Source organism: Marinomonas sp. CT5, from assembly GCF_018336975.1.
Taxonomy (GTDB): domain Bacteria; phylum Pseudomonadota; class Gammaproteobacteria; order Pseudomonadales; family Marinomonadaceae; genus Marinomonas.
This window is the reverse complement of record NZ_CP025572.1, coordinates 3,638,783-3,696,453: the sequence shown is the minus strand read 5'-3', so window position 1 is coordinate 3,696,453 and position 57,671 is coordinate 3,638,783. Positions and strand designations below refer to the sequence as shown.

Annotated in this window: 52 protein-coding genes and 2 pseudogenes (2 of these 54 running past the window's edge); 39 read left to right on the top strand and 15 right to left on the bottom strand. The window is 41.9% G+C overall.

All coding sequences use genetic code 11. The features are described from left to right. Nucleotides 1-703, top strand: partial view of a DUF72 domain-containing protein gene (locus C0J08_RS17725; protein ID WP_212653228.1) — the 3' portion only. It extends 161 nt beyond the left edge of the window; the window shows 703 of its 864 coding nt (coding positions 162-864); its start codon lies beyond the left edge, outside the window; its stop codon occupies nt 701-703. A gap of 45 nt (nt 704-748) precedes the next feature. After that, on the top strand, nt 749-1,057 hold the full coding sequence (locus C0J08_RS17720) for a YqfO family protein (protein ID WP_212653227.1): 309 nt from the start codon (nt 749-751) through the stop codon (nt 1,055-1,057). Here C0J08_RS17720 and C0J08_RS17715 read toward each other — a convergent pair. The 3 genes from C0J08_RS17715 to C0J08_RS17705 form a co-directional block, all read right to left on the bottom strand. Beyond that, nucleotides 1,038-1,583 (bottom strand): NUDIX hydrolase, encoded by a 546-nt coding sequence (locus tag C0J08_RS17715; protein ID WP_212653226.1) that lies wholly within the window; start codon nt 1,581-1,583, stop codon nt 1,038-1,040. The genes C0J08_RS17720 and C0J08_RS17715 overlap by 20 nt on opposite strands. A gap of 9 nt (nt 1,584-1,592) precedes the next feature. Beyond that, a complete protein-coding gene (locus tag C0J08_RS17710) occupies nt 1,593-2,849 on the bottom strand; it encodes an HlyC/CorC family transporter (protein ID WP_212653225.1) in 1,257 nt (418 codons plus the stop codon). Between the two features lie 83 nt (nt 2,850-2,932). Further along, nucleotides 2,933-3,700 (bottom strand): cytochrome C assembly family protein, encoded by a 768-nt coding sequence (locus C0J08_RS17705; protein WP_212653224.1) that lies wholly within the window; start codon nt 3,698-3,700, stop codon nt 2,933-2,935. Between the two features lie 130 nt (nt 3,701-3,830). Between C0J08_RS17705 and ffh the strand changes: the two genes are divergently transcribed. The 19 genes from ffh (at nt 3,831) to C0J08_RS17610 (ending at nt 24,556) form a co-directional block, all read left to right on the top strand. Next, nucleotides 3,831-5,216 (top strand): signal recognition particle protein, encoded by a 1,386-nt coding sequence (gene ffh, locus C0J08_RS17700; RefSeq protein ID WP_212653223.1) that lies wholly within the window; start codon nt 3,831-3,833, stop codon nt 5,214-5,216. A gap of 178 nt (nt 5,217-5,394) precedes the next feature. Continuing rightward, nucleotides 5,395-5,643: a 30S ribosomal protein S16 gene (gene rpsP, locus C0J08_RS17695; protein WP_012071436.1), complete on the top strand. Its 249-nt coding sequence runs from the start codon at nt 5,395-5,397 to the stop codon at nt 5,641-5,643. A 15-nt stretch (nt 5,644-5,658) separates the two neighbouring features. After that, nucleotides 5,659-6,204 carry a ribosome maturation factor RimM gene (rimM, locus tag C0J08_RS17690; RefSeq protein ID WP_212653222.1) on the top strand — a complete coding sequence of 182 codons (546 nt, stop codon included), beginning with the start codon at nt 5,659-5,661 and terminating at the stop codon, nt 6,202-6,204. 22 nt (nt 6,205-6,226) lie between these two features. Further along, complete coding sequence (gene trmD / locus C0J08_RS17685) at nt 6,227-6,979, top strand: tRNA (guanosine(37)-N1)-methyltransferase TrmD (protein ID WP_212653221.1); 753 nt, start codon at nt 6,227-6,229, stop codon at nt 6,977-6,979. A 69-nt stretch (nt 6,980-7,048) separates the two neighbouring features. Further along, nucleotides 7,049-7,411: a 50S ribosomal protein L19 gene (gene rplS / locus C0J08_RS17680; protein ID WP_110576970.1), complete on the top strand. Its 363-nt coding sequence runs from the start codon at nt 7,049-7,051 to the stop codon at nt 7,409-7,411. Nucleotides 7,412-7,516: 105 nt separating this feature from the next. Beyond that, entirely contained in the window at nt 7,517-8,233 is a 717-nt protein-coding gene (locus C0J08_RS17675) for a thioredoxin fold domain-containing protein (protein ID WP_212653220.1), read from the top strand. Nucleotides 8,234-8,394: 161 nt separating this feature from the next. Beyond that, nucleotides 8,395-9,696, top strand: coding sequence for a homoserine dehydrogenase (locus C0J08_RS17670; protein ID WP_212653219.1), 1,302 nt, complete (start codon nt 8,395-8,397; stop codon nt 9,694-9,696). 12 nt (nt 9,697-9,708) lie between these two features. Continuing rightward, nucleotides 9,709-11,094, top strand: coding sequence for a threonine synthase (gene thrC, locus C0J08_RS17665; protein ID WP_212653218.1), 1,386 nt, complete (start codon nt 9,709-9,711; stop codon nt 11,092-11,094). 80 nt (nt 11,095-11,174) lie between these two features. Further along, complete coding sequence (locus C0J08_RS17660) at nt 11,175-11,894, top strand: 16S rRNA (uracil(1498)-N(3))-methyltransferase (protein ID WP_212653217.1); 720 nt, start codon at nt 11,175-11,177, stop codon at nt 11,892-11,894. A 127-nt stretch (nt 11,895-12,021) separates the two neighbouring features. Beyond that, a complete protein-coding gene (locus C0J08_RS17655; protein WP_212653216.1) occupies nt 12,022-13,128 on the top strand; it encodes a GGDEF domain-containing protein in 1,107 nt (368 codons plus the stop codon). A 226-nt stretch (nt 13,129-13,354) separates the two neighbouring features. Beyond that, entirely contained in the window at nt 13,355-15,079 is a 1,725-nt protein-coding gene (recJ, locus tag C0J08_RS17650) for a single-stranded-DNA-specific exonuclease RecJ (RefSeq protein WP_212653215.1), read from the top strand. A 123-nt stretch (nt 15,080-15,202) separates the two neighbouring features. Further along, nucleotides 15,203-16,045: a bifunctional methylenetetrahydrofolate dehydrogenase/methenyltetrahydrofolate cyclohydrolase FolD gene (folD, locus tag C0J08_RS17645; RefSeq protein WP_212653214.1), complete on the top strand. Its 843-nt coding sequence runs from the start codon at nt 15,203-15,205 to the stop codon at nt 16,043-16,045. Nucleotides 16,046-16,193: 148 nt separating this feature from the next. Next, a complete protein-coding gene (locus C0J08_RS17640) occupies nt 16,194-16,784 on the top strand; it encodes a UPF0149 family protein (RefSeq protein ID WP_212653213.1) in 591 nt (196 codons plus the stop codon). Nucleotides 16,785-16,853: 69 nt separating this feature from the next. Then, the gene (locus C0J08_RS17635; protein ID WP_212653212.1) at nt 16,854-18,161 is read left to right on the top strand and encodes an aminopeptidase P N-terminal domain-containing protein; all 1,308 of its coding nucleotides are present in this window, start codon (nt 16,854-16,856) and stop codon (nt 18,159-18,161) included. 29 nt (nt 18,162-18,190) lie between these two features. Continuing rightward, a complete protein-coding gene (locus C0J08_RS17630) occupies nt 18,191-19,396 on the top strand; it encodes a UbiH/UbiF/VisC/COQ6 family ubiquinone biosynthesis hydroxylase (protein WP_212653211.1) in 1,206 nt (401 codons plus the stop codon). Between the two features lie 142 nt (nt 19,397-19,538). Then, nucleotides 19,539-20,366 carry an HDOD domain-containing protein gene (locus C0J08_RS17625; protein WP_212653210.1) on the top strand — a complete coding sequence of 276 codons (828 nt, stop codon included), beginning with the start codon at nt 19,539-19,541 and terminating at the stop codon, nt 20,364-20,366. A gap of 253 nt (nt 20,367-20,619) precedes the next feature. After that, on the top strand, nt 20,620-21,681 hold the full coding sequence (locus C0J08_RS17620; RefSeq protein WP_212656349.1) for a Fe(3+) ABC transporter substrate-binding protein: 1,062 nt from the start codon (nt 20,620-20,622) through the stop codon (nt 21,679-21,681). A 102-nt stretch (nt 21,682-21,783) separates the two neighbouring features. Then, nucleotides 21,784-23,448 (top strand): ABC transporter permease, encoded by a 1,665-nt coding sequence (locus C0J08_RS17615; RefSeq protein ID WP_212653209.1) that lies wholly within the window; start codon nt 21,784-21,786, stop codon nt 23,446-23,448. 40 nt (nt 23,449-23,488) lie between these two features. Further along, nucleotides 23,489-24,556: an ABC transporter ATP-binding protein gene (locus C0J08_RS17610; protein WP_212653208.1), complete on the top strand. Its 1,068-nt coding sequence runs from the start codon at nt 23,489-23,491 to the stop codon at nt 24,554-24,556. Between the two features lie 140 nt (nt 24,557-24,696). Here C0J08_RS17610 and C0J08_RS17605 read toward each other — a convergent pair whose 3' ends face one another. Then, nucleotides 24,697-25,563 (bottom strand): HDOD domain-containing protein, encoded by an 867-nt coding sequence (locus tag C0J08_RS17605; protein WP_212653207.1) that lies wholly within the window; start codon nt 25,561-25,563, stop codon nt 24,697-24,699. A 104-nt stretch (nt 25,564-25,667) separates the two neighbouring features. On the opposite strand from C0J08_RS17605, the gene C0J08_RS17600 reads away from it, so the two are divergent. Further along, a complete protein-coding gene (locus C0J08_RS17600; protein WP_212653206.1) occupies nt 25,668-26,864 on the top strand; it encodes a class I SAM-dependent rRNA methyltransferase in 1,197 nt (398 codons plus the stop codon). An 85-nt stretch (nt 26,865-26,949) separates the two neighbouring features. Here the strand turns inward: C0J08_RS17600 and C0J08_RS17595 are convergent, their stop codons facing one another. Then, nucleotides 26,950-27,606: a histidinol-phosphatase gene (locus C0J08_RS17595; RefSeq protein ID WP_212653205.1), complete on the bottom strand. Its 657-nt coding sequence runs from the start codon at nt 27,604-27,606 to the stop codon at nt 26,950-26,952. 135 nt (nt 27,607-27,741) lie between these two features. Between C0J08_RS17595 and C0J08_RS17590 the strand changes: the two genes are divergently transcribed. The 4 genes from C0J08_RS17590 to C0J08_RS17575 are packed head-to-tail and all read left to right on the top strand — an operon-like array spanning nt 27,742 to nt 31,987. After that, nucleotides 27,742-28,260 carry an RNA pyrophosphohydrolase gene (locus tag C0J08_RS17590; protein ID WP_212653204.1) on the top strand — a complete coding sequence of 173 codons (519 nt, stop codon included), beginning with the start codon at nt 27,742-27,744 and terminating at the stop codon, nt 28,258-28,260. 15 nt (nt 28,261-28,275) lie between these two features. After that, nucleotides 28,276-30,564 carry a phosphoenolpyruvate--protein phosphotransferase gene (gene ptsP, locus C0J08_RS17585; protein ID WP_212653203.1) on the top strand — a complete coding sequence of 763 codons (2,289 nt, stop codon included), beginning with the start codon at nt 28,276-28,278 and terminating at the stop codon, nt 30,562-30,564. Nucleotides 30,565-30,591: 27 nt separating this feature from the next. Next, nucleotides 30,592-31,389 (top strand): prolipoprotein diacylglyceryl transferase, encoded by a 798-nt coding sequence (gene lgt / locus C0J08_RS17580; RefSeq protein ID WP_212653202.1) that lies wholly within the window; start codon nt 30,592-30,594, stop codon nt 31,387-31,389. A gap of 58 nt (nt 31,390-31,447) precedes the next feature. Continuing rightward, nucleotides 31,448-31,987 carry a GNAT family N-acetyltransferase gene (locus C0J08_RS17575; RefSeq protein ID WP_249344358.1) on the top strand — a complete coding sequence of 180 codons (540 nt, stop codon included), beginning with the start codon at nt 31,448-31,450 and terminating at the stop codon, nt 31,985-31,987. A gap of 61 nt (nt 31,988-32,048) precedes the next feature. Here the strand turns inward: C0J08_RS17575 and C0J08_RS17570 are convergent, their stop codons facing one another. Then, nucleotides 32,049-32,900 carry a thymidylate synthase gene (locus tag C0J08_RS17570; protein ID WP_212653201.1) on the bottom strand — a complete coding sequence of 284 codons (852 nt, stop codon included), beginning with the start codon at nt 32,898-32,900 and terminating at the stop codon, nt 32,049-32,051. Between the two features lie 163 nt (nt 32,901-33,063). Between C0J08_RS17570 and folA the strand changes: the two genes are divergently transcribed. Next, nucleotides 33,064-33,573 (top strand): type 3 dihydrofolate reductase, encoded by a 510-nt coding sequence (folA, locus tag C0J08_RS17565; protein WP_212653200.1) that lies wholly within the window; start codon nt 33,064-33,066, stop codon nt 33,571-33,573. A 5-nt stretch (nt 33,574-33,578) separates the two neighbouring features. Continuing rightward, entirely contained in the window at nt 33,579-34,004 is a 426-nt protein-coding gene (locus C0J08_RS17560) for a secondary thiamine-phosphate synthase enzyme YjbQ (protein ID WP_212653199.1), read from the top strand. A 50-nt stretch (nt 34,005-34,054) separates the two neighbouring features. Here the strand turns inward: C0J08_RS17560 and C0J08_RS17555 are convergent, their stop codons facing one another. The 3 genes from C0J08_RS17555 to ilvD all read right to left on the bottom strand — a co-directional run bounded on the left by C0J08_RS17555 (nt 34,055) and on the right by ilvD (nt 38,070). Next, on the bottom strand, nt 34,055-35,278 hold the full coding sequence (locus C0J08_RS17555; RefSeq protein WP_212653198.1) for a sensor domain-containing diguanylate cyclase: 1,224 nt from the start codon (nt 35,276-35,278) through the stop codon (nt 34,055-34,057). A 21-nt stretch (nt 35,279-35,299) separates the two neighbouring features. Continuing rightward, nucleotides 35,300-36,142 carry a 23S rRNA (adenine(2030)-N(6))-methyltransferase RlmJ gene (locus C0J08_RS17550; protein WP_212653197.1) on the bottom strand — a complete coding sequence of 281 codons (843 nt, stop codon included), beginning with the start codon at nt 36,140-36,142 and terminating at the stop codon, nt 35,300-35,302. 83 nt (nt 36,143-36,225) lie between these two features. Then, nucleotides 36,226-38,070: a dihydroxy-acid dehydratase gene (gene ilvD / locus C0J08_RS17545; protein ID WP_212653196.1), complete on the bottom strand. Its 1,845-nt coding sequence runs from the start codon at nt 38,068-38,070 to the stop codon at nt 36,226-36,228. 135 nt (nt 38,071-38,205) lie between these two features. On the opposite strand from ilvD, the gene C0J08_RS17540 reads away from it, so the two are divergent. Beyond that, complete coding sequence (locus C0J08_RS17540) at nt 38,206-39,426, top strand: EAL and HDOD domain-containing protein (protein ID WP_212653195.1); 1,221 nt, start codon at nt 38,206-38,208, stop codon at nt 39,424-39,426. A gap of 533 nt (nt 39,427-39,959) precedes the next feature. Here C0J08_RS17540 and fdxA read toward each other — a convergent pair. Further along, entirely contained in the window at nt 39,960-40,283 is a 324-nt protein-coding gene (gene fdxA, locus C0J08_RS17535; RefSeq protein ID WP_212653194.1) for a ferredoxin FdxA, read from the bottom strand. Nucleotides 40,284-40,413: 130 nt separating this feature from the next. Continuing rightward, nucleotides 40,414-43,065: a DNA mismatch repair protein MutS gene (mutS, locus tag C0J08_RS17530; protein ID WP_212653193.1), complete on the bottom strand. Its 2,652-nt coding sequence runs from the start codon at nt 43,063-43,065 to the stop codon at nt 40,414-40,416. 78 nt (nt 43,066-43,143) lie between these two features. Between mutS and C0J08_RS17525 the strand changes: the two genes are divergently transcribed. The 7 genes and pseudogenes from C0J08_RS17525 (at nt 43,144) to C0J08_RS17495 (ending at nt 51,021) form a co-directional block, all read left to right on the top strand. Beyond that, nucleotides 43,144-43,644: a CinA family protein gene (locus tag C0J08_RS17525; RefSeq protein ID WP_212653192.1), complete on the top strand. Its 501-nt coding sequence runs from the start codon at nt 43,144-43,146 to the stop codon at nt 43,642-43,644. A 118-nt stretch (nt 43,645-43,762) separates the two neighbouring features. Continuing rightward, nucleotides 43,763-43,954 (top strand): annotated as a pseudogene (locus C0J08_RS17520) (recombinase RecA); the annotation flags it as partial. A gap of 121 nt (nt 43,955-44,075) precedes the next feature. After that, nucleotides 44,076-45,128: a recombinase RecA gene (gene recA / locus C0J08_RS17515; RefSeq protein ID WP_212653191.1), complete on the top strand. Its 1,053-nt coding sequence runs from the start codon at nt 44,076-44,078 to the stop codon at nt 45,126-45,128. 56 nt (nt 45,129-45,184) lie between these two features. Continuing rightward, nucleotides 45,185-47,266, top strand: a complete 2,082-nt coding sequence (locus C0J08_RS17510) for a hypothetical protein (RefSeq protein WP_212653190.1) — start codon at nt 45,185-45,187, stop codon at nt 47,264-47,266. After that, nucleotides 47,266-49,338, top strand: coding sequence for a site-specific integrase (locus tag C0J08_RS17505; RefSeq protein WP_212653189.1), 2,073 nt, complete (start codon nt 47,266-47,268; stop codon nt 49,336-49,338). The genes C0J08_RS17510 and C0J08_RS17505 overlap by 1 nt, the downstream gene beginning before the upstream one ends. After that, nucleotides 49,331-49,801 carry a hypothetical protein gene (locus C0J08_RS17500; RefSeq protein ID WP_212653188.1) on the top strand — a complete coding sequence of 157 codons (471 nt, stop codon included), beginning with the start codon at nt 49,331-49,333 and terminating at the stop codon, nt 49,799-49,801. Before C0J08_RS17505 ends, C0J08_RS17500 begins: the two co-directional genes overlap by 8 nt. After that, entirely contained in the window at nt 49,798-51,021 is a 1,224-nt protein-coding gene (locus C0J08_RS17495; RefSeq protein WP_212653187.1) for a tyrosine-type recombinase/integrase, read from the top strand. Before C0J08_RS17500 ends, C0J08_RS17495 begins: the two co-directional genes overlap by 4 nt. A 148-nt stretch (nt 51,022-51,169) precedes the next feature. Here C0J08_RS17495 and C0J08_RS17490 read toward each other — a convergent pair whose 3' ends face one another. Together C0J08_RS17490 and C0J08_RS17485 are read right to left on the bottom strand one after the other, a co-directional pair. After that, nucleotides 51,170-52,567, bottom strand: coding sequence for a DEAD/DEAH box helicase (locus C0J08_RS17490; RefSeq protein ID WP_212653186.1), 1,398 nt, complete (start codon nt 52,565-52,567; stop codon nt 51,170-51,172). Next, nucleotides 52,564-53,064, bottom strand: a complete 501-nt coding sequence (locus tag C0J08_RS17485; protein ID WP_072841621.1) for a hypothetical protein — start codon at nt 53,062-53,064, stop codon at nt 52,564-52,566. Before C0J08_RS17485 ends, C0J08_RS17490 begins: the two co-directional genes overlap by 4 nt. Before the next feature lie 90 nt (nt 53,065-53,154). On the opposite strand from C0J08_RS17485, the gene C0J08_RS17480 reads away from it, so the two are divergent. Then, nucleotides 53,155-53,364: a helix-turn-helix domain-containing protein gene (locus tag C0J08_RS17480; RefSeq protein WP_212653185.1), complete on the top strand. Its 210-nt coding sequence runs from the start codon at nt 53,155-53,157 to the stop codon at nt 53,362-53,364. Nucleotides 53,365-53,572: 208 nt separating this feature from the next. On the opposite strand, the pseudogene C0J08_RS17475 reads toward C0J08_RS17480, so the two are convergent. Beyond that, nucleotides 53,573-54,728, bottom strand: a pseudogene (locus C0J08_RS17475) (IS3 family transposase). Nucleotides 54,729-55,122: 394 nt separating this feature from the next. Further along, nucleotides 55,123-55,347, bottom strand: coding sequence for a DDE-type integrase/transposase/recombinase (locus C0J08_RS17470; protein ID WP_502711620.1), 225 nt, complete (start codon nt 55,345-55,347; stop codon nt 55,123-55,125). Between the two features lie 803 nt (nt 55,348-56,150). Here C0J08_RS17470 and C0J08_RS17465 point away from each other — a divergent pair. Then, nucleotides 56,151-57,320 (top strand): Gfo/Idh/MocA family protein, encoded by a 1,170-nt coding sequence (locus tag C0J08_RS17465; protein WP_212653183.1) that lies wholly within the window; start codon nt 56,151-56,153, stop codon nt 57,318-57,320. Between the two features lie 53 nt (nt 57,321-57,373). After that, nucleotides 57,374-57,671 carry the start of a 5-deoxy-glucuronate isomerase gene (gene iolB, locus C0J08_RS17460; RefSeq protein ID WP_212653182.1) on the top strand. It continues 518 nt past the right edge of the window, so only the first 298 of its 816 coding nucleotides appear in the window; the start codon lies at nt 57,374-57,376; its stop codon lies beyond the right edge, outside the window.

The following is a 57,671-nucleotide window of genomic DNA, read 5'->3' as shown; positions in this document are numbered from 1 at the left end:
GTTGATGCGCTGGTACGAATCGGTTTCCGATGAGTTTAAGTTCAGTTTTAAAGCGCCGCAAACGGTAACTCATCGTTTGATAGAGCGACCTTGGGATGATGTGCAGCAAGATTGGCTTGCTTTTATGCTTTCGTTACAGCCCTTGCAGAATAAGCTGGGACCCACTATGTTGCAGTTTCCGGCTGTGTGTGACTCACGGGCCTTAGAAGTGATTTTGGCTTTGTGTGACATGTGGACGTTATCGACGCCTCTGTCTGTAGAGGTCCGGAATCTCGACTATTTTGATAAGGCTCAAACAGAAACTGCTTTTCTATCGTCCTTAGCGGAGCGGAATGTGAATCGAGTGATTATGGATTCTCGCCCCGTTTTTTCGACAGAGGCGTATTGTGAAAGCTTGGTGGATGCCCAAAAGAAAAAGCCAAGAGTGCCTTGTCATCCTGTTGCTACCGCAAATCATCCTGTTATCCGTTTCATTGGTCATCCTGATTTACCTCGAAATGATCTTTGGTTAGATCAATGGGCGACTAAATTGTCGCAATGGTTGTCTGATGGTCTGACTCCAAGTGTGTTTGTTCATTCTTCGGACAATATTGCAGCACCCACTTTGGCGGCGCAGTTGGATGAAAAAGTCAGTGCTTTGTTGCCAGGTTATCAAAGGGTTTTAGATCTGCCTCCAAGTCAGGAGCAAACGAGTTTGTGGTGAATTAGAGGTGTAGTTCTGAGTAATTAAATGGATCGGGGAGTGAAAATGTATTCATTGGTTTTTTATGTTCCGGAAAGTCATTTGGAATCGGTTAAGCAGGCTGTTTTTGACGCTGGTGCGGGTTCCATGGGAAATTATGATTCTTGTTGTTGGCAGGTGAAAGGTCAGGGGCAATTTAGGCCAGTGAAAGGAGCGACTCCTTTTCTTGGTAAACTTGATGAATTAGAGTGTGTTGATGAGTATCGAGTAGAAATGGTGCTCAGTGAGGAAGTGAAAGAACTGGTTTTAGCTGCGTTGTTGTTGGCGCACCCCTATGAAGAGGTGGCCTATCATTTTATTCAGATACAGTGTTGAAGTGAATGGTGTCTTCATGGAAACCATATTGACCTTTTTTATGATCTTCAATAAAGAATTCAATGGTTTTGGTTACACTGCTAAAAGCCAGTTCACCCCATGGGATTTCGTCGAGATCAAATAGTGCAACTTCAGAGCTTTCTTCCGTAGCATGAAAGTCATCCTTTTCGAGTTCTGCGATATAAAAAAGGTGAACTTGATTGATACGCGGAATGCTGATCATACTGAAAGCCTGCTTACATTTTGCTTTCGACCCGCTTTCTTCTAGGGTTTCTCTTAAAGCGCCTTCACTTGTGGTCTCTTGGTTCTCCATAAAACCAGCAGGTAGGGTCCAGAAACCTAAACGAGGTTCAATGTTTCTTCTGCATAACAAGATTTTGTCTTTATAAAGCGGGATAGTGCCTGTGATAAGTCTAGGATTATCGTAATCAATATAGTGGCAGCTTGGGCATACCGCACGTGGTCTATTATCCCCGGCAGGAATTGTCATATTAACGGCATGACCACATTGCGGGCAGAATCTCATGATAAATCCTTAGCGTTTTAACTGAAGTTTGGCATATTTAACCACTTTGTCTTCGATCTCTTGAATCTCAATCAAATAGTGGCCTACCCATAGACTAATTGGGTGCTCTGGGATAAATTCCAAGGTCTCGATAATAAGGCCATTCAGCGTTTTTGGTCCGTCTGTAGGAAGATGCCATTCAAGTGTTTTATTAATCTCTCTTATATGAGTCGAGCCTTCGATTCTGAAAGAGCCATCGTCCAGAGTTTGAATTTCTTCTTCTTCGTCTTGAGTTGGTGGTGTGAATTCCCCCACGATTTCTTCAAGTACGTCTTCTAAAGCCGCGATCCCTTGAACATCACCGTATTCGTCAACCACAATTCCCATTTGCTGGTGATCTTTTTGGAAGTTTAGTAGCACGGTGTTAAGGGAGGTGCTTTCGGGAATAAAGTAGGGCTCAACCGTCGCCTTTAATAAGGCCGCTTTTGATGGATTCGGGTCTCGTAAGAACATAGCGGCGTGGCGAGCATGAAGGATGCCAATTACTTTGTTGATCTCGCCATTATAGACAGGCATACGGGTGTGTCGGGTCTGGCAAATTTGTTCGATGATTTCTTCAATTGAGTCTTCAATATCGATACCGATGACTTCGTTTCGAGGAATCATGATGTCTTCTACAGAGACTTTTTCTAAGTCTAAAATAGAAATAAGCATTTCTTGGTGGGCTGCAGGGATCAGACCGCTGGCTTCGTTAACCACGGTTCTGAGTTCTTCTGAATCCAGTGTATCGTGGTTTTGTTGTGAGGCATTCACGCCGATCAGACGAAGTAAACCATTTGATAAACCATTGACTAGCCAAACCAGTGGATAGAGTACTTTCAATAAGATGGCAAGGACCCAAGAGGCCGGAAAGGCAATTTTCTCAGGGTGTATGGCGGCCAATGTTTTTGGTGTGACTTCCGCGAATATTAGAACGATCATCGTCAATGCTGCTGTGGCGATGGCGACACCTGCATCGCCCCACAGGCGAACGGCAATAATAGTGGCTATTGCAGACGCTAGGATATTAACAAAGTTATTTCCTATTAAGATGACGCCGATAAGTCTATCGGGGCGTTCTAGGAGAGAGTTTACTTTAATGGCAGACCGGTTCTTGTTTTTAACAAGGTGCTTGAGTCGATACTTATTGATCGACAACATCCCTGTCTCGGAACTCGAAAAGAAAGCGGAAAGTAAAATAAGACAAAAAAGTATTCCACCAAGAACACCTAAGGGTACTTCGTTCAAAAAGGGATCGCCTCAATTATTAAGATAAATGGATTATTGGTTCTTAAGATCCTACTGTCAAACATACTTTGTTGAATATTTGGTTAGTTTAGTAAAATCTGTAAAGCAATCTGACTACCAAAGTAGCCTATCATCAGAAGGAAAAAACCACTAAGTGTCAGCTTTACGGCTAATTGACCACGCCAGCCTGCTATGTGTCTACCCAGTAATAAACCAGCAAAGACAAACCATGAGGCAATTGTGAAAAATGTTTTGTGGACAAGGTGTTGGGCAAACATATCCTCAATAAAGTAAAAACCTGTTGCTATTGTGATGGTTAATAGTATGAAGGCGGCCCAAATAAACTCAAACATTAAGCGCTCTAATACTTGTAATGGCGGCACTCTGAGCAGTTGTTTTAGTTTGTGATGCTTAAGTTGGTATTCTTGCATGGACAGTAAAATACCCACGCCACATGCGGCGGTAAATAAACTGTAGGCAACAGAAGCAATAAGAATGTGAGCACTGGTTCCCCAAGATGGGCTGTGCAGCTGTTTCAAGTCCCAAGGTTCAATCGCATTTAACGCGATAATAATGGCCCCAAGAGGAAATGCTGCTCCGAGCAATAGGGTTAAATCTTTGTCTCTATTACTAAACCAGAGTAGGCAATTACCAATAAGCGCAATTAAAAGTCCAATAGTGAGGAAGTTAAACCCATCGCGGTTGAGCAATGTTTGGGTTAAGGCGTAGGTATGCATTGCAATTGCAATCGCCCCAATGTATTGGGTAAAGCGTTTTTCTGGACGCAGATAATACGCTGTGCCAGCAATCAAACAAGCGATACAAGCAAGCCAAAGCGATAATTGAGTCATGAAACTAATGGTTCCGCAGAGTAAAGGTATAGGGTGATAATCATTTATCCGTTATAATAGAGACAATTTCACCTTGGATAAACTGAAACCGTAGGTTTTTTTCCATTTAGAGCCAAAATTTGAGGGCAATATGTTCGACAATTTATCGAATCGTTTAACTTCCTCGCTTGATCGTATTCGAGGTCGAGCGAAATTAACGGAAGACAATATACAAGAAGTGTTGCGTGAAGTGCGTATGGCACTTCTCGAAGCCGACGTTGCTTTGCCAGTAGTTAAAGACTTTATTGCTGCTGTTAAAGAGCGTGCTATCGGGACTGAAGTATCTAAGAGTTTGAGTCCTGGTCAGGTTTTCCTAAAAATTGTTAAGCAAGAACTTGAAAGCGTAATGGGCGAGGCTAATGATGGCCTTAACCTTCGTGTTTCGCGTCCAGCGGTTATCTTGTTGGCGGGTTTGCAGGGTGCGGGTAAAACTACATCGGCAGCCAAACTTGCGAAATACCTAAAAGAGCGTGAGAAAAAATCGGTATCGGTTGTTAGTGCCGACGTTTACCGACCGGCCGCTATTAAACAGTTGGAGACTTTGGCGGGTGAAGTTGGTGTTGACTTTATTCCCAGTGATTTATCTCAAAAGCCAATTGATATTGTTAATAATGCGATTGATTACGCTAAAAAAGGTCATAAAGATGTCCTGATTGTTGATACGGCAGGCCGTTTGTCTATCGATGACGACATGATGGCGGAAATAAAAGCGCTCCATGGAGCTGTTAATCCTATTGAAACTCTGTTTGTTGTGGATGCAATGACAGGGCAAGATGCGGCGAATACGGCGAAAGCGTTTGGTGATGTGTTACCACTGACTGGTGTCATTTTAACTAAGACCGATGGTGATGCGCGTGGTGGGGCGGCTTTGTCTGTTCGTCATATCACGGGTAAACCGATTAAGTTCTTAGGTGTAGGTGAGAAAACCGATGCATTAGAACCTTTCCATCCTGATCGTTTGGCATCTCGTATCTTAGGAATGGGTGATATGCTTTCTTTAATAGAGGAAGCAGAACAAAAGATCGATAAAGACAAAGCAGAAAAACTTGCTGGCAAACTGAAAAAAGGCAAAGGCTTTGATCTAGAAGATTTCAAAGAGCAGCTGCAGCAAATGAAAAATATGGGCGGCATGAGCTCTATGCTGGATAAGCTTCCAGGTATGGGCGGCCAGCTTGGTAATATTCAGGATAAAGTGAACGATAAAATGTTTGTTCAAATGGAAGCCTTGATTAATTCCATGACCCCCGCAGAACGCCATAACCCTGATGTGATTAATGGTTCTCGTAAAAAGCGTATTTCAGCGGGTGCTGGTTTGCAGATTCAAGATTTGAATCGTCTTCTAAAGCAGCATAAACAAATGCAAAAGATGATGAAGAAGATGTCTGCAAAAGGTGGGATGAAGAAAATGATGCGTGGTTTAGGTGGAATGATGCCGGGTGGTGGTATGCCTGGCGGTGGAAATTTCCCTAAATTTTAAAGATATCTTCTTGTTTTTATTAACGGTAGTTAAAAAACTGCCGTTTTTAATGTCTGGGCGAGTAATTCGCCCTTTTGTTTTTCTAGTGAATCGACTAGAATATGCCGCCTTCTTGTTGTATGAGTCAAAAATTCGACTCGGCAAGGGGTGTTTCGTTAAGCAATAAGGAACCAATCATATGGTAACTATTCGTCTTTCTCGTGGTGGCTCTAAAAAGCGCCCATTCTATCATTTGAACGTGGCTGATAGCCGTCGTGCTCGTGATGGTCGTTATATCGAGCGTTTGGGTTTCTTTAACCCTGTTGCTCGTGGTCAAGAAGAACGTCTACGCATCGATCTAGATCGCGTTAATCATTGGGTTAGCCAAGGCGCTCAACTTTCTGACCGTGCTGCGCAGCTTGTAAAAGATGCTAGCAAAAACGCTTAATACTGAGGTAATGCTATGTCTGAACTAAAACAAGCTGCCGCTCCTGAGCAAGCGCTTGTAGTTGGACGCATTACATCGGTTTATGGTGTTAAAGGGTGGGTGAAGTTATATTCGCACACCGATCCAATGCAAGGAATCTTTGATTATAAGCATTGGTGGTTGAAAACCCCTAGTGGGTGGAAAATCGTAGAGTTAAGCCAAGGCCGTCTGCAAGGGCGCGGTTTGGTGGCATCTGTTAAAGGTTACACCGACAGAGATCAAGTAAAAGAGATTTGCGGTTTGGATGTTTATATAGATGCAGCAGAGCTGCCAGAATTGGATGAAGGTGATTATTACTGGAGTCAACTGGAAGGTCTGCGGGTGATTACTAAAGAGGGAGTCCTCTTAGGGAAGGTTTCTCAACTTATGGAAACCGGTGCGAATGATGTGATTGTTGTCCGCGCGTGTGAAGGTAGCTTTGATCGTGAAGAGCGATTGATTCCTTATGCTCCAGGAACTTATGTTTTAAACATCGATTTAGAGCAGCAGGAAATGGTAGTTGACTGGGATCCAGAATTTTAAACAGATAAGCTGAGGTCACAACGTGAAGGTTAGCGTTATATCGCTCTTTCCGGAGATGTTTCAAGCCATTACTCAATATGGAGTAACAGGCAGAGCCATTAAGTCTGGGTTGATTGAGGTGGATTTTTTCAATCCCCGCGATTTTACTCATGACAGACATAAGACTGTAGATGATCGCCCTTATGGTGGTGGCCCAGGGATGCTGATGAAAGTTCAGCCTCTCAAAGATGCTATTGAAAGTGCCAAGTTATCGGTGCCCAATGCAAAAGTTATTTTTCTATCCCCTCAAGGGCGTACGCTGACGCAAGAAGGCGTGCAACAACTTGCTAAACAAGCAGAATTTATTCTGGTAGCAGGTCGTTATGAAGGCGTTGATGAGCGCTTTATTCAATCTGAGATTGATGAAGAATGGTCAATTGGCGACTTTGTCCTAAGCGGTGGTGAGTTGCCGGCAATGGTATTAATGGATGCTGTCTCTAGGATGGTTCCAGGAGTATTAGGAAAACAAGCATCTGCAGATGAGGATTCATTTTCTGATGGTTTGTTGGATTGCCCGCATTATACTCGCCCAGAAGTACTAAATGGTGAACCTGTACCATCGGTATTGCTTAGTGGCAACCACGAGGAGATTAGACGCTGGCGTTTAAAGCAAAAGCTCGGAAGAACTTTTCAACGCCGGCCAGACCTTCTGCAGAACCTTGAGTTGGACAAGGAACAGCAGTTGTTGTTAGAAGAGTTTATTCGCGAAACTGAAGATTCAACCTCGGCAGAGTAGGAATTGCGAGCTTATCAGAAAGAAGAACCTTCATGCTGATAAGAAACCATATCATTAGGAGTCACATCCATGAGCAATAAAACTAAGCTGATTCAGCAGTTAGAAGCTGAACAGATGACAAAAGAAGTCCCAGCCTTCGGTCCTGGTGACACTATTGTTGTTCAAGTTAAAGTTAAAGAAGGTTCACGCGAGCGTCTACAGGCCTATGAAGGTGTTGTAATCTCTAAGCGTAACCGTGGTCTTAACTCAGCATTTACCGTTCGTAAGATTTCTAGCGGTATCGGTGTTGAGCGTGCTTTCCAAACGTACAGCCCTTTGGTTGAAAGCATCGAAGTTAAACGCCGCGGTGACGTGCGTCAAGCTAAGATCTACTACCTACGCGAGCGTTCTGGTAAATCTGCACGTATCAAAGAAAAATTGGCTAAACGTTAATTCTTTCTTATTAAAAAAAGGCGACGTAAGTCGCCTTTTTTTATGGAACTTACTCCCTGTCGTATGGCCTAATAAGGATTAATCGCCATGTCTTTGAGGTTCTTCATGAAGAGTTGTCTCCGTTTACTATCCCGCTTTACTCTAATCAGCGTATTGTTTTCCCTTTCTCACGCTGTCTTCGCTAGCCAATCTGATGTCTTATCTGCAGTTAAAACGGCCTTACCTCAATATGAAGTTGAAAGCGCTGAATTACATGAAGGCGCAGGCTTATATGTTGTGACTTTAAAAAATGGTCCAACACTTCATGTGACGCAAGATGGTAAGTATTTTGTCGCAGGTGACCTTTACCGAATAGACGAAACTTCCATTGAGAATGAAACCGAAAAAGCAAAACTTGCTAAGATTGAAGCAATACCTGAAGCGCAAATGATTGTTTATAAAGCAAAGGATGAGAAAGCACATATCACTGTGTTTACTGATGTCGATTGTGGTTACTGTCGAATGCTTCATAAAGAAGTTCCAAAGCTGAACGAGGCTGGTGTTACTGTTCGTTATTTGGCGTACCCAAGAGCAGGTATTGGTTCGGAAGCTTATACAAAAATGGTGAGCATCTGGTGTTCGGCCGACCCTAAAGAGTGGTTAACACAAGCAAAATTAGGCGCTGAGATTCCGGAAAACAAATGTGTTAATCCAGTTGCAGATCAATATAAACTGGGTAACGAAGTGGGTGTGCGCGGTACCCCAAGTATTGTACTGAGTGACGGTGAGTTTTTGCCTGGTTACCTTCCTGCTACTGAGTTGGTCAAACGTCTTGGGTTATAGCTATATCACAAAATATTCCACTAAGTATGAGCCTTCTTCAGCCTATTCTACGTTGGGTTTGAGCAGTACTGGCGTTATAATGAGTCAAAATGTGGCTTTATTAAGCGCCTTTTAACATTACGTGTTTTATAAAAATTAAATTGTCTCTGTGGGGTATTGTTTTGAAACCGGTAAAAGTCGGGATTTGTGGGCTAGGGACTGTGGGGTCTGGTAGTTTTAATATTCTTTGTAATAATGCGGAAGAGATTACACGACGTGTGGGTCGCAGCATTGTTATTGAACAAGTCGGAGCTCGTCGTGATAATGACGCTTGCGACACTTCCGAGATTAATGTCACCCGCGATATTTTTGAAGTAGTCAATAATCCAGAGATTGATATCGTTCTTGAGTTAATTGGCGGAACGTCTGTGGCGAAAGAGCTGGTTTTAAAAGCCATAGAAAATGGTAAGCATGTCGTTACGGCGAACAAAGCACTGATTGCAGAACATGGCAATGAGATTTTTGCCAAGGCCCAAGAGAAAGGTGTAATTGTAGCATTCGAAGCCGCAGTTGCTGGCGGTATTCCTATTATCAAGCAATTGCGCGAAGGTTTGTCTGCAAATCGAATTGAATGGTTAGCGGGTATTATCAACGGTACTGGTAATTTTATTTTGACTGAGATGAGTCAAAAAGGCCGTGAGTTTGAAGATGTATTAGCCGAAGCACAAGAACTGGGTTACGCAGAAGCCGATCCGACCTTTGATATTGAAGGTATTGATGCCGCGCACAAGCTAACGATTCTTGCTTCTATCGCATTCGGTATCCCGCTTCAATTTGAAAAAACCTATACCGAAGGGATCAGTCGCATTACCTCTGAAGATGTGGCGTTTGCCGATGACCTTGGTTATGCCATTAAACATTTAGGAATTGCTCGCCGTTCCAAAGCCGGTATCGAATTGCGAGTTCATCCGACGTTGATTTCCCATAAGCAGCTTTTGGCTAATGTAAATGGCGTGATGAATGCCATTATGGTGCAAGGTGATGTTGTCGGTCCTACTTTGACGTATGGCGCAGGGGCTGGTGCTTTGCCAACAGGATCATCCGTTATTGCGGATGTCATTGATGTGGCTCGTACTTTGACCGCAGACCCAACAAACCGAGTGCCACACTTGGCGTTCCAGGCTGATTCTTTGTCTGATGTGCAAGTTTTACCTGTTGAGGAAATTGAGTGCGGTTTCTTCCTTAATATGACAATTAAAGATCGTGCTGGTGTGTTGGCGAATATTACTCAGATTTTATCTACTAATGATATCAGTATAGAGTCACTGATTCAGCGTGAGCGCGAAGGCAGTGAGCTAGTGCCATTGGTTGTTATGACTCATGATGTGAAAGAACGCAATATGAATGCTGCGATTGCGGCGATTGAAGCCTTGCCGGATGTTGCTGGGACCGTTCAGCGAATCCGTGTTGAAAACTTGGCGTAAGAGAGAGCAAATATGAAATACATTTCTACTCGTGGTAAAGCGCCTGCGCTTTCTTTTGGCGATGTGTTATTGGCTGGTTTGGCAAATGATGGCGGTCTTTATGTGCCAGAAACTTTGCCTCACTACAGTAAAGAGGAAATCGCTTCTTGGGCAAATCTGAGTTATCAAGAGTTAGCCTTTAAAGTGATGTGGCCTTTTGTGGAAGGCGACATTCCTGCTGATGCGTTTAAAACTATGATTAACGATGCTTATGCGGATTTTAATCATACGGCTATCGCACCAATGGTTCAGGTAGGCAATAACGAATGGATACTGGAGCTGTTTCGCGGTCCAACGTTGGCCTTTAAAGATTTTGCTTTACAGTTGCTTGGTCGCTTGATGGATTATGTTCTATCTGAGCGCAAAGAAAAATTGGTTATTCTTGGTGCAACATCGGGTGACACAGGCTCCGCTGCCATTGAAGGTTGTCGCCATTCCGAACACTTGAGTATTTTTATTTTGCACCCTTATCAGCGTGTATCTGAAGTGCAGCGTCGTCAAATGACAACTGTGATTGATGACAATGTGTTTAATATCGCTGTGAAGGGCAACTTCGATGACTGTCAGGGCATGGTGAAATCGAGCTTTGCAGACCAGTCTTTCTTGAAAGGGGCGAAGCTAGGTGCGGTTAACTCGATTAACTGGGCGCGAATTATGGCTCAAATCGTTTACTACTTTTCTTCTGCATTGTCTGTTGGTGCTCCTCATCGCAAAGTCTCTTTCTCTGTACCAACGGGGAATTTTGGTGACATTTTTGCGGGCTATTTAGCGAAGAAAATGGGCTTGCCTATTGATCAGCTTGTTGTTGCCACCAACCAGAATGACATTCTACATCGTGTGATTGCTGAAAATGACATGAGCCGTCAGTCTTTGAATGTGACCTTGTCGCCCAGTATGGACATTATGGTTTCCAGTAACTTTGAGCGTTTGTTATTTGATGCTCATGGTCGTGATGGTGTGGCGATTGATGATTTAATGTCTCGCTTTAATAAAGGCGATGTATCATTAAATGATCAAGCTTGGTCTTATGTAAAAGAAAACTTTGATAGCTATAAAGTGGACGATAAGAAGACCTGTGAAGTGATTGCGGATGTTTTCGCTAACACTCAGTACCTTCTAGATCCTCATACTGCGATTGGCCTTGAAGCGGCTCGTCACTGTTGGAAAGATCAGTCTGTGCCAATGATTACCTTGGCTACAGCACATCCTGTGAAGTTCCCTGAAGCGGTTGAAAAAGCAGGTTGTGAATCTCCAGTATTACCCGAGCATATGAAAGACCTTTTTGAACGAGAAGAGTCCTACACTGTTCTAGAGAATAGTTTGAGTGATGTACAGGCTTTTGTAGCCGATAAAATCTAGATAGTTATCGCTCATCAAAACCAATAACGGCCAATCTTTGATTGGCCGTTTCTTTTTCTTACTTACTTAGCATTTATCCTATGAATATCATTTTACTCGATTCTAAAAATACCCTTGGTGATGGACGTTATGGTCTAACTGAGCGTCAGCAAACCCATATTTCAAAAGTCATTAAAGCTAAATCGGGTGATGTGCTGCGTGTGGGAATAATGAATGGAGAAATCGGCGAGGGGATTTATGAGCCACCAAGCGAAAGTTTGCCAGGTTATATTCATTCATTAAACCTTACCTCTCAACCGCCAACACCTTTGCCAATGGTATTGGTAATGGCTTTACCTAGGCCTAATATGCTCAAGCGCACTTTGCAGAATATCACTGCCATGGGGGTGAAAGATTTATACCTTATTCACTCGGCTAAAGTGGAAAAAAGCTATTGGCAAAGTCCGGTATTGCAAACTGAATCCATTCAGCAGTGTTTGCTAGAAGGGTTGGAGCAAGCTAAAGACACTATAATGCCTAATTGGACTTTGATTCCTAGGTTTCGTCCTTTTGTTGAAGACCAATTGCCAGATATTTTAAAAGATAAAGTGGGTTTACTTGCTCACCCCTATTTAGCCAAACGATGTCCTGTTGATATTCAACAGCCTTGTGTTTTGGCACTGGGGCCGGAAGGGGGCTGGAATGAGTTTGAAGTGTCCAAATGGCTTGAAGCAGGAATGGAATCGGTTCATTTAGGCGATCGTATTTTGAAAGTGGAAACGGTTGTGCCTGTTTTATTATCGCGTTTGTATCCGACTTAAAGTACTAAGTTTATGAATTGTTGTATTTTGTAATCGTGAGGGATTATTAGAGGAGCTGTTTTGGGCTTTGGTGTAGGATTAAGTCAACTAGCCATACGACTTAGAATCGCTAGGTCGGAGAATTTTCATGACAAAGTATTCAGATAAAAAAAATTCTGACATGACGCCCAAAAGTAAAACCAAAAACGCTTGGTTTAAGTTTTTCTACGTAGGCGGGACATACGATATTTTCTCGGAAGATAATCGTCGAGTTTTTATCATTAATTTGTTTGCTTCAGTTGGCGTTATTTTTTGCCTTCCTTTGGGCATACTGTCGTTAATTGACGGTCAAGTTTTGTTGGGAGCATTCCTCCTTTTTATTGCTTTCTTATATGCGATAAATCACGTTTACTTGCGTTACACTCACAATCATACCTTATCTGGAAATTTCGTTATTTATCCCCTATATCTTCTAATGATCTACTTGGTCTATTCAGGTGGAGTAAATGGAACTGGTCATGTTTGGATATTTTGTGTTCCAGCGGTTTCATTGTTTTTACATGGTATGAAAAAGGGCATGATAGAGCTCGGAGTCTTCACGCTAGCATTAGTCATTATCATGTTCTTTGCTAATAACCATTTTTCTGAATTTGGTTATGACCCAACATTGAAATCAAGGATTCTATTTGCTTTTCTTGTTGTCGTATTTCTATCCGGTATTTATGAATATTCGATGTCTCGTTTTAATCAAGAGTTGAAAGAAACAACGGCGAAACTGAAGTTGGTTGCCTATACGGATTTATTAACTAGTTTATTAAACCGGCGTGGAATGCTGCAGCGCTTAGAGGCCAGTCAATATACTAGCTTTCATTTATTGTTAGCGGATGTGGATTTTTTTAAACGGATTAATGATGAATACGGACATGATGTTGGTGATTACGCACTTACTGAATTAGCAAAGCTCATTCAATCGTCTCTAAAAGAAGGTGATTTAGCCTCTCGTTGGGGCGGGGAAGAATTTTTGATCGCAACATGCAATTGTAGTGAGCATGAGGCCTTTGAGTTCGCTGAATCAATACGCGAACGAGTTGCTGAGCATGAATTTGTGTATCTTGATCAACGTTTTCATATGACGATCAGTTTTGGTGTGGCAACGATGAACGAAACAACGTCGCTGCGAGAAGCCATTACTTTGGCTGATAGTCATTTATACAATGCTAAGCGATCAGGTCGAAATCAAACTCGTATAACTTAGCGATAGATTTATTGGCTCTATTTTGAATATATAAAAAGGCTGCTCTGGTGCTGAATTAGAGTAGCCTTTTTATGTTATGGGCCCAGTGGTAGACGAGATTAGAAAAGAAACTTGTTAATTGGTTGGGGGCGGATGGAGTATTAAATGCAAATACGCTGTCCACAGAGATACTCTGTATTTTCATGTTATGCTTTGTTTATGTGCTTACTTTGATTTTGAGATGTCTATGCGTATTGAGCGCCGAGCGGTACCGGCTGAAAAAAATGACTTTCCATCAACAATGTCTGCAACGCTACAGCGAGTATTTTTGTCTCGTAATGTTAGGTCTGTTGCCCAACTGGATTATCGCTTGCCGCATTTGTTGCGGCCGGATTCTTTATTTGATTTAACCGCCGCCGCGAAAATATTAGCCGACGCTATTGTAGCTGGTCAGAAAATTCTCATTGTAGGGGATTTTGATGCCGATGGAGCGACCAGTACGAGTCTTGGTATTTTAGCTTTAGAGGCAATGGGGGCGATTACGCCTGAGTATTTGGTGCCGAACCGTTTTGAATTTGGTTATGGTCTGACCCCTGAAATTGTTGAGGTTGCGCAGCAGCGATCACCAGATGTTCTGGTAACGGTAGATAATGGTATTGCCAGTATTGATGGTGTGCAGGCGGCAAAGTCTTACGGGATGAAAGTGGTTGTGACCGACCATCACTTACCTGGTGATACCTTGCCAAATGCCGATGCCATTGTGAATCCTAACCACCCCAACTGTGGTTTTCCCAGTAAAAACTTAGCCGGTGTGGGGGTAATCTTTTATGTGATGTCTGCGTTACGGGCTGAGTTGAATCGTCGAAATTGGTTTGCTGAACAGCATATTCCTGAACCTAAAATGGCGGATTATTTGGATTTGGTTGCACTTGGGACGGTGGCGGACGTTGTGCCATTGGATGCGAATAATCGTATTTTGGTCCAGCAGGGAATTAAGCGTATTCAAGCGGGATTGGCTCGTCCAGGCATTCTTGCTTTATTAGACGTGGGTCGTCGAGATTATACGCAATTGAAAGCATCGGATTTGGGCTTTGTTGTTGGGCCAAGGTTGAATGCCGCTGGCCGTTTAGATGACATGTCGATCGGTATTGAATGTTTATTGGCTGTACATCCCCACCAAGCTCGTGAGTATGCGCAGCAATTAGATCAATTCAATCGTGAGCGTAAAGCCATTGAATCCGATATGAAAGAGCAGGCTGAACTCGTGCTGACGTCTTTATTGGATGAGGATCAAGAGATGCCAAATGGCATGTGCTTTTATGATGCGGATTGGCACCAAGGTGTTATTGGTATTTTAGCCTCGCGAATGAAAGACAAATGTCATCGACCTGTGATTGCTTTTGCCCGAGTAGGTGAGGACGAATTAAAAGGTTCGGCACGTTCCATTCCGGGTGTTCATATTCGTGATGCGCTGGATTTGTTGGCCAAGCGGTATCCGCAGCTACTCAGTAAATTTGGTGGCCACGCCATGGCGGCAGGTATGTCGATCAAAGAATCCCACTATGACGCTTTTCGATTGGCTTTTGATGCCATTATTACAGAATGGGTGACACCTGATCAGTTAGAAGCGACATTGCTAACTGATGGACCATTGGCTCCGGAAGATTTTAGTTTGAGTTTTGCCGAGCAGGTTCGGCTGTCAGGCCCATGGGGGCAAATGTTTCCTGAGCCTTGCTTTGACGGCGTATTTGATGTTTTACAACAACGTATTGTCGGTGAGAAACACCTTAAGTTAATGGTGCGTGAACCTAGCAGTGGCTTGCTATTAGATGCGATTAACTTTTTTGTCGATTTGGATAAATGGCCCAATGATAAGGTAACACAAGCACGTTTGGTTTATAAATTGGATGTGAATGAATTTCGTGGTCAGCGTAATCTGCAATTGTTAGTGGACTATCTTGAACCGGCTTAGCTTAAAAGGAAAGATTCGTGCTTTTGCAGAACAAATTCGCTTTGGCACTGCGTATCAAGGCAAAAGTTGAGGTATAATGCCGCTCCCTCATATACATCACTCTAAATTGACTGGAGCTCATTCATGACTGCACTGGTTCTTGACGGCAAACTTTGCGCCAAAGAAACTGAAAACCGCCTACAGGCTCAAGTTAGCGAGCTTAAAGACCGCACTGGATGCACCCCAATTTTAGCAACCATTTTAGTGGGTGCTGATCCGGCATCAGCCACTTATGTAAAAATGAAAGGCAATGCTTGTCGTCGTGTAGGAATGGACTCTATGGCGATAGAATTGCCTGAAACCACAACTACAGAGCAGTTGCTAGAAAAAATTAACGAGCTAAATAATAATCCAGATGTGCATGGTATTTTGTTGCAACATCCAGTGCCTGAACAAATCAATGAGCGTTTATGCTTTGACGCGATTGCGGCTCACAAAGATGTTGACGGTGTAACTTGTCTTGGGTTTGGTCGTATGGCGATGAAAGAGCCTGCTTATGGCGCAGCTACACCTGCTGGCATCATGCGTTTGCTTGAAGCTTATGAGATAAACTTAGAAGGTAAGCACGTTGTTGTGGTCGGCCGTAGCCCTATTCTTGGCAAACCAATGGCCATGATGATGTTGAATGCGAATGCGACGGTTACGATTTGTCATTCTCGCACTCAGAATTTATCTGACTTTGTAAAACAAGCTGACGTGATTGTTGGCGCGGTTGGTAAGCCAGAATTTATTAAAGCGGAATGGATCAAAGATGGTGCGATTGTCGTAGACGCTGGTTACCACCCTGGCGGCGTTGGTGATATTGAATTGGCTCCGTTGACGGATCGAGTTGCCGCTTATACACCCGTACCTGGCGGTGTTGGTCCTATGACTATCAATACTTTGATTTTACAAACATTAGAATCTGGCCTTAAGCAACTAGGTTAATAGACTTGAAAGGTCTATATCGCTGCCCCATATTGTTGTTATGTATTTCGCAATATGAGACAGAAAAGCCGCACCACTCGGTGCGGCTTCTTTTTTACAGGTAAAACCCTAAATTTAAATGAACTGAACAGCAAAAGGTTGGCACACTATGTCCACAGAAATGTTAAAAGACGCGTTGGACTTCGATTTAATCGCTGATGTTTTTGTCACCGAATCCATTACGGCTTCGCCTTCAGAACTACACGGTCAACTTTGTGGTTATCTGGCTTCTGGTGTGACTTTGCCGCTAGAGGATTGGCTGAGCATGGTGGTGGAATTTTGCGATATCGAAGGCTGGAAAGAAGAAGCGAGCCGAGCTGTTATTATTGAACTTTATACAGCCACGTTAACCTTGTTTCAAAATGGTGAATTTGCGCTTGTGCCTAGTATCTCAGATGAAGATGCTGAGTTGTGTGAGAGAGGTGTAACCTTGTCTCAGTGGGCTCATGGCTTTTTAGCGGGTTATGGATTATCAGGCCAAAAGAATGATTTGTCAGATGAGACAAAACAAATTCTTCGTGATTTTGCCAATATCTCTGGTATGCAAGCAGAGATGCGTGCACTAGAAGACAACAATGATAATGAAGCGGATTTAACTGAATTAGTAGAATACGTAAGATTGTCAGCCATGATGCTATACACAGAACATCATGACATTAATCCAGATGTAGATCATACTAAACAAAATTCTTTGCATTAAAATTATAAAGAAAATCAAAAGCTTACTGATATTTTTTAATGGAATAACTATTTACAAGAGAGACCTTCTATGAAAATCGATACTCAAACGTATCAGGCTCGCCGCGAGCGCTTGATGCAATCGTTACCTGCAAACAGTGTGGTTATTATTCGTACAGGTGAGATGGCGACACGCAATAATGATTGTGAATATGAGTTTCGTCCGCATAGCAGTTTTTTCTATTTAACAGGGTTTCCAGAGCCAAGTGCCTACGCGATTATTCGTGGCAAAGGTGAAATGACGCTCATCACATTGCCGAAAGACCCAGAGCGCGAGCAATGGGATGGTTTTCGTTTCGGTACAGAAGGCGCAATCAATCAGTTTGGCGCTAAGGAAGCGGCACCATTAGAAGAGCTAGAGAACATCGCAATAGCGGCGTTAGACGGTGCCGAGCAGATAGTGTATTTATTTAATGACGATGCGCTACGTGAAAAGATTGCTGGCTGGCGTGATTCCATTGCGGCCCGTGTACGAATGGGGGCGGTAGCACCCACGACCTTTACAGATTTACTACCCCTTGTCTCTGAAATGCGTTTACGAAAAGACGCTGAAGAAATTGCCATTATGGAAGCGGCGGCGCAAATCACGGTTGCTGCTCACAAACAAGCGATGCGATCTGTTCGTCCGGGGATGAATGAATATCAGTTGGAAGCTGAGCTGAATTATATCTTTATGAAATCCGGTGCTCGTCAGCCTGCGTATAACAACATTGTTGCCTCAGGCAGTAACGCATGTGTCTTGCATTACATTAAAAATGACGAAGTGATCGAAGACGGTGATCTGGTATTGATTGATGCAGGAGCGGAACTGGGTTGTTATGCGGCCGACATTACTCGTACTTTCCCTGCCAACGGTAAATTCAGTAAGCCGCAGGCCGCATTATATCAGCTTGTACTCGATGCTTATCATGCTGGTATGAAAGAGCTAAATGTAGGAACACCTTACGAAGCTTGCCATAACGCCGCGGTTCGCACCTTGACGGAAGGCTTGGTTGCCCATGGATTATTAACAGGTGATGTTGATCAACTGATCGAGAGCAAGGCATATCGAGCTTTTTACATGCACAATACGGGGCACTGGTTAGGTCTGGATGTTCATGATTGCGGTGCTTACAAGGTAAATGGTGAATCTCGTTTGTTAGAAGAAGGCATGGTGCTAACCATTGAACCTGGGCTATACGTTTCCGCTGATGATGAATCTGTTGATGCTAAATGGCGAGGCATCGGTATTCGTATTGAAGACGATGTGCTTATCCGTGCCGATGGCCCTTATGTATTGACCCATGGCCTGCCAAAAGAAGTGGTAGAAATTGAAGCGTTAATGGCTGAAAGTCGATAAACACATATAGATAAGTTGGAGTAAGTAAGATGGCTAAGTCGTACGATTTGATCATAGTGGGCGCTGGTATGGTGGGTGCCTTGTCTGCGATATTGTTGGCAAAGTCATCTTTACGAATTGCGCTGGTGGATAAACACAATGGCGAATATCCGCTATCTACCCCGCCAGCGTATGATGCTCGTGTGAGTGCCATATCCAGTCAATCGAAAGCCTTGTTAGAACAAGCGAATGTTTGGCAAGGCATTGCGAAAGATCGTATCGCCTCTTATGACAATATGGTGGTTTGGGATGGTCTTGGCGAGGGTTATATTGATTTTAATGCGCAAGCAACCGCCATGCCTGAGCTTGGTCATTTGGTTGAAAATGCTGTATTGAATCAGCAATTAATGGTTCAGGTGCGCTCTTCAGATAACATTGATCTGTATTTAGGTGATACGTTAGAGTCTCATGAATTGAGTGAGTCTGCTGTAAAAGTAGAGTTGGCTTCAGGCCATATTCTCAATGCTCAGGCGATCATCGCCGCAGATGGCGCTCTGTCTAAACTGCGCACTGAAAATGCCTTTGATACCGTTGAGTGGGATTATGGCCATCATGCGATTGTCACCACGCTGGAAATTGGCGAGTCTCATGAAAATACAGCTTGGCAAAGTTTTGGTGAAGAGGGCATTTTAGCCTTCCTGCCTCTCCCTTCTGTTGATCAAAAGCATTATGTTTCCATTGTTTGGTCGGTTCCTCCAAAAGAAGCGGAGTCTTTGATGGCACTGGATGAAGCCGCATTTTGTCGTCGTTTACATTACGCGATGAATAAACGCTTTGACGTTCTGAGGCTGACGCAAACCCGACAGGCGATCCCATTAAGGCAGCGCCATGCGAAAGAATATGTGAAAGCTGGGTTGGCATTAATAGGTGATGCGGCGCACACCATTCATCCTCTTGCCGGCCAGGGCGCTAACTTAGGCTTTGGAGATGTGAAAGCCTTGGTGGAGGTCTTAGAAAAAGCCCATCGTCGTGGTGAACATCTTGGTGCGAGTAAAGTGCTGCGTCGTTATCAACGAGTTCGAATGTTGGACAATATTGCAATGGCAGCAGGGATGGAAGCCTTTAAACGTTTGTTTTCTACTCAACAACCTTTCATTGTGCAGCTCAGAAACATGGGCATGAAGCAATTTAACAAAGGTGAATCTTTGAAGAAGAAATTGGTCGCTCGAGCAGCTGGTTTGTCATCGTTTTCTTAACTCCTTTGTCAATTTTTGTTTCTGTCTTAGGGAGCGATTAGCCATTTGCTTGCAAAACGCTACTTATTTCCCGTTGCAAAAAGTAAGTGCTGTTTTATCCTGCTTACAGAGATATAAACTAATCAGAGTAGGGTGGAATGGCATGCAAGCAAAAGATCTTCTAAAGCAAACTGATAAGCTTCCTAATGTCCCCGATGTCGTCCGTGAACTTATTCAGCTTCTTAGTGATCCTAATGTAAAATATACCGATCTTACTGAACGAGTTTCTCATGATCAGACCATTTCCTTAAAAGTATTACGAGTGGTTAACTCGGCTTACTTTGGTTTATCTAGAAAAATTTCTTCGATTGAGGAAGCTACTATCCTATTGGGTACTGATAAATTGAAGACTTTGGTTATTGCCTCCGGCTTTTCTAATTCCGTCGCCAAAGTAGAAGGCTTAAATTTGAATGAATTTTGGGCGGATTCTTTTAAAGTTGCTGAATTGGCACAATGGTTTGCAAAAAGAACACCTCTGGTTCAAGAGGATGAAGCTTTCACGGCGGGAATTGTGCACAACATTGGTCGTTTGTTATTGCATCTTACTGAGCCGACTATTGCTAAAGAGATTCAAGCGTTAGTTGCAAACCGTAAGGCAGGAAGAGTTAAGGCCGAGCAGGATAGATTAGGATTTACCTCTCAAGATGCAGGTAAAGAATTAATGGATCTCTGGAAATTTCCGGCTGGTCTTGGGTATGCCGTGCAACATCATAAACGCCCATTTTTTGATGACAAACCAGATCCTTTGGCATGTGTATTGAACTTAGCTTGTTATATGAATGCTTGTATACACAACGAACGTGAGTACGACTTAGTGCGTGAAGGTTTTCCTTCTGCTGTGGCGAAAGCCGCAGGTTTGGAAGAAGGAGTGGTATATGAGTTGGATGATGCCTTGTCTATTGGCGATGGGCTGACTCAATTACTGCATTAGTTGTTTGTCTTAGCTTTTAAGGACGCTTTAATTTCCCCTTCTTTATTGATGGCTTATTTTCGAAAAGTAAATAAGCCATTTTTTTAATGATTATTTCTATACATGAAAGATGATTTTGCATAGTCATAATAAATGATAATCGCTAGTGTTTAGCATTGTGTTGTGCTAATTTCTTGTTTCATTTTTAAGTCGCTTTTCTCCTCTGCTGCTCTGGAGAAAAGCAAGTTTGAATAGGTGGAAAGTGAGTATGTCGATGAAATGGCGCAAAAAGCTTCAAGATCGCAAGTCTTTATTAAATTCTTTTGGGTTTGTGGCTCTCGCCTCGTCATTATTTATTTCTACTGGTTTATATGCCCAAGGTGAAGTGAATATATATTCAGCTCGTAAAGAGTCACTTATTAAACCTGTACTCGATAAATTTTCTGAAGAAAATGACGTTGTAGTGAATCTCATAACTGGGTCGGCAGATGCGTTATTAAGTCGCCTAAAAGCGGAAGGTGATGCCAGTCCAGCGGATTTATTTATCACGGTAGACGCGGGGCGTTTACATCGAGCAAAAGAAGCAGGCGTTTTACAGTCTCTTCATAGTGATATTTTGGATAAGAATATTCCTAGTCACTTAAGAGATAGCGATGGTTATTGGTTTGGTTTATCACAGCGTGCTCGTGTTATTTTTTATAATCCAGAAAAAGTAGCAGCGAAAGATTTATCTACCTACGAAGATCTTGCCGATCCGAAATGGAAAGGACGTATTTGTGTGCGCTCTTCAGCTAATATTTATAATCAGTCTTTAGTGGCCTCTATGTTAGATGCGGATGGACGTGAGAAAACTCAGGCTTGGATTAAAGGTCTAATGTCTAATTTAGCCCGCCCACCTTTTGGTGGCGACGTTGATCTATTAAAGGCGGTGTCAGCAGGTGTTTGTGATTTAACATTGGCAAATACCTATTACTATGGACGACTTGGGCAGAGTGATAGAGCTAATGAGCGAGAAGTGTATAAGAGTGTGAAATTATTCTGGCCTAATCAGGGTAAAGGTGAGAGAGGAGCGCACGTGAATGTCAGTGGTGCCGGTATTACGGCGGCAGCGACGAATATTGAAAATGCTAAGTTGGTGTTAGACTTTTTAACCAGCAAAGCTTCTCAAGAGTGGTATGCTCATGTAAACAATGAATACCCTGTGGTTAACGGCATTGGTGCTCCAGAAATGTTAGCGCCTTATGGTACATTCCGAGCAGATACTATTTCACTGAGTACATTGGGTGAAAATAACCGTGAAGCAGTCGAATTAATGGACATTGCTGGCTGGAAGTAAATAGCCCACATTGACGCCAATTATTGGTGTTTTGATATTGATTTGATATATACATCGGCTCGATAAAAATTCGGGCGTTATAATAGGATTTTTTGACGATTAATGGCTGATTCAACTTATTCGAGTTTTGTAAGTAAGTCTAAGTGGAATTGGCTGAAAATATCGGCCATCATTATTGCTGCTACTTTAGCATTGCCTATTCTGGTGGTTGTCGTCAACGTGCTTCTTGGTGATGGTGAAGTGTGGCGACACCTTTATCACACTGTCTTAGCAGAATACATTTCGAACTCTTTGTTACTCATGCTGGGAGTCGGTGTTGGCGTGCTGGTGATCGGAGTACCTTGTGCTTGGTTAACCAGTATGTGTGATTTCCCTGGTCGCTCAGTTCTTTCTTGGTCGTTGCTTTTGCCGATGGCCGTTCCCGCCTATATTATTGCTTATACTTACACTGGTGTGCTGGATTTTGCCGGACCAGTACAAACTTTTATTCGTGAGTTGACTGGCTGGCGCTATGGCGAGTATTGGTTTTTTGAAATCCGATCTCTTGGTGGTGCTATCGTTATGCTGACTTTGGTACTTTACCCTTATGTGTACCTCATGAGCCGAGCGGCATTTCTGGAACAGTCTGAGAATACCTTAGAAGTCAGCCGAACACTTGGTTATTCTGGCCGCGCAGTATTTTTCAAACTCGCACTCCCGCTTGCTCGTCCTGCTATTGTGACGGGTTTGACTCTGGCATTGATGGAAACATTGGCCGATTACGGCACCGTTCAATACTTTAGTGTAAATACTTTTACCACTGGCATATTGCGTACCTTCTATGGTTTTGGTGATGTGGCAGCCGCATCTCAACTGGCTGGTGTTTTGCTTATGTTTGTGGCGGTATTAATTTTGCTGGAGCGATATTCTCGACATCGCATTCGATATCACTCGTCTGGACTAAAAAAAGCCAGTAATAAGCGTATGTTTTTAAAAGGTGGTCGTGGTTTATTAGCATGCGCTTTCTGTTTATTGCCAATTGTAGTCGGTTTTTTAATACCTATTGGTGTGTTGGCATACTGGGCTGTCTTTAAAGCAGAGTCCCTTGATTCAAGCTTTATTCAATTAGCATGGAATTCATTTTATTTGGCTGCATTAGCGGCGTTAATTGTGGTGAGTTTAGCTTTAGTGTTGAGCTATGCAATTCGTTTGAATAATGGCAGAACAGTGAGAGCTTCGGTCGGTATTGCTGGCTTAGGGTATGCTTTGCCCGGCACAATTATTGCGATTGGTACTATTGTTCCGTTGGCTTGGCTGGACCATCGCATCATTGATTTAGTGAAACATTATAGTGATGAAAAAGTTGGTCTTATTTTTTCTGGAACCTTAATTGCCTTGTTGTTTGCTTATACGGTGCGTTTTATGGCGGTGTCTTTAGGTGCAGTGCAAAATGGACTTGGAAAGATAAAACCGAGTATGGACATGGCTGGACGCTCTTTAGGAATGTCGCCGTTTAAAGTATTAACCCGTATTCATGTTCCATTATTAAAAGGCTCAGTATTAACGGCGATGTTAATTGTCTTTGTTGATGTGCTGAAAGAGTTGCCAGCGACTTTAGTATTGCGCCCATTTAATTTTAATACGCTGGCGGTAAGAGCGTTTGAGCTTGCATCAGATGAACGTCTTGTTGATGCTGCTCCTGCTTCATTAATGATAGTGCTGGTGGGGCTAGTACCAGTGATTTTGTTGAGTCGTTCCATCTCTTCTCGTACCGGAAACACAGCATAGTGGGCACTCTGAATAGCGTGTATTAAATATAGGATCACATATGACATCATTACCTCCTCATAAATTGTTGAAAGAAATGACGTTGACTGATGTTTCAGTTGGTTATGATGGTGATGCGGTTGTTAAAAATGCGTCATTCCAATTATTAGAGGGACAGATTGGTTGCTTACTTGGCCCGAGCGGTTGCGGTAAATCCACTTTATTACGGGCGATTGCCGGTTTTGAATCTTTAATGACGGGTGAAATTTGCATTGATAATGAGATTATCTCCAGCCCATCACACAATGTGAATCCAGAGCAGCGGTTTATTGGTATGGTGTTTCAGGATATCGCCTTGTTTCCCCATCTTACGATTGCACAAAATATTGCATTCGGTTTGTCCTCTTGGCCAAGAGAGGCTGTGCAAGAACGTGTTGTGTATTTATTAAGCTTGGTCGGTCTATCGGGGTTCGAGTCCCGTTACCCCCATTCTCTTTCTGGTGGTCAGCAGCAACGTGTTGCTCTAGCTAGGGCAATTGCACCTAAACCCAAATTATTGTTAATGGATGAGCCTTTTTCTGGACTCGATGCGAAGTTAAGAGAGGAACTGGTTCCCGATATTCGAGCCATATTACAGCATGAAAGAATGAGTGCGCTTTTGGTCACGCATGATCAGATGGAAGCCTTTGCTATGGCTGATCAAGTATCGGTTATGAGTGAAGGTGAGATTCATCAAACGGGCTCGCCATATCAAATTTATCACCGACCAGAAACACGCTTTGTAGCGAGTTTTATTGGCCATGGAGATTTTTTATCGGCTGTAGTTTGTGGTCCTGATTGCGTTCATTCGGATTTAGGTAATATACGTGGTGATTTGGATCACGGTTTTGCTGATGATACAGAAGTGGACTTATTAATTCGTCCTGATGACATTCTGCATGATGATGATAGTGAGTTTGTCGGAATCATTGTGAGTCGATGGTTTCGTGGATCACATTTTTTATATCGTGTGAAATTATCATCAGGAAAAGTTGTGTACTGCTTTGCATCGTCTCATCACAACCATTCTATTGGTCAGGAAATTGGTTTGAGTGTCCATCTAGATCATCTTGTGATGTTTCCCCGCTAAAGAGACAGATCTCAAAAGGTCTCTAGTGTGATAGTGTTTCAAAATGCTAAACCAATACTTCTAAATAAAATGCCCAAGTGATCTATTTATAAATCACTTGGGCATTTTTTGTATCTGCTATAAAACATTAAGTGGCCGTGTTAGATAGTTCCAAGGCCTTGCTCATGGCAAATTTCAATCATACCTTCAAAGTCATATTCGCTTAGCTCTAAATGATCAAGAACGTAGTGGCCAATTTTCTGCCATTCATAATCTTCATCTGCTCTACCAATGTGTTTGTAAGTGGAAGCAATGTGCTCAGCCATTTTTAATATGGAAGCAAAAGTTAAATAAATCTTATCGCCAGGGATGCGGTGATTAAACAAATGATCTATACGGTGGTGTTTCGCAATCACGTCACGACAGCTTTTTGGTAGTCCCCAAGATTTAGCTAGGTAATAACCCACAACAGAATGGTTAGTTTTATAAGCTTCATTTTCTAGGTTGGTTAAAGAGAAATTTGGGTCTTGATAGCCTTTCTCTAATATCTCTTGATAGCCTTCAAAGCGCTTTAACATTAGAGGAATGCCAGCATTGTGGAAAAGCCCCAAGGAATAGCATTCATCCTGATATTTGAAATTAAGCTGATTTGCTAAACTAGAGCTGATGGCGGCTATGTCTGTCGCAGTATCCCAAAAACTATGAAGGGATTTTATTCCTTCATCAGATAATTCACCTTTGACAGCCAAACCATTTACTATGTTGGTTACGCTGTTTGGCCCTAGTAGTATAACGGCCTGTTGAATAGACGTTATTTTACGAGCAAAGCTAAAAAAAGAAGAGTTAACAAGTTTAAGCACAGCAGCTGAGAGGCTAACATCTTGTGAAATTATTTCAGCTATACGTGTCATGTCTGGATCTGGCATAGCTTGTTCCATATGCAAGTCCACCATAATCTGTGGTTGAGGGGGAATGCTGATGCCTTGTAGAATAAGTTTTAGCTGATTTTCATTTAATGTAGATGACATAAACAGACTTCTTCAGAGATAAGTAACTTTACGACTACGTAATTCGTAGCAATTGAATCTAGAGTCTCTATAATAGCCGTTTTTTAATAAACTAGGTGAAAATTTTGAGTGTTATTCGACTAAAAGGTCAAACTGATCGCCGTTTAAGAGCTGGACATCAATGGATATACAGCAATGAGGTAGATACCTCGGCGACGCCATTAAAGCAATTTACACCAGGAGATCAGGTTGTTGTCGAAACAGCACAAGGAAAACCTCTTGGTATTGCGACAATAAATCCTAATACCTTGATTTGCGGCCGCTTGATGAGCCGTAATACAGATACTTTTCTCAATAAATCGACCTTAGTTCATCGTTTAAAGATTGCTTTATCTTTACGTGAACTTACTTATCCTGCGCCATATTATCGCCTTGTGTTTGGTGATTCAGATGGTTTATCTGGCTTGGTTGTCGATCGCTTTGCAGATATTTTGGTGATGCAAATTTCGACAGCGGGTATGGAACGAGTAAAGGATGAAATCGTTGAAGCTTTGCAAGAAGTGCTGAAACCTTCAGCAATTTTGATGAAAAACGATGGTAAGATGCGTCAAATCGAAGGTCTTGAAACCTATGTGGAAGAGGCCTTCGGTACTGTACCTGAGCTGGTTTATTTGCAGGAAAACGATGTGTTATTTCAAGCACCAGTTTGGGATGGGCAAAAAACAGGTTGGTTCTATGACCATCGAGAAAACCGTAAAACCATGCAAGGCTTCTGTGACGGTAAGCGTGTATTGGATGTTTTCTCTTATGTCGGTGGCTGGGGCGTTCAAGCGGCTTCTGCTGGGGCAACGGATGTGACTTTCATCGATGCTTCAGAAAGCGCGTTAAATCATGTGGATGAAAACCTTAAGCTAAACCAATATGAAGGTGGGTCGAGCTTAATGCATGGTGATGCATTTGACGCAATGCAGTCTTTAATTGAAGACAAAGAGCGCTTTGATGTGGTCATTATGGACCCACCGGCTTTCATTGCTCGCCGTAAAGATATTAAGGCGGGTGAAGGGGCTTATCATAGAGCAAATCAACTGGCGATGCGCTTGGTTGCTAAGGGCGGTATTTTGGTTTCTGGCTCCTGTTCTATGCATTTAGAAACAGGGCGCTTGCACGATATTATTCGCAGCAATAGCCGTCAGTTAGAGCGTTTCTCACAATTGATTTACCGTGGAACGCAAGCGCCAGATCATCCAGTGCATCCTGCTATTGAAGAAACAGAATACTTAAAAGCACTGTTTTATCGTATCCATAACAATATGGGCTTATAGCATTATTTGCTGATTGCTTATTAAAAAAATAAGCGAAAAAAACGCTGCCAGAGTCATTCTGCCAGCGTTTTTTTATGAGCTTTGATTAATCTCTTAGAGAGATGTGTTGCCAACCACGATCTTGCGCAATCTTTGTTAGAGTCTCATCCGCGTCTACTGCAATTGGGTGAGCGACTAATTCTAGCAGAGGCAAATCATTGCGTGAGTCACTGTAAAAATAACTGCCTTCCATAGAGTGTCCTGTTTCAGCAAGCCAATCATTTAAACGAGTGACTTTGCCTGCTTGGAAACTGGGTACACCAACAATTTTGCCTGTGTAGTGATCGTTAATCATTTCAGGTACAGGCGCAATAATATGATCCATGCCCAATGCATCGCCAATTGGACCAGTAACGAACTGGTTGGTTGCGGTGATCATGAGCAGAAAATGACCTTGGTCTTTGTGGTGTTTTAATAATGCGTTAGCTTTTTCTTGCATCATGGGCTGCACTTTTTCCTGCATGAAGGTGTTGTGCAGTTCTGTGAGCTCTTCTTTAGAAAACTTCGTAAGTGGCTCTAAGCTAAATGCTAAGTATTCATGAATGTCTAACGTCCCTGCTTGGTATTCTTCGAAGAACTTGTCATTGGCTTGTTTGTAGACTTGACTGTCTACTAAACCTTTCTCAACAAGAAATTGTCCCCAAGTGTAATCACTGTCGCCGTTTAATAGTGTGCCGTCTAAGTCAAATATTGCGAGTGTCACAAGCTGTCCTCAATTCTTCAAATGTGCGCGAATTATAGCCTTGAAGACAATAAATAACAGTAGTCTTAATTGTGCAGATGGGGGAATTGTGGAACAATGAAACTAATTTATTTTTATATTAAAAGGTGATAGCTCGTGATTGATGCAGACGGATACAGACCGAATGTGGGCATCATACTGATGAACGAGCGTGGCCAACTTCTTTGGGCGAGACGCGTAGGGCAAAATGCCTGGCAGTTTCCTCAAGGAGGTATCAAATCCGATGAAACACCTGAAGAAGCTTTGTTTCGAGAGCTTAAAGAAGAAGTGGGTTTAGATCCTCATCAGGTAGAAATAATAGGAAAAACTCGGGGATGGCTGCGTTATCGACTTCCTAAGCGCATGCTCAGACACAATAGTAAGCCTTTATGTATTGGACAAAAACAGAAATGGTTCCTTTTATCTATTCGCTGTTCCGATTCATCTGTGTGTGTGGATGGGACAGATAGCCCTGAATTTGATGGCTGGCGCTGGGTGAGTTATTGGTACCCTTTGGGGCAGGTTGTCGCCTTTAAAAAGGATGTTTACAGGCGAGCATTAAAAGAGCTTATCCCCAGCGCGCACCGCCGACTGGAAAAAATGGTAAACTCAGTCGAAAAAATTAAGACTAATTAGATTGGTAGGAGAACCATGCTAAGTTTGTTAAGACGTATCACACAAGAGGTGACTGCGGCGCAGTCTTTGTCTGCGGCGTTGGATATTATTGTCCGACGTGTTCGTAGAGCTATGCGTGCAGAAGTGTGTTCTATCTATTTAGTCGATATGAATACGAAAGAATATGTCTTAATGGCAACACGTGGCTTAAATGCGGATATTGCCGGAAGCGTGAGTTTGAAGGCCGATGAAGGTCTGGTGAGTTTAGTCGGTCGTAGGGCCGAACCAGTGAACCTTGAAGATGCGCATGTTCACCCATCTTTCCATTACTTAAAAGGGACAGGAGAAGAACGTTATCGTTCATTTCTTGGTGTTCCTATTATCCATCATCGACAAGTGTTAGGTGTGTTGGTTGTTCAACATGAAGACAGGCGTCGTTTCGATGAGGGAGAAGAAGCTTTTCTTATCACGCTATCCGCCCAATTAGCAGGCGTTATTGCTCATGCTGAAGCCACTGGAGCGATTACCAACCTTAATGCCAATGCTACTCCTAGTGGGGCGGATTTTCGCTACAAAGGTATACCTGGAAGTTCTGGCGTAGCAATTGGTCAAGGTGTGGTTGTTTTTCCGCCAGCCGATTTAGACGTTATTCCAGATCGAATCACCACTGACCATGAAGAAGAGATTCAAGATTTTTACCAAGCCCTAGATGCTGTGCGACAAGATATTCGTCGTGCCAGTACTCGTATTAGTCAGCACCTTTCGGCTGATGAAAAAGCATTATTTGATGTCTATCTGAAAATTTTAGATGACAACTCTATTGCGGGAGAAGTTGTCCGTAAAATTAATGAAGGCAATTGGGCTCAAGGGGCATTAAGGCAGGTTATTCAGACCCATATTCAGCAGTTTAACCGGATGGATGACCCGTATCTTCGAGAACGAGCTTCAGATCTACGTGATCTTGGTCGTCGTATATTGTCTCATTTACAAGAAAAAGCGCCGAATATAATAGAGCGTTTCAGTGAGCCTTCTATTATTGTTGGTGAAGAGCTGACCGCCTCTATGCTTGGTGAGATTCCCATAGATAAGATCAAAGGTCTTGTTTCTGTTATGGGCTCAGGTAACTCCCATGTTGCTATCTTAGCAAGGGCTATGGGTATCCCGACCGTGATGGGGGCGTTAGATCTACCTTATGCACAACTGGATAAGGTAGAGCTGATAGTTGATGGTTATTTGGGCAAAGTTTTTACTTATCCTTCTGATGCGTTGAAAGAGAACTATCAACAAATAGTTGATGAAGAGCGGTTATTAGAAGAAGAATACGAAACACTTAAAGACCTCCCTTGTGAAACGCTTGATGGACATCGTCTTTCGTTATTTGTAAATACGGGGTTGTCTGCAGATGTAGCTCGTTCATTAGATCGAGGAGCTGAAGGTATTGGTCTTTATCGAACTGAAGTGCCTTTTATGGTGCGTGATCGATTCCCTACAGAAGCTGAACAAGTGGTTATTTACCGCCAGCAATTAGAGGGTTTTGCGCCAGCTCCGGTAACAGTGCGTACTCTTGATATTGGCGGTGATAAAGCTTTACCTTATTTTCCAATAGATGAGGCAAACCCATTTTTGGGGTGGCGTGGTATTCGAGTGACACTCGATCATCTAGAAATATTTATGGCGCAAATTCGAGCCATGATTAAAGCCAGTGCAGGATTGCATAATTTAAAAATTATGTTGCCTATGATTTCGAATGTGGCTGAGGTGGAAGAAGCCCTAGCTTTGATTCGTCGAGCTTATGCGGAAGTTAAAGAGGAAGGTTTTGATGTCAAAATGCCGAGAGTTGGTGTGATGATTGAAATACCTGCGGCGGTTTATCAAGCAAGAGAGCTGGCTGGAATGGTTGATTTTCTTTCTGTCGGAAGTAATGATTTAACTCAATATTTATTAGCCGTTGATCGTAATAATCCCCGTGTCGCTGATTTATATAATTCATTTCATCCATCGGTTCTCCGAGCTCTTATTAGTATTGTTGATCAGGTTCAAGATGAAGGGGTAGGCTTGAGTGTTTGTGGTGAAATGGCGGGTGATCCTATGGGAGCCATTTTATTAATGGCAATGGGATACGACGTCTTATCCATGAGTTCGACTAGCCTTCCAAAAGTAAAAGCCGTGATTCGAAATATCTCAATGGAACAAGCTAAAGCCATGCTCAATCAAGTGATGAAACTATCCCATGCGGAAGCCGTTACTCAAACAATGACACGACTTATGCGTGAAGCCAATATTGAACGTTTGATTCGACCTTCTAAAACGGCCAACGTGGACTAACACCTACCCGAGGTTTTCTGCAGTATTATGATTTCTTATCCCAACATTGACCCTATTGCAGTATCAATAGGGCCAATCTCCGTGCATTGGTACGGTATTATGTATTTGGTCGGCTTTGCTGGTGCCTATTTGTGCGGCATGTACCGTGCCAAACGTTCTAATGGTCTTTGGACTCCTGAAATGGTTAGTGACGCCATTTTTTATGGGGCACTAGGTGTCATACTTGGTGGTCGAGTCGGTTATATCTTGTTTTATCAGTTCCCCGCTTTTGTTGATAATCCACTGATTCTGGTGCGTATTTGGGAAGGTGGTATGTCTTTCCATGGCGGTCTTTTAGGCGTTATTGTTGCCATGTTCTTCTTTGCTCGTCGTTATAATAAACACCTTGTGGATGTGACGGACTTTCTAGCGCCTTTTGTGCCGATTGGTTTAGGGGCTGGGCGTTTAGGTAACTTTATCGGTGGTGAGTTATGGGGCAAACCAACTGATGTTCCATGGGCTATGATTTTTCCTAATGACCCACTCCAACTTGCTCGTCATCCTTCCCAGTTGTATCAGTTTGCGCTCGAAGGAGTGGCACTGTTTTGCATTCTGTGGTTCTTCTCGCAAAGAACCAAACCACGCTATTGCGTTTCTGGGTTGTTCCTATTGTGTTACGGCATTTTCCGTATTCTAGTGGAATTTGTTCGTGAGCCAGATATCCAAATTGGTTACCTTGCATTTGGCTGGTTAACAGAGGGGCAGCTACTGTCTTTGCCTATGGTCATTATTGGCGTTGGGTTGATGGTCGCAGGGTTTAAATTAAAGCGGTACCCCAAACAATAATGCTAAATGAAAGCAGTCAATTGGCTGCTTTTTTTATAAAAGAGTGAAGGAAAAGGTTGTGGCGTACTCCTTGGGCCTTGGCGATCAACAGGTAAGTCTTCGGCTGTTATCTCGATCTGATTATGCGTCTTTGTTACGCTTTGAAGTCGAGAACCGAGCTTGGTTTGAATCGCATATTAATCCGAGGGAAGCGGAGTTTTATGCGGTTGACGGTGTGAAAAATCACATAGAAGAATGCCTCTCGCAATATCAAAGGAAAGTCATGTTGCCTATGCTGATTACTCATGAGACGGGTGAGATTATTGGGCGGATTAACTTAACCAATATTAACTCGGTGTTGAGTGAGGCGTATTTGGGCTATCGAATGAGTGAAAAATTTACCGGTCGTGGTATCGCCAAACGTGCTGTTGAACAAATGATTCAACTAGCCAAAGAACTCAATCTACATACCTTGATGGCCTTTGCTTCGATAGGCAATAGGGCTTCACAGACAGTGTTGGCTCGCAATGGTTTTGTGGAAATGAAGACCCATGAAAACTTCGCTGAAGTGCTGGGTTGCAGTGTTGATTGTATTGAATATCTTAAAACTATTGAGTGAAAAATGGCGAACCTTGCCTGGTTCGCCATTTTTCTTTTAGGTTACTTAAATCGAGAGTCGATTACACTGAGAAGGGATAAGCGATAGGGTCGTGGAATTGATAACCTTTGACTTCGAAATCATCCATGGTCACCCAAGTTTCGATGTCTTTAAGAGACTTGATCTCAGGGTTGATTTTTAGTGTAGGTAACGGATAAGGTTCACGTTTTAGCTGTACGTCACGCATTAGTTCTAGCTGATCTTCATAGATGTGAGCGTTCACTATTTTATGAAAGGCTTGTCCCGGTTTCTTGCCTGTTATCTGCGCAACAATGGCCAGCAAGACATACACTTGAACCATGTTGAAGTTAAGGCCAAGCGGTACATCGCAACTGCGTTGAGTGCTGTTTAGATAAAGTGTATCGCCCAGTAGAGAAAAGTGGTGGCTGTACATGCAGGGACGTAGGCAAGCCATATGAAATGCGCCTGGGTGATAAAAAGTGAGGATTTCCCCACGGTTATCCACACCACGGCTAAGATCATCAATAATTTGCTTTAATAAGTCGATATGACCACCGTCTGGTTTAGGAAAATTACGGCCAATGGCGCCGTAGCATAGCCCCATGTCGTCTTCACCTTTACGGTATGGGTTGTTTAGCCATACTTCGTTTTCGTTGGCATTGGCGTCCCATGTTTTGGTGCCCAAGGCACGAAAGTCTGCCGCATTATCGTAGCCTCTTAAATAACCAATGATTTCGGCAATAGCCGATTTCCAGTAGCTTTTGCGGGTGGTGACTAGGGGAAACTCACCTTTGCTGACATCATAGGTAAGGTCGGCATTAATAACGGTTAGACAACGCTTGCCTGTTCGCTCGTTATTAACCCATTCGCCTTCGTTAATAATGCGGTGGCAGAGGTCTAGGTATTGTTTCATAAAAATGCCTTGTCTGTTTTGCCTTGATGATTCTTGTTCTTGCTGGTTAAGAAATGCAATCTGAATCGTCATGGGTATAATAAATACTGTTGATTATATCAGAACCCTTTGCTCTTGGATTGTCAGAGCAAAGAAGAGCCAAGATTTTTACGTAGGTTATTTTATGTTGTCACTTATTGTTGCTATGTCCACAAACCGAACCATCGGTATTAATAACTCGTTGCCTTGGCATCTTCCAAACGATCTTAAATACTTCAAGCAAGCGACCATGGGGAAGCCCATAGTTATGGGGCGCAAAACCTTTGAATCGATTGGTAAGCCACTACCGGGGCGCCGCAATATTGTCATTAGTCGAGATCCTAATTACCAAGCGGAAGGCGTTGATGTGGTGACGACATTGGAAGCGGCCATTTCACTTGGTGAAGACATTTGTTTAGTGAATGGTCAGGAAGAGGTGATGGTAATTGGCGGTGCGCAAATTTATCAGTTGGCCCTTGAGCGAGCGGATCGTTTGTACATTACTCATGTGGATGCGGAAGTAGAAGGCGATGCGTTTTTTCCAGAAGTAGACTGGCCGTCGTTTACTCTAATAGCGGAAGAAGCATTTCCTGCTGAAGGACCAAATCCATACGATTATCGTTTTTCTGTTTACCAAAGAACCAGTGCAGAGTAGTTTCTATGTGGCAACAAGTTGAGATTGAATTACCCGCGATGCGCCGAGGTTTTTATTTAATTACCGATCAGGTAGAAGTGGCCTTAGCAAAAATGTCGCCTGTCTCTATCGGCTTGTTGCATATTCAACTGCTGCACACCTCAGCGTCTTTAACGATCAACGAAAACGCTGACCCATCAGTACGCCGCGACATGGAGAAACACTTTTCTTATATGGTCCCAGAAGACCAACCTTATTATGAGCATACTTATGAAGGCAGCGATGACATGCCTGCACACATCAAGGCAAGTATGTTGGGCTCATCTCTAATGATCCCGATTCGAGATAAGAGGTTGTGCTTAGGGATTTGGCAAGGAATTTACTTGGGAGAACATCGAGATTATGGTGGTTCTAGAAGGATAGTTTTGACCTTACAAGGTGAGTCTTGTTAGAACGAAAAACGCCGCATTTTAAATGCGGCGTTTTACTGGCGCTTATCAACTTAACTTACGACAATTTGTTTGTCTAAAGCTTGTCCATTTTCAACGGCTTGATTGGCGCTCAATGCCAGTTCTTCAATGGTTTCGCCATCTTCAGGGAAGGCTGCAATACCAACACAAAAATCCATGGGGTCCGAGTTGCCATTGAGCAAGGATGTAGCTTCCGCTTCTGTTGGTGTAATAATTTGGCTCAGTAACGTTTTCGCATCTTTAACACTGGTATTGGGTAAAAGTAGTAACAGTTTATCTGGTTCTACTCTAGCCAAGACATCGGCTTCTCTGATTTTTTTATAGATATAGCGAGCGGATGTTTGTATAGCAATGTTGCGTGCTTCCATGGGCAGTTTACTTAGGCGATCATTAGAATCAAGGTTGATCTTTGCCATGGTCAGCGGTGTGTATTGACGCTTTGCGAGGCCTAATTGTTTTTTAAAGTGTGTCAGTGCCGCTCCGCGTGTTAACAACCCTGTTAGTTCGTCAAATGTGGCCTGATTACGCAGGTGCTCTTCCAGCGCTTTTTGGTGGCTAATATCGACCATGAAACCAATGACTTTTTTGATACTGCCATCAGATCCTTTGGTATAGCTTCTACCGCGCTCTTTCACCCATAGATAACGTTGATCACCCGTTAGAATTCGATATTCCACTTCATAATAATCTTGATTGAGTGATATATGTTCATTCATAACGTTAATATATCTTTTGACGTCATCAGGGTGAACTAAAGCCGTCCATTCATTTGTTGAGCGGGGTGTGCGATCAGGTGGATAGTTTAATAGGGTGGCAATGGATTTGGAGCAGGATACAAGATCTGTTTCTGTTTCCCATATCCATAATCCTGCTGATGACTCAGTCAGGGCAAATTTAAGTAACGTGTTTTCTGCCGCAGAAAGGTCCATATGGTCCGTGTTGTAGACGCAAGCTATTACTATATCGCCCAAGTGGCGTAGCTCAAGCTCCATATTAATGAGTTCTTCACCGACACGAATTAAACTTTCACAGCGTTCTATATTGCCCTTTTTAATTTTCTCGTCGAGCGCTTTCCAGTCCTCAAGAGACACTGCATCTTCACAGAGTGACTCCCATTTATTGGGAGGCGTCGCATTAAAATTTTCAAACAAAACTTCAAAGCTTTTATTGTATGACAGTAGCTTGCCAGTGCCGCTTTCAATTATAAAAGCCGGTGTTGGCATGTTTTTAAATGCGAGTTCGAAAGGCGTGCTCATGACGCGCTCCTTATAATTTGGTTATTCAGGGGTAATCCAAGTGACTTGATAACCCGCTTCATTGTCTTCTGCTAACAACTGGCTAAGAACAGGTAAAAATTCCTTGGCTTCTTTTTCTAGTGTCCAAGGAGGGTTGACGATAATCATACCACTTCCAGCCATTCCTCGTTCTTGTTCTGTGTTCCTAATGCAAAGCTCAAGCAGCAATACATTACGTATATTAGTGGCTTTAACTGATTTCAATAATTCATTGGCCTGCTGGCGATTTAATACCGGATACCAAATAGCGTAAGTGCCTTGAGGAAAGCGCTTATGGCCTTCTTCTAATGCTTGAACCACATATTGATAATCTTTTTTGACCTCGTAAGGCGGATCCATCAAAACAAATCCACGCTTTTGTGGAGGTGGTAGCATGGCTTTTACCGCAGCAAAACCATTATCTTTGACCACATTGGCTTTACGCTTGTTTGGAAAAAGTGCCGCCAACAGTGGAAAGTCGTTTGGATGCAGTTCACACAAGTGTAGCTTGTCTTTTTGACGAACATAATAGTCGACAATTTTCGGGCTACCTGGATAAAACTCGAGTTTATCGGTTGGGTTCATTTCTCGAACGATGTCTAACAAACCTTCCAATGGTTCAGGTAAGTCGTCTTCTTTCATTAGGCGGGCTATGCCTGAATGAAATTCTTTGTTTTTTTGTGCTTGCTCAGAATTCAGCGAATATTGACCAATGCCAGCATGGGTATCTAGATAGAAAAAGGGAGTATCCTTTTTAACAAAGTGACGGCAGATTTGACTGACAGTCAAATGTTTTAAAATATCAGCGTGGTTGCCTGCATGATAAATATGGCGATAGCTGAGCATGGTTTTTCCTGTTAATTTGTGGTGTGTTGTTAATGAAAAAGGCCGCTTTTGCAAAGCGGCCTTTTAATTTCTTTGCTTAAACCTTAGTCAATTTTACTAATGTCACGAACTGCGCCTTTGTCTGCACTGGTAGCAAAGTGCGCATAGACTTTCAGTGCAGGAGATACTTTACGTGGACGTTCTTCAGCTGGTTTCCATCCATTAGCACCTTTCGCATTCATCGCATCACGACGAGCTTGTAGTTCTTCATCGCTTAGTAACACGTTAATAGTACGATTTGGAATGTCGATACGAATGATATCGCCACTTTGAACCAAGCCAATAGCGCCACCGGCAGCGGCTTCAGGTGAAACGTGACCAATAGATAAACCAGAGGTACCACCAGAAAAACGGCCATCTGTTAGTAAGGCGCAGGCTTTACCTAAACCTTTCGATTTAATATAAGACGTTGGGTAAAGCATTTCTTGCATGCCTGGTCCGCCTTTTGGCCCTTCGTAACGTACGATGACCACCTCACCGGCTTTTACTTTGTCATCTAAGATATTTTTAACCGCTTCGTCTTGAGATTCTGTTATGTGAGCAGGACCTTCAAATACTAAGCAGGATTCGTCGACACCAGCGCTTTTGACCACACAGCCATCAACAGCGATATTGCCATAAAGTACGGCTAATCCACCTTCTTGTGAAAAGGCGTTTTCGATAGAGCGGAAACAGCCATCTTTACGGTCACCGTCTAGAGAGGGCCAGCGAGTAGATTGGCTAAATGCTGTTTGTGTCGGAATGCCAGCTGGACCCGCTTTGTAAAACTCGATGATTTCAGGTGTTGGAGAACGCATGATATCCCACGTTTCCAGTGCCTCTTCCATGGTTTTTGCGTGAACCGTATGACATTGGTTATGCAACAAACCAGCACGATCCAATTCACCTAATAAACCAAAAATACCACCAGCACGATGAACATCTTCAATATGATATTTTGGTGAGTTGGGTGCCACTTTACATAGCTGAGGTACTTTACGAGACAGGCGGTCGATATCTTCCATGGTGAAATCAACACCGGCTTCACGAGCAATCGCTAATAGGTGAAGAATTGTGTTGGTCGAGCCGCCCATTGCAATGTCTAGTGTCATGGCATTTTCAAAGGCACCGAAGCTGGCAATAGAGCGTGGTGCCCAGTTAGCTTCGTCATTTTCGTAGAAACGTTTGGTGATTTCGACAATTCGACGACCCGCCTCTACGAATAATCTATGACGGTCAGAGTGAGTTGCTAGTGTTGTACCATTGCCTGGCAAACTTAGACCAAGAGCCTCAGTCAGACAGTTCATAGAGTTCGCTGTGAACATGCCAGAACAAGAGCCACAAGTCGGGCAAGCTGAACGTTCGTATTCGGCTACTTTTTCATCGGTTGCTGTTGGGTCGGCCGCGATAACCATGGCATCAACAAGGTCTAGCTTGTTCTCAGAAAGTTTGGTTTTACCTGCTTCCATTGGACCGCCAGAGACAAAAATAACCGGAATATTTAGGCGCATTGCTGCCATTAGCATTCCTGGTGTAATTTTGTCACAGTTTGAGATACACACTAGTGCGTCGGCGCAATGTGCGTTAACCATGTATTCTACAGAGTCAGCAATAAGATCACGGGAAGGAAGGCTGTAAAGCATACCGTCATGACCCATAGCGATACCATCGTCGACGGCAATTGTGTTAAATTCTTTTGCAACACCGCCTGCCTCTTCAATTTCACGGCAAACTAGCTGACCAAGGTCTTTTAGGTGTACGTGACCTGGTACAAATTGTGTGAAAGAGTTTGCAACGGCAATGATTGGCTTTTGAAAGTCGTCGTCTTTCATACCTGTTGCACGCCATAGAGCACGAGCCCCAGCCATATTGCGGCCAGAGGTGGTTGTCTTAGAACGGTATATTGGCATTATTTTCCCCACAGATTTTTTGCTTTATATATCCGCCCATGTTACCAAGTTTATTGTCTATGCCCAATGGCAATTTTTAGACAATATTGAGACACTGTACTAATTCGTCATGGATCTCTTTCTGGAAAAAATAATATGGCCGAAAATGTACCACTTGCATACGCCAATATTGCGCTGGCAAGGCAGCCAATTGTTGATAACCACTTAGCTGTTATGGGTTATGAGCTTTTCTATCGTAAAAATATCATGGCCACTCAAGCTGATATTGTTGATGACGTAGGTTCAACGGCTCAGGTCATTGCGGCTAGTGTTTTTGAGATAGGTATGGATAACCTTGTTGGGACGAGTAAAGCGTTTGTGAACTTCCCAAGGGCTTATATTTTAAGCTCTAGTGGCATGCCGATTAATAAAGAAAACATCGTTGTTGAAGTACAAGAAAGTGCAGGATTTGATGCAGTACTTTTGACGTCTTTACGTCATTGGGTCAAATCGGGTTGTTCTATTGCACTGGATGATTTCACTTTTCATAGTAAATTAACGCCTTTTATTGAGCTTGCTGACTACATTAAATTAGATTTGCAGTTGTTAGGGCATGACAATTTTCATAAGCAAATTGAGTCGTTAAGAGGCTTTGACGTGAAAATTATTGCGGAAAAGGTCGAAACTTGGGAAGACTATCAATTTTGCCGTTTATTGGGTATTGAATACTTCCAAGGTTATTTCTTTGAGAAGCCGGAACTGGTATCAAGCAAAACCTCTAAAGTGAATAGTATGACGCTTTTGCAGCTCATGTCATCACTGCTAAATACCTCGACGCTTAGTGTTGATGAGCTAGAACGGATTGTCAGTCAAGATGCTGGTTTGGTTCATAAGCTATTGCGCTATTTGAATTCACCTGTGACAGGTTTGGTGGCTTCGGTAGATTCCGTACGTTTAGCGATTATGCTCATAGGGATGGAAAAACTGAAGTCGCTTACTAACCTATTATTAATGTCGGAAATGGTAGGAGAAAGGCACGTCTTGCTTGAGCAGATTATGGTTCGTGCAAAGCATGCAGAACTATTTGCTGAAATTAGAGGTTACAATAATCAAGATAAATATTTCTTAGCGGGTATGTTGTCGATGATTGATGTATGTACAGGCATGAAGTTGGATGACGTGTTGGGAGAATTACCTCTGCCAAGTGAATTTATTAATGCCATTGTGCATCGTTCTGGAAGAGTCGGTAATACGCTAGATTTGGTCGAGAATTACTCTAATGAACATACCATTAAAAATCCTCAAGATTTTGACGATTTAAAAGCGACATATTTAGTCGCGATACAATGGGCGGATGAATTCTTAGTGGCAGTTTGATCATCGATTCGACCTATTTCTCTATGCTTTGTAGTCATTTGCTTACACTCCTGTAGGTGTTTCCCGTTTGTTATGTCGTGAAAGGTAAGTTTCTTCCTCAATTTGAATTTATTTTATTGATTTATAAAGAAAATAATTGATTTTAACGTGATTTCTCGACGTTTGCTTAAAATAAAAAAGCTGGTAAATTTAATCTTATCCAAACGGAGTTCATGGATGAAGAGCGCATGAAGTGCTTATTAAGATGCTATTGATGGCGTCTGGGATTGAATCAGGATGTTCAAGAACAATGGAGTGTTCTATAGGAATAACGTGGTTCAATGGAATGCACCATGCGAAAGGATAGTTTGGGTGCTTCAAGATGAAGCAAGCAGTGATGCTTTACTCATCGGAAGAGTCGCTTAACAGGATGTGAGCAGAAAGCAGGGTGGCCATGAGCCGCCCTTTTTTTATCTATAACTTTTTGTTTTGATTGTTTTAGATATGAAAAAAGCGACCCGAGAGTCGCTTTTTTACGTTTTGTACAAGTAAAATTAGCGCTCTAAATGCTCTAATTTGTCCTCAACGCCGTCCCATTCTGATGCATCAGCTAATGCGTCTTTTTTCTCTGTAATATTTGGCCAGATTAAAGACAAGTCTCTGTTCAATTCAACAAATACTTCTTGGTCTTCAGGTAATTCATCTTCAGAGAAAATGGCATTAGCTGGGCATTCTGGTTCGCACAATGCACAGTCAATACACTCATCAGGATTGATTGCCAAAAAGTTAGGGCCTTCATAGAAGCAGTCTACAGGACAAACTTCCACACAGTCAGTGTATTTGCAGCGAATGCAGTTATCGGTAACGATGAAAGCCATTCGACTTCTCCTTACAAGCTATAAAAATGATTGCGCACTATTTTAGAGGTATAGGCTATTTCGCGGCAAGCAACAATCGCTAATATTCTACATTTATCTGCTATTAGCTTATATCGACTGTCGCTTATCGCTAGAGTTCAGATTTTAGCTTATAAAGAGTGTTTATCGCCTCCAATGGCGTCATATTGTCTAAATCCAGTTCTTCAATGGCATTTTTTAATGCGTTTTGCTCTGCTTGAGCAAACATATCGACCTGATGAGGCGGATAGCTGCTTTGATTTTCTTTCGATGTCGGTGGTTTGGGTTTCGCCTTAGACAAGCTTGCGCTGGATGTTGGTTCAATATCCTTTGCATCAAGCTCAATGCCTGTAACCACTTCTAACTCTTTGAGTTTTTCTTTGGCATGGCCAATAACGTCTCGTGGAACACCGGCGAGTTGCGCTACTTGCAAGCCGTATGATTGGCTGGCTGGGCCTTCATGAACCTTGTGTAAGAAAACGATTTCGTCTTCGTACTCTGTTGCAGTTAGATGAACGTTAGCAGCATTCTCTAATTGGTCAGCAAGAGTGGTAAGTTCAAAATAATGGGTAGCGAATAAAACGTAACATTTTAACGTATTGGCTAAGTAGTCGACGGCCGCCCACGCTAATGAAAGTCCATCAAATGTGCTGGTGCCACGTCCGACTTCATCCATTAAGACTAAGCTGTTTTTGCTGGCATTATTTAGGATGTTGGCCGTTTCGGTCATTTCCACCATGAAGGTAGAACGCCCCCCCGCGAGGTCATCAGAAGACCCCATACGAGTAAAGATGCGGTCCACTATAGAGATCGATGCTGATTCAGCAGGAACAAAACAGCCAGTGTGAGCCAATAAGGTAATAAGAGCTATTTGGCGCATGTAAGTCGATTTACCACCCATATTCGGGCCGGTAATCATCAACAATGAGCGTTTGCTGTTTAGCTCAAGGTCATTGGGGACAAATGGTTCGGAAATGACTGACTCTACAACCGGATGACGACCTCCGACGATTTGAATACCACCTCGGTTGTGTAGCTCTGGGCAAGTGAAATTAAGCTGGTTGGCGCGCTCAGCAAAATTGTTTAATACATCTAATTGAGCTAATGCTTGGCTGGTGGTCTGTAGTTCACCTAACACTTCATTTAATAAGTCGAGAAGTTGTTCATAGAGTTCCTTTTCTCGAGCAAGCGATTTGGATTTTGCACTGAGTGCTTTGTCCTCGAAGGCCTTTAGTTCTGGCGTAATAAAACGTTCAGCATTTTTTAGTGTCTGGCGACGAATGTATTCGACCGGCGCTTGATCTGAGTGGAGGCGGCTGATTTCTATGTAATAGCCATGCACTCGGTTAAAGCCAACTTTGAGTGAGCTAATACCGGTACGCTCTTTTTCACTGCGCTCCATTTCGGCAAGAAAGTCTGTCGCATTAGTGGATAAATCCAAAAGTTCGTCTAGTTCTTCATCATAACCTTTAGCAAAAACACCACCATCACGCACAACGGAAGGGGGATTTTCAACAAGTGCTGTTGCTAATGTTTCAGTAATGTTTGGTTGTGCAATAATGCGTTGACTCAGTTCTGTTAGGCGAGGTGACTCCACACTGGCTAATAACTGGTTGATCTCTGGGGTCGCTTCAAGGGCAAATCGCAGGCGTAATAAATCTCTAGGGCGAGCAGAGCGCAAGGCGACTCGCGACAGAATTCGTTCTAGATCGCCTATTTTTTTCAGTGGCGCTTCAAATTCTTCATAAGTTTGCTTGTGCTGTAATTCAGCGACAACTTGCTGCCTTGCTTGAATTTCGTTTAGGTCACGAATGGGCGTATGTAACCAACGTTTTAGTAAACGACTGCCCATTGGAGTGGAGCATTTGTCGAGTACTTCCACAAGAGTATTGCTGTTTCCACCCGTTAGATTGATATCAATTTCAAGGTTACGACGAGTGGCACCATCTATTAATACCGAGTCATCTTTGTGTTCAACCATGATGGCTTGAATGTGTGGCAAAGCGGAACGCTGTGTATCCTTGGCGTATTGCAGTAGAGCGCCAGCGGAAGAAATGGCCGCGGTTAATGCTTCACAACCAAAGCCGGATAAATCTTTGGTATTAAACTGCTGGATGAGCTGGCGATAACTTGATTCATAGTCAAAGTGCCAAGGACCGAGCTCAGCAATACCTTTCTCGAGTTTTAGCGTGTCACGAGCTGGAAAATCTTCCGAAATCAGAATTTCTCTAGGAGATAGGCGTTGTAGTTCGCTAGAGAGGGCTTCATGACCATCAACTTCAAATAGGCAAAAACGACCACTGGCCATGTCTAGGTAGGAAAAACCAAAAATATCTAGGCCTTTGCGCGATTGGTGGGCTAGGGAAAGTAATAAGTTTTCGCGTTTTTCTTCCAGAAACGCTTCATCACTGATTGTGCCAGGTGTCACGATACGAGCAATTTGTCGTTCAACTGGTCCTTTGCTTGTTGCTGGGTCACCGGTTTGTTCAGCCACTACAACCGATTCGCCCATTCTAACTAAGCGCGCAATATAGTTTTCTGCTGCGTGAAAAGGAATGCCAGCCATCGGGATTGGCATTCCGCCAGAATGGCCGCGAGCTGTCAGCGTAATATCAAGTAATTGAGCCGCGCGTTTCGCATCATCGTAAAAAAGTTCGTAAAAGTCTCCCATGCGATAAAAGAGCAGCTGGTTTGGGTGCTGTGATTTAAGGCCGAAGTACTGGCGCATCATAGGCGTGTGATTATCTGCTGGTGTTTTACTCATTCGGGAAGCTCGATTGTGATCCAAAAAATAGAGGGGTATTCTACGGGATATTTTCCTAGGAATTAAGGGATAAGAGTAATGAATCAGATGCAAAAAATGACCCAGTCAGCACAACAAATGGGTGAGCTCTTACAAGCAAGAGGGCAGTTGCTTGTTACCGCTGAATCTTGTACCGGTGGCTTGATTGGTGCGGTGTGCACAGAAATATCAGGAAGCTCGGCTTGGTTTTTTGGTGGGGTGATTAGCTATGCGAATGAAGCCAAAATGCGTGGTTTGTCCGTTAAGGAAGAAACACTTTCCTCTTTTGGTGCTGTATCAGAGCAGACTGTAAGAGAGATGTGTGCTGGAGCGTTACAGTTGGGAGGCGATATTTCTGTTGCCGTGAGTGGCGTAGCCGGACCAAATGGTGGATCGCCAGAAAAGCCTGTTGGTTGTGTCTATATCGGCTGGCAGTGCCTTGGAAAAGAGGCCAGTGTAGAACGTTTTCAGTTTTCCGGGGATCGTCAGGCCGTAAGGGAGGCGACTGTTTTGGCGGCTTTGAGTGGTGTAAAAGAGATCCTTGAAAGTAGTAAAAAATAATACTGTTTTTATATACAGTATTTCTTGAGATTACCTAAAAAAAACGCTAGAGTTACCCACAACGACAATTAGTCACAACGAACGAAAAGTAGCCACAAGGATTTTCATCATGTCATCTATTGCAGACAACAAGAAAAAGGCGCTCGATGCAGCGCTGTCTCAAATCGAGCGTCAATTTGGTAAAGGCGCCATTATGAAGATGGGCGAAGGTGCCAAGCTTGATATTGATACGGTTTCTACCGGATCATTAGGTCTGGATATTGCGTTAGGTGCAGGTGGACTTCCTTACGGTCGTATCTGTGAAATCTACTAAGGCACTATAGCTGAGGTGGTACATGTCCACTTAGTCCTTGATAAAACTGGATCTAAGTGCTTTTTGTCTAGATGTACTGGTACACATAAAGAATATTGAAAAAATATGGGTGAATATAATGGAATCTAAAGTGGTTGACGCTAATAAGAAAAAAGCACTTGATGCAGCTTTATCTCAGATTGAACGTCAGTTTGGAAAAGGCGCGATAATGAAAATGGGGGATACTCCACGAGAAGCGATCCCTAGTGTATCAACAGGCTCTTTAGGATTAGATATAGCCCTTGGTATAGGCGGACTTCCTATGGGTCGTTGTATAGAACTGTATGGACCAGAAAGTTCCGGGAAGACAACCCTAACACTTAGTACAATCGCCGAAGCACAAAAGAAAGGATATACCTGTGCGTTCATTGATGCAGAGCATGCTCTTGATCCATCTTATGCTGAAAAGCTTGGTGTAAATGTTAATGAACTGCTTTTGTCTCAACCAGATACTGGTGAACAAGCGCTTGAAATTGTTGATATGTTGGTTCGCTCAAATGCTGTAAATTTAATTGTTGTAGACTCAGTGGCAGCATTAACGCCTAAAGCAGAAATAGAAGGCGAAATGGGGGATTCCCATATGGGTTTACAGGCTCGTTTAATGTCTCAAGCACTTCGAAAACTTACCGGTGGCGCTAAAAACGCGAATTGTATGATAATATTCATAAACCAGATTCGAATGAAAATCGGTGTCATGTTTGGCTCACCAGAGACGACAACAGGAGGTAACGCCCTTAAGTTCTATTCTTCTGTACGACTTGATATTCGCCGCATAGGATCAGTGAAACAAGGTGACGAAGTTGTTGGTAATGAAACTCGTGTCAAAGTCGTTAAAAACAAAGTTGCTCCTCCTTTCAGACAGGCTGAATTCCAAATCTTGTACGGAGAAGGTATTTATCACATGGGGGAGATCATTGATTTAGGTGTGAAACAAGGCCTAGTTGATAAAGCTGGAGCTTGGTATGCTTATAAAGATACTAAAATTGGACAAGGTAAAGCGAATGCAGCAAAATACCTTGAAGAAAACCCAGATATTGCGAATGAAATTGAAACAGAAATTCGTAATCAACTTATCCAAACCCCTACAAAGAAAGAATCCATTGTGATTGAAGATACGGATAGTCAAGAATGAGCTTAAAGGTTCTTTCTTTTTAATTTGGTGGGGGCTAGTAATAGCCCCCATTTTTTATGGAAGTAAAAGTAAACTCTACCACGATTAGATCATTCTCTATTTACTCGAATACTTTACCGAATAATTTTTTGCTTGATGTCGCAAAGGCTTGGAGGTTACTTAATGCAACGTTTAAAACAGAATCTACCGAAAGAACCTATTACCAACATATAACTAGATGGCTAAGGTTTTTAGCAGATAGACCAAGCCATCCAGTTTGGAGCTATATTGGGCAGGATAACGGATCGTTAGCGGAAGAGTATCTTGCTTGGCAAAACCTCTTAACCGAGTATCGAAACTATATATTTGATACCTTCTTTCAAGAAGACCAATTAAATACTCGTAACAATCAATTAATGGGAGTCAGAAAGCTTCTAGAGTATTTGGCTTATACTAAAACTATTCCGCATGGTCTTGTACTTCGTGGATGGAAAGAAAAGCAACGACTTGGGCAGAGTTCCACATTTTTATCTAATGATTTTTATCGACTTATAAATAGAAGTAAATATGAATTACAAAAAATTGTAGATTCTTTCGATGATAATGATGTTTCGCTTGATGAAGATACTCTCTCTTTGATTAAACATGCACTTGAGAATACTGAGGAAGATTTTGATTTTAACCCAATATCCTTAGTAATTTCCTCGTTACAAAATAGAAAGATTCAGCTTAAAGATCAAGCAGCTAGCGATTATATTGCATATATAGACTCAACAAACCAAGCTAAAAAATGGGCTGAAAACCTAGAGATAAGTGCTTGTGCAGATAAATTCCATAAAGCTATGTTATCAAACGTTGATGCTCATACAAAAATGCACTTGTATAATGAAGCATTAGGCGGAAGCGCAACTTCAGTTTTAGTAAATTATTTGATTCGTTATAACGAAGGAAGGTTGCTTTTAAATACGGATTCACGTTACAGCTTATTTTGGCACCCAGATAGAATGAGTAGATATAACTATAATCGGGATCATATACGAAGGTACCTTGGTTGCTCAAATTATGGGATGGTTTGTGCATTCGCATTTATCATGCTTGAAACTAATGCAAATACAACCAGTGTTTGGGGGTTAAAGGAAGATGATCTAATAGATTTGGATAAAAAATCTTTTCAACTTAATTGGACTAAAAAAAGGCAGCGTGGGCATGAGGCAAAATATAAAAAACTTCCAACGAGAATAGTTGAGCTTGCTCCCCAAACTCTCACTGTAAGAGATGTATTCCTCCACCAAATTGAATGTCGTAAAAAATTCCTCAAAAATGTAATTCAGAAAGATCAAAAATATTTATTTCTTCAGTGGCATAAAAATAATGTAAAAATAAGTGTGAATAAGCGAGTTTATGCACCGAGTAGGCCATCCTTAACGTTATTTAATCGATTTTTTAAGCAACTTTGTAAAAAAGGATCAAACGGAGCTTGGATTACAACTCCTAAAGCTATACGAGGTAGTGCTCTTCTTCTTACGGGACTTGTTACTAGGGACGCAACAGCAGTAATGATTGAAGGCCAGCACGGCTCTTTAACTATGGGTAAACGCTATACATATCACTATCCAGAAATATGGCAACAAGATAAAGAAATACGATTATTTCTTAACTGGTACCAAGCATTATTTACAGTTGATATTGAAGGTTTTGCTGAGAAAATTGGTATTGACCCTATTTTGTATGATGAAAATAAAGAATTTGCTTTGGAACAGCGCCAAAAAGAAGCTCAAAATGCAATTAATCAACAGTTTGGTGGTATTCATTGCATTGATCCAACCGTTGGCGCTCAACCTGGAACAAAAGCTGGTAGTGTATGTAACAAGGTAGATAAATGTCCGACATGCAAGCAGCGAAGGGGGGTATTCGTAACTTCAATAAATAATTTAGCTAATGTTATACAGTGGCATGAAGTTCTTGTTCAATTAAATCAGACTCTAAGCGACAATGATTTTTATAAATGGCGAGTATGGCATGTTTTCACAACCCTCATTCTTGATACCTTTTCAAAAGACCCAACGCATGCCAGATTAATGAGAGAGGCACAAGAAAAAGCAACACTCACTCAAAACTCATACGCAAGCCTCATTCCTGTTGCTGAGGTAAATATCTAATGGCATTGCCAATCATTAATTACGTCAATTATTTTTCAGATTTTGATACTAGAAGCGATATTGAATCCCTAAAGATAAGATGGTTCAAAGACTGCTCTTATGATTCTGATATTTGGGTATTGCAAGACACTAAAAACATGAAAAGGACTTATGATATTGATTGGGAAAACATACCTGTTGGTCCGAATGGTGAGAAGCTAAATAATTATTATGGCACAGTACAATTGATAAAAATGAGTCTCTTGATAAGGGCTTCTACAACAGATAAAAAGCTAGGTATGATAGATTCAGCTGAATCATTATATAAAGCAGCAAATACGTTGTTTAATTTTTATCGATATTTACTTATAATTCCTAATATTTCAAATTTATCTAGTATTAATAGTTCTGTTATTAATCAACTTATTACTGATTATTCTACAAAAGGACTAGTAGTGCGTTTGGACTTAGATTCACGAGCAGTAAATCGATTTGATGAGATAATTTCTAATGGAAATATTGGGGCCTATACAAAAATTAGGAAGTCAACAAAGTATTTAAAGACAAATTTTGAAAAAATAGAATTTGATAACGATAGGTTTTCTTCTGAGCTTGGAATCAGTGCGCGAGCTCTTCAAAATGCTCCTAAATATCAGTTGCTAAAATATAAAACATTAAAGCCACTAGGTTATGAATTGAAAGGAAGTGGTGTGATAAAAAATAATATTGAAACTCAGTCGGAAACTACTATTAGAAAGTCGATATCAATTTTATCAGGTCTAATGCGGCAAGTTTATTTAATGCCTGACCTCTTCACAGAAAATCACCGAGTAGATCGTATGTGGATGGATGATGTTAAAGTATCTAAATTATCTAAAAATAAGGCGACTACTTCTAATTTAAAGACCCGAAATATACCCAAAAATATTATGTATGCAGTAATGGACGAATCTATCCGCTGGGTAATTGATTATGCTAATCCTCTACATTTCTACTTTAAGCGTACTAAGCAAATCTATAAAGAAAGATTTGAGGAGCTAAAAGAGGGAGATGGTGGTGGGAATCTTGAATCACAATCACATTATGCTAGAAAGCTTACTTCTCAGTGGATTAAAAATAATCAACTGGTTAACTTCCCACACCCAATTACAACATATCAACATAAACAAACATCTATTGAACAAATAGTTAATAAACACCTTGTGTCGGCATGTTTACTTGTCATATTAGCATTTACAGCTCGCCGAAGAGATGAGATATATGGACTTAAATCTAATTGTACATATGAAGAAGGCGGACTCTGGTATTTGATTGTTGATCAAGAAAAATTTAATCAAGGTGAGCGAGCTTTACCAACCTTGAAGGTTGTGGCTAAGGCTGTATCTATTCTTGAAGATCTATCAGCGAAAGGAAGAGAAGCTAGTCAATTTGATAACCTTATGCAAGTCACTGGTGCAAATTCTAAACATGGTAAAGCATGGCCGGATTTCAATGGTTTTTGTGACTACGTGGGAATAGAATCAAAAGATGAAGACGGTAAACCATTCATATTTGCTGACCACCAATTTAGGCGATTTTTAGCTATGGCTTATTACTATCAATACCGCGACCCTAACTTATTTACTCTTAATTGGTTTTTAGGTCATGAGTCTATTGAGATGACAATGGATTATATCACTGATAGCGATGGTCAGTGGGAGATGCAGCAAGTTAAAAATGAACGGATTATTGATCTAATTGAAAGTGATTTCAGATCAGATAAATCGTTGATTGGTAATGAAATAGCAGAATTATTTGGAGTCATTGAGGGACAGAGCGAAAAGCGTATTTCAAAAATGGAAGATAAAGGTAAATTAGTTGATAAGTATGTTCTAAATTTTGTCAAAGATGGAGCATGCTTTGGCCTAACTCCTGATATCAAGAATAGAAGTAAATGCTTAGAGAACGGAGCTATACAATGTTCTAGCGCAGCTAAAGGAAGTTGTGAAGGCTGTCCTAATTTACTTCCAGTAGACCAACCAATTAATCACATTAATGTAACAGATTTGGTTTGTTCATCCTCACCCATGATTGAGGCGTTACAAAATGGATAATGGTCTAAAAGCATTATTAATGCAGAAGATAGAGAGCAAAATAACTGCTCTTGAAAGCTACATAAATGGCTCTAGTATCGATTTTTCTATTCCAACTAAGTTTTCCCTTAACTGGTTTGTAACTCTATCAGAGGGGCGCTATGAGAGGTTTTCTAAGTCTTCTAGGGCAATCAAAGGTGGTACAGCGTTAAACAAACGTATTCTAGGACTTTTAAATGAGTGTGAAGCACGCAGAAAAAAAGGAGACCTAAAAGTACAATCTAATGATAAAGAGCTTCAAGGCGTAATTAAAAAACTAAAGGTTGAATTGGAGAATACAAAGAAAGAAAGGGACGCGCAGGCTGAAGAAAACACTGAGCTTCGCAGGCAATTAATTGATGCTAAGAGAAAAAATCAAATTTTTCAAGCGCAGATACGAGATCAAAACACCAATAGAAAAATCATTAGTCTGGAGGGGAAATGAGCCACAAGGTATTAGCTCCTTGTAATTGCCCGAAGGTTATATTCACATCTGGTAGAACTGTTGTTCCTGTGACGGAATGGTTAATTGAACGTAAGTTTAATATTGGTTTGGCTGATAAAACAGTGAGAGCTGATGCGGACCATTTAGCTCATTGGTTAAATTTTTGTGAATCAGAGAAAATAGATTACCTCTCTGAACCAACAAATTATACTATGGAGCGTTATCGTGATGAGGCTCTTTCCCGCCTATCTAATGAAAGTTGTGATCTTTATTTATCATCGATATGTAGGTTTTATTGGTGGTGTCAAAACAACACTTCTTACTGTTCAAATATGATTGGATGGCCAAACAAAGCAGATAACACTAATTTCAACATCATAGTTAAAAAGCCTTCTAAGGGAGTAAACGATTTTAGTATACCATTTCTAAAAGGCGGTATACAAAAACCAATGAAATATATCCCTAGCGTCCATGAGATAAGAGAGTTGAATGACTACCTCACTAAAGAAGTCAGAAATCAAAAGGACTCTGTAGGTGAATTCTTGGCTGTCCGAAATCAGCTGATGGTTAGATGGGCGACTGAGGCCGCATTGCGATCACAAGAACTTATTCGTTTACAAATTTCTGATTTACCTCGAGTTGATGATTTTAATTCTTCTATGTCAGAAGTATACATTCATAGAGGCACTAAATATGGAAAGCACAGAAAGGTTACAGTGAGTAAAAGTTTAATAAAGGCCACTTGGGATTATGTCGAATATGAGAGAGATGACGTTATAAGTAATATTTGGACGAAATGTGGTGATGTTGATAATGTTTTCATCAATGCTGGTAATAGATCTCTAAAACCAAGAATGAGCAAAAATACATTTTATACAGTATTAACTTCATTTAACCCAAAGATAACTCCACACGCTTTAAGGCGTTTCGGTTTAACAAGGTTTGCTGCAAGGTTAATTAAAATCGAACGTATTATTAGAAGAGAAAGCAATGATCTAAAGCAAATTGATGTTAGGAATGTTGAGCAAGCATTAAGACTGCAGGCTGGCCATCAATCTGTAACAACAACTATAAAACGGTATGTAGATTATGCTTTAGCTGTTGATTTGGATGAGGATGAAATGCAGTCCATGGCGACTAGAATTGAAGAGTTAGAATGGGAGCTTGAAAATCTTAAGTCAAGAAAAAGTGCAAGTACAGATTTGAGAGAATATATATGACTCCTAGATTGCAACATCAAGAGTCTTGGTGTTGACGTCTAGCAAACTCTGGGAAGTCCACACTTACCTTTTTTGTAGGAATCTCTAGGGCTAAGAGTAGGCTTGTTTCTTACTGAAACTTAGGCCACTTACTTATTCTTCTCTGTTTTTATAGAGATAGAATTGTTGTCCGATAAGAATCCTTATCAAAAGCCATTTTAACAGAGTATGAAGCTTCTGATGTCATGTCGTGAAGCCTATCAAATGAATGTGTACGGCTTGATGACGCTGTTTTCATAGTCATAAGGCCGTTTTTTTCTAGACTTTGAATGGATGTATTTGAATCAGCCATTTTTATTAGAGTCTGCTCTTCGAGGTCTTTTATTCTCATCGAATCTTCTGGTAGGTCCTGGTTAATTCGTTCTGAATATTCAATTAGCTTTGGTTCAGCAAACGCTATCATGGAACAAGGTTCATCTGTCTTTTGGTCCATTCGTAGAATCCGGCCAAGCACTTGACGGAAGTAAAGCTCAGTTCTAACGTTACTCAGATAAGCACAGACTTGTAATCGAGGGATATCTGTACCCTCACTAACCATACCAATAGATACAATCCAGTCAATTGTTGAAGTTTGAAAGCCTCTGATGTTTTCATGGGCATCATTTTGATCATAACTAACTACGATAGAGCTCTCATTAAAGTTAGTGGTAATAAATTGAGATATCCGCCTAGCTTGGTCAATTGATGATGCAACAACTAACCCTGCTGCACGAGGGTGTTTCCCTCTAATTCTAGTCAGCTCTTCATGGGCATAAGTCATGAGCTGACTTAGTGAGTCTTGATGAGTTAGTAGCTCGCAATATTTTAGTTTTTCAGCCTCAATCGCTTGTCGAATACTACTAAATTTATGAGTTTCAGAATTCTCCTGAACATCAATCGAGCTATTATCGAGCAATATTAAACTAGGTCTCCTACAAACCTTATCTCGAACCGCGTCGCCCAATCCATACACGAAGTCTGTATCAAGTTCTTGCGGCTCTCCAGAATAGCTCTGAAGCGCTATTTTTGTGTTGTCTGATCGCCAAGGAGTACCGCTCAAAGTTAGTGTTAATGGATAGCCTTCTGATATTAAAGAAACTAACAACTGTCCCCATTGATTAGACGTGCTACTTACCCCAGAAGCGCAGTGATGAATTTCATCAGAGATTATTAGAATGCGGTAGTTCTTTATTACATGTGCAAGTTCTTGGTAGGCGTATTGGATTCCTTGATAGGTAATAACCAAGCCTTTTGTGCCTATTCGACCATCAAAGCGATCATTTAATATATTGCTGAAGGTTTCTTGAATGCTGCCATGGACACTCACAGAGGGCGCAAAGCAAAGAACGAAATCAATGTGGTTAGCATCTAATAAGCTTTTTGCTAACGAAGCAGAAAATCTTGTTTTTCCGGCACCTGGTGCAGCAACGCACATAAAGTTTTGCTGACCATTTTGATAGACTTCTAAAGCTTTAGATAAACAGCTCTTTTGCCAAGTTCTTAGTGAGAGGTTTTGCATTTTCTTCATGAGAGCGCAAGTAATATGGTTTGAGTGCTAGTTAGTAAGCCGTTTAGTGTTATCGCTCGCTTTTTAGCTTCACTTTTTTTAGATATCAACAAATCAAGCTGAGTGGGTAATAGGGACTTCATCTCCTCATAGCCTTGGGCTTCGGCAATACATAGTTCAAGTTCATACTCAAGTTCAGCTTTACGCTTCAAGAGCATTTCTTTCTCACTCGCTACAACGGCAATTGGTGTATTTTTTTGCGTTTTGGTTTCATCTAAAATTTTCGCTTTGGCATAATGAGTACTCTTACCACTTTTTGAAGCAACGACTAACTCACCTGACTTAACTAAACGATGAATTTTTAGATAAATAGCATGTCGTGCTTTTTTCATTTCAATAGGGTTGTCTTCGCCGTATTTTTCAACATAGTGTTTGAGTACGTCATTTATAGTGGCTTTTTTTAGTGTAGTTGCTTGGAAGAACTCCTCGACAACGTGAGCGATGGGCTTAGATCTCAAAATAACTATCTCGATTTGTAAAATACGGATTATAGTCCGTGGATATATAGTCCGCAATTAGCGATTGTATTTCATTTTTGAGATATAAAAATGAGAAACATAGCAAAAGAGGTTGGAGAGCTAATTCGGAGTCAACGTAAAGCGCGTGGTATCTCTCAAGAAGCTTTAGCGGCAAAATCCAAGATAGACCGCAGTTATATGGGGCGAATAGAGCGAGGTGAGGTGAATGTTACGTTAAAAGCTCTGTGGGATATCGCTGCGTCGATGGATATCTCGACGAAAATACTGATCCCCGATTGAGAATTCAGCTGCTGCCTATGATGTTATGTATTAGTCTTTACTTGATCTGATCTTTTAGTTTCGATGAATAGGTTTGGACTTCATCGGACAGACAGCTATGAGCGAAGAATTGACGGTGGAATAACTTGTTTTTGGACAAAAATGATTCAGTGTAGTAGCACAAAAAAACTGTGATAGATTAGGAAAAGTACCTTGAAATGAATCGCCACTAGTTCAGTAGACACTTCTCAGTCATCTTTTCGAACAGTTTCTCATACTCAACAGGTGACAACATATCATTAGCGCTATGGCGTCTGACAGGGTTATAAAACATTTCTATATAATTAAAAATGTCTTGTTTGGCTTCGCCCCTTGTCGAGTAAATCTTTCGCTTCACTCGCTCTCTCTTTAAAAGCTGGAAAAAGCTTTCAGCAACAGCATTATCATGACAGTTCCCACGTCGACTCATGCTGGCTTGTAAATTGTGATCGTCCAAAAATCTATGCCACTCATAGCTCGTAAACTGACTGCCTTGGTCTGAATGGATTATTACCCTTTGCTTTGATTTTCTTCTCCACACAGCCATCATCAGTGCATCAAGAACAAGTTCCTTCACCATTCTTGGTCCCATGCTCCAGCCTATTATTCGACGGGATAGAGATCAAGTACGACAGATAAATATAGCCAGCCTTCGTGAGTTCGGATATAGGTGATATCTTTAACCCACGCTGTATTCGGGCTTTCTGGATTAAACTGTCTTTCAAGCACATTGTTGGCTATTGTATGTGTTTCTCCTGACCGAGCTCTAGGCTTTCGGTAACCCACCTGAGCCTTAAGGCCTGCTCTTCGCATCAGATAATGCACTCGATTAATACCACAAGATTCATTCAAGGATCTCAGGTCTTGATAGATCTTTCGATAACCGTAGACACAACCCGATTCCAGCCAAAGTTGTTTAACAAGACCTGTTAGCCGTTCATTTTCCTTAGCAAGTTTTGATTTTGGCTCTTTCAACCAAACGTAATAGCCACTGGGATGAACATCGAAGAGATTACACAGTCGCCTTACTGAAAAATCGGCACAGTGGTCCCTGATAAAGGCGTATCTTAGTCTGGGTGGCTTGCGAAGTACGCCGCGGCTTTTTTTAACAGGTCGCGCTCTTCCGTCACTCGCTTGAGTTCTTTCCGAAGACGAAGGATCTCGCTCGACTCAGCAGAAGCCTCTGCAAACGATTCTGCCTCAGGGCCATATCGTTTAATCCAAGCGTATAAACTGTGAGTGGTGGTGCCTAAGCGATTAGCGACTTCAGCAACACTAAAGCCTGCTTCAGTCACTTGCTTAACCGCTTCAATTTTGAATTGTTCTGGGTAACGTGTTTTACTCATAAATACCTCTCAATTAGATCATTTTATCTAACTAAAAGGTGTCTAGCTAATTAGTGGCGATTCAGTTCCTTTTTTTCTGGTGATGTAGAAAAATACTACTACTATTCCAATTAATAGCCAAAACTCCATATTAACCTCGGTTCTTATATTTTAGTTGAAATGTGATCTAGTAAAGCTTGGAAAATCTATTGTTCCACCTTTCTGTGGCTTATTACAATAATTCATTATGTTTTCTAGTGTCGTGACTTGTTAATTAAGATTCTGTATCACAGTGCTGACACGAGCATTTCAGCTCTGCCACGTACACTTATTGTTAAGCTAATATCTGTAAGTCAACTTGGAATCCACCTACTTAATAACGTGTATCATTATTGAGTATCTCTTCTATATAACATTACTTGTGGCTGGTATAATGACTACCTTGATCGCTATGGAACATCACGCCTTCTGGTCGTCCACGGCTTTCATACGCCATTTTTAATGCATTACTTGTTAATTCACTATTTGGTGACAGAGACGTTGCCCAGCCAACAGGCTTACGAGCGTAAAGATCAATCACCATGGCAAGATAGGCCCAACGTTTCCCAGTCCAAATGTAAGTCACATCGCCACACCACACACTATCAGGTGATTCTACGTTGAACTGACGATCTAAATAGTTCGGTATATCAAGATGTTCATCACCCGTTTTCTATAGATGTGATTCGGTATTTGACAGCTCACTAGACCTAGCTATTTCATTAAGCGCCTAACTCTATAGCGGCTTAATGGTGTTTCTTTAGTAGCCTTCATATTGGAGATGCTACGAGCGCCAGCTGAGCCTTTACTTTTTTAAAAAATTCTTTTACCAAGGCTGTTTCCGCTATTCTTTTAGCACGAGCAGGTTGCTTAGAGCGCTGGTTCTAATAGCGAAAGCTACTTCGATTTACATTGAACACATCACACAGTTTTCTGACTGGGTCGCTCTTCTTTAGTTTTTCGATTATCGAGAACTGTTCAAGGAGTCGGACATCAAGAGAACGGTAGCCTTTTTTAGAATGTTTTTTTCTATCTCGATGTCTCGAATACGCTTTTCAAGCTCTCGTATCTTTAACTTTTCGGGCGTCATCGGAGTGGCTTTAGGACTTTCCCCATCTCGCTCTTACCTGAGTTGACGCACCCATTTTTCCATTGTTCATTGATCGAAATTCATCGCGTCTGCGGCTTCTAGAGCGGTGTGGAATTGGTGCATTTTAGCCCTCTATAATGGTGTTTTGCTGTTTTTTATGTCTATACGAGGGATTCATAAAAAACATTTTTTTATCTATTGAAATATATGGAATGAATATTCTACAATGTACCCATGCTTAGAATAAAAATATGAAATTCTATGTATTAATGACTGATGTTGTTAAATGGATTTAATACCGCAGGATATGAGGCATGGTTGAGAAAATAAAAAAAATGCGTGTTGGCTTGGTTGGCTCAGGCTACATGGGAAAAGCACATGCGATTGCCTACCGAAATGCGATGGCAGCTTTTGCTATTCCACAAAGCCAATTACATTGTGAGATGTTAGCTGATGCAACGCCTGAATTAGCTGAAATGAAAGCCTTGGAATTGGGCTTTAATCGCTCTACAGGGAATTGGAAAAGCTTAATTAACGATCCGGATATTGATGTAGTCGATATTTGTGCTCCGAATTTTCTACATAAAGAAATCGCATTGGCTGCCATTGCAGCAGGTAAGCATGTTTACAGCGAAAAACCATTAGCACTAAATGCTTCCGATGCGAAAGAAATGACTGAGGCTGCTGAACGAGCAGTAGTAAAAACACTGGTTGGTTTTAATTACATCAAGAACCCCACAGTGCAATTTGCTAAGCAATTAATCACTCGTGGTGATATCGGTGACATAGTGCATTTTCGTGGTGTGTTTAATGAAGATTATCTTGCCGACGCAAATCTACCCTTTAGTTGGCGTTTGCAAAAAAAGTTTGCTGGAACGGGAGCGCTGAACGATTTAGCTTCTCATCTAGTGCAACTGGCGACTCATTTGGTCGCACCAATCACCTCATTGTGCGCCGATCTTAAAGTGGTGCATCAGCAGCGCCCTTTAGCTCAAACTGAAAGCGATTCTAACGCTGGTGTGGGCGAAGTTGAAAACGACGATCAAGCTCATATGATGGTGCGCTTTGCCAATGGTGCTCAAGGCACATTGGAGGCGTCGCGTATCGCATGGGGAAGAAAAAATGGTTTGTCTTTCGAAATCACAGGAACCAAAGGAAGCTTGATTTTCGACCAAGAAACCTTGTCTGAATTGTCTTTGTATATCGCTGAAGGTAATCCACAGACTCAAGGCTTCAAGCGCATTCTAGTGGGGCCTGAGCATCCTGATTATAAAGCATTTTGTGTTTCAGCAGGTCATGGCTTGGGGTTCAATGACATGAAAGCGGTTGAGATTCGAGACTTATTCCAAGGGGTTGTTCATGACGCTCCTTTGTGGCCAGACTTTCGAACTGCGACTCAGGTTAATATCATTCTCGACAGTGTAGTGGAATCCTATGAAAAAAGAACATGGGTCGAGGTAGAGCAATATGAAGAGATTCGATAATGCTTTAGTCGACTGGAAATATTCTCGATAAAATAACAACGATTGAGGTTTGTATGTCACATTTATTAAGTAAGAAACGCCCGCTTGACGGCACAACATTGACGCAACATGTAACGCCACAAAGTGCGAATTGGCGTTATGTAGGCTTTGAAGCCCATCAACTGAAAGCGGGAGAATCCGTTGCGATTCAAACCGGAACCGACGAAGTGTGCGCGGTGATTCTATCAGGTAAAGCGAACGCCAGTACCCAGCTCGAAGCGTGGAAAAACATTGGTGATCGCATGAGTGTGTTCGAGCAAAAAGCACCTTATTCTGTGTATTCGCCAGCACAGGACGAGATTCGTATTGAAG

Excerpts from the sequence above, each read along its gene's own strand:
- C0J08_RS17500 (WP_212653188.1), top strand. The coding sequence starts at position 49,331 with ATGGATAATGGTCTAAAAGCATTATTAATGCAGAAGATAGAGAGCAAA.
- C0J08_RS17635 (WP_212653212.1), top strand. The coding sequence starts at position 16,854 with ATGAAAATCGATACTCAAACGTATCAGGCTCGCCGCGAGCGCTTGATG.
- recA (WP_212653191.1), top strand. The coding sequence starts at position 44,076 with ATGGAATCTAAAGTGGTTGACGCTAATAAGAAAAAAGCACTTGATGCA.
- rpsP (WP_012071436.1), top strand. The coding sequence starts at position 5,395 with ATGGTAACTATTCGTCTTTCTCGTGGTGGCTCTAAAAAGCGCCCATTC.
- C0J08_RS17495 (WP_212653187.1), top strand. The coding sequence starts at position 49,798 with ATGAGCCACAAGGTATTAGCTCCTTGTAATTGCCCGAAGGTTATATTC.
- C0J08_RS17630 (WP_212653211.1), top strand. The coding sequence starts at position 18,191 with ATGGCTAAGTCGTACGATTTGATCATAGTGGGCGCTGGTATGGTGGGT.
- C0J08_RS17675 (WP_212653220.1), top strand. The coding sequence starts at position 7,517 with ATGAAGAGTTGTCTCCGTTTACTATCCCGCTTTACTCTAATCAGCGTA.
- fdxA (WP_212653194.1), bottom strand. The coding sequence starts at position 40,283 with ATGGCTTTCATCGTTACCGATAACTGCATTCGCTGCAAATACACTGAC.
- C0J08_RS17480 (WP_212653185.1), top strand. The coding sequence starts at position 53,155 with ATGAGAAACATAGCAAAAGAGGTTGGAGAGCTAATTCGGAGTCAACGT.
- ffh (WP_212653223.1), top strand. The coding sequence starts at position 3,831 with ATGTTCGACAATTTATCGAATCGTTTAACTTCCTCGCTTGATCGTATT.
- C0J08_RS17555 (WP_212653198.1), bottom strand. The coding sequence starts at position 35,278 with ATGAGCACGCCTTTCGAACTCGCATTTAAAAACATGCCAACACCGGCT.
- C0J08_RS17525 (WP_212653192.1), top strand. The coding sequence starts at position 43,144 with ATGAATCAGATGCAAAAAATGACCCAGTCAGCACAACAAATGGGTGAG.
- folD (WP_212653214.1), top strand. The coding sequence starts at position 15,203 with ATGACTGCACTGGTTCTTGACGGCAAACTTTGCGCCAAAGAAACTGAA.
- C0J08_RS17510 (WP_212653190.1), top strand. The coding sequence starts at position 45,185 with ATGGAAGTAAAAGTAAACTCTACCACGATTAGATCATTCTCTATTTAC.
- rplS (WP_110576970.1), top strand. The coding sequence starts at position 7,049 with ATGAGCAATAAAACTAAGCTGATTCAGCAGTTAGAAGCTGAACAGATG.
- thrC (WP_212653218.1), top strand. The coding sequence starts at position 9,709 with ATGAAATACATTTCTACTCGTGGTAAAGCGCCTGCGCTTTCTTTTGGC.
- C0J08_RS17620 (WP_212656349.1), top strand. The coding sequence starts at position 20,620 with ATGAAATGGCGCAAAAAGCTTCAAGATCGCAAGTCTTTATTAAATTCT.
- mutS (WP_212653193.1), bottom strand. The coding sequence starts at position 43,065 with ATGAGTAAAACACCAGCAGATAATCACACGCCTATGATGCGCCAGTAC.
- ptsP (WP_212653203.1), top strand. The coding sequence starts at position 28,276 with ATGCTAAGTTTGTTAAGACGTATCACACAAGAGGTGACTGCGGCGCAG.
- recJ (WP_212653215.1), top strand. The coding sequence starts at position 13,355 with ATGCGTATTGAGCGCCGAGCGGTACCGGCTGAAAAAAATGACTTTCCA.
- C0J08_RS17715 (WP_212653226.1), bottom strand. The coding sequence starts at position 1,583 with ATGAGATTCTGCCCGCAATGTGGTCATGCCGTTAATATGACAATTCCT.
- C0J08_RS17490 (WP_212653186.1), bottom strand. The coding sequence starts at position 52,567 with ATGAAGAAAATGCAAAACCTCTCACTAAGAACTTGGCAAAAGAGCTGT.
- C0J08_RS17720 (WP_212653227.1), top strand. The coding sequence starts at position 749 with ATGTATTCATTGGTTTTTTATGTTCCGGAAAGTCATTTGGAATCGGTT.
- C0J08_RS17660 (WP_212653217.1), top strand. The coding sequence starts at position 11,175 with ATGAATATCATTTTACTCGATTCTAAAAATACCCTTGGTGATGGACGT.
- C0J08_RS17705 (WP_212653224.1), bottom strand. The coding sequence starts at position 3,700 with ATGACTCAATTATCGCTTTGGCTTGCTTGTATCGCTTGTTTGATTGCT.
- C0J08_RS17505 (WP_212653189.1), top strand. The coding sequence starts at position 47,266 with ATGGCATTGCCAATCATTAATTACGTCAATTATTTTTCAGATTTTGAT.
- C0J08_RS17625 (WP_212653210.1), top strand. The coding sequence starts at position 19,539 with ATGCAAGCAAAAGATCTTCTAAAGCAAACTGATAAGCTTCCTAATGTC.
- C0J08_RS17640 (WP_212653213.1), top strand. The coding sequence starts at position 16,194 with ATGTCCACAGAAATGTTAAAAGACGCGTTGGACTTCGATTTAATCGCT.
- C0J08_RS17610 (WP_212653208.1), top strand. The coding sequence starts at position 23,489 with ATGACATCATTACCTCCTCATAAATTGTTGAAAGAAATGACGTTGACT.
- folA (WP_212653200.1), top strand. The coding sequence starts at position 33,064 with ATGTTGTCACTTATTGTTGCTATGTCCACAAACCGAACCATCGGTATT.
- C0J08_RS17570 (WP_212653201.1), bottom strand. The coding sequence starts at position 32,900 with ATGAAACAATACCTAGACCTCTGCCACCGCATTATTAACGAAGGCGAA.
- C0J08_RS17655 (WP_212653216.1), top strand. The coding sequence starts at position 12,022 with ATGACAAAGTATTCAGATAAAAAAAATTCTGACATGACGCCCAAAAGT.
- C0J08_RS17605 (WP_212653207.1), bottom strand. The coding sequence starts at position 25,563 with ATGTCATCTACATTAAATGAAAATCAGCTAAAACTTATTCTACAAGGC.
- C0J08_RS17550 (WP_212653197.1), bottom strand. The coding sequence starts at position 36,142 with ATGCTCAGCTATCGCCATATTTATCATGCAGGCAACCACGCTGATATT.
- rimM (WP_212653222.1), top strand. The coding sequence starts at position 5,659 with ATGTCTGAACTAAAACAAGCTGCCGCTCCTGAGCAAGCGCTTGTAGTT.
- C0J08_RS17615 (WP_212653209.1), top strand. The coding sequence starts at position 21,784 with ATGGCTGATTCAACTTATTCGAGTTTTGTAAGTAAGTCTAAGTGGAAT.
- ilvD (WP_212653196.1), bottom strand. The coding sequence starts at position 38,070 with ATGCCAATATACCGTTCTAAGACAACCACCTCTGGCCGCAATATGGCT.
- lgt (WP_212653202.1), top strand. The coding sequence starts at position 30,592 with ATGATTTCTTATCCCAACATTGACCCTATTGCAGTATCAATAGGGCCA.
- C0J08_RS17465 (WP_212653183.1), top strand. The coding sequence starts at position 56,151 with ATGGTTGAGAAAATAAAAAAAATGCGTGTTGGCTTGGTTGGCTCAGGC.
- C0J08_RS17560 (WP_212653199.1), top strand. The coding sequence starts at position 33,579 with ATGTGGCAACAAGTTGAGATTGAATTACCCGCGATGCGCCGAGGTTTT.
- C0J08_RS17540 (WP_212653195.1), top strand. The coding sequence starts at position 38,206 with ATGGCCGAAAATGTACCACTTGCATACGCCAATATTGCGCTGGCAAGG.